The sequence below is a fragment of the Leucobacter sp. Psy1 genome (assembly GCF_020096995.1).
Lineage (GTDB): Bacteria > Actinomycetota > Actinomycetes > Actinomycetales > Microbacteriaceae > Leucobacter.
The window spans coordinates 2,796,300-2,853,032 of the sequence record NZ_CP083692.1 but is presented as its reverse complement, the minus strand read 5'-3'; the positions used below and the strand labels follow the sequence as shown (position 1 = coordinate 2,853,032).

The 56,733-nt window shown below is 68.0% G+C and carries 51 protein-coding genes and 2 tRNA genes (2 of these 53 running past the window's edge); 31 read left to right on the top strand and 22 right to left on the bottom strand.

What is annotated here, in order from left to right:
* The 3 genes in view from K8P10_RS13470 to K8P10_RS13460 are tightly spaced (each overlapping or abutting the next) and all read right to left on the bottom strand, a layout consistent with a single transcriptional unit that may run on beyond the window.
* Positions 1 to 766, bottom strand: the 5' portion of a protein-coding gene (locus K8P10_RS13470; RefSeq protein ID WP_224779410.1) for a 4-oxalomesaconate tautomerase. It extends 362 nt beyond the left edge of the window; 766 of the gene's 1,128 nt are visible here — the first part of the coding sequence; its start codon is at positions 764 to 766; its stop codon lies off the left edge, out of view.
* The gene (locus K8P10_RS13465; RefSeq protein WP_224779409.1) at positions 763 to 1,506 is read right to left on the bottom strand and encodes a 4-carboxy-4-hydroxy-2-oxoadipate aldolase/oxaloacetate decarboxylase; all 744 of its coding nucleotides are present in this window, start codon (positions 1,504 to 1,506) and stop codon (positions 763 to 765) included. The genes K8P10_RS13470 and K8P10_RS13465 overlap by 4 nt, the downstream gene beginning before the upstream one ends.
* Positions 1,503 to 2,258, bottom strand: coding sequence for a PIG-L deacetylase family protein (locus K8P10_RS13460; protein WP_224779408.1), 756 nt, complete (start codon positions 2,256 to 2,258; stop codon positions 1,503 to 1,505). The genes K8P10_RS13465 and K8P10_RS13460 overlap by 4 nt, the downstream gene beginning before the upstream one ends.
* Before the next feature lie 178 nt (positions 2,259 to 2,436).
* Between K8P10_RS13460 and K8P10_RS13455 the strand changes: the two genes are divergently transcribed.
* Positions 2,437 to 3,840, top strand: coding sequence for an aminomethyl transferase family protein (locus tag K8P10_RS13455; protein WP_224779407.1), 1,404 nt, complete (start codon positions 2,437 to 2,439; stop codon positions 3,838 to 3,840).
* 57 nt (positions 3,841 to 3,897) lie between these two features.
* On the opposite strand, the gene K8P10_RS13450 is transcribed toward K8P10_RS13455, so the two are convergent.
* Complete coding sequence (locus K8P10_RS13450) at positions 3,898 to 4,818, bottom strand: LysR family transcriptional regulator (protein ID WP_224779406.1); 921 nt, start codon at positions 4,816 to 4,818, stop codon at positions 3,898 to 3,900.
* 112 nt (positions 4,819 to 4,930) lie between these two features.
* Here K8P10_RS13450 and K8P10_RS13445 point away from each other — a divergent pair, with 112 nt between their 5' ends.
* From K8P10_RS13445 to K8P10_RS13420, 6 genes are all read left to right on the top strand, one after another.
* Entirely contained in the window at positions 4,931 to 6,319 is a 1,389-nt protein-coding gene (locus K8P10_RS13445) for an aminomethyl transferase family protein (protein ID WP_224779405.1), read from the top strand.
* A 370-nt stretch (positions 6,320 to 6,689) separates the two neighbouring features.
* A complete protein-coding gene (locus K8P10_RS13440) occupies positions 6,690 to 7,472 on the top strand; it encodes an ABC transporter ATP-binding protein (RefSeq protein WP_224779404.1) in 783 nt (260 codons plus the stop codon).
* Positions 7,459 to 8,169 (top strand): ABC transporter ATP-binding protein, encoded by a 711-nt coding sequence (locus K8P10_RS13435; RefSeq protein WP_224779403.1) that lies wholly within the window; start codon positions 7,459 to 7,461, stop codon positions 8,167 to 8,169. Before K8P10_RS13440 ends, K8P10_RS13435 begins: the two co-directional genes overlap by 14 nt.
* Before the next feature lie 3 nt (positions 8,170 to 8,172).
* Positions 8,173 to 9,054 (top strand): branched-chain amino acid ABC transporter permease, encoded by an 882-nt coding sequence (locus tag K8P10_RS13430; protein WP_224779402.1) that lies wholly within the window; start codon positions 8,173 to 8,175, stop codon positions 9,052 to 9,054.
* On the top strand, positions 9,054 to 10,082 hold the full coding sequence (locus K8P10_RS13425; RefSeq protein ID WP_224779401.1) for a branched-chain amino acid ABC transporter permease: 1,029 nt from the start codon (positions 9,054 to 9,056) through the stop codon (positions 10,080 to 10,082). Before K8P10_RS13430 ends, K8P10_RS13425 begins: the two co-directional genes overlap by 1 nt.
* Positions 10,083 to 10,103: 21 nt before the next feature.
* The gene (locus K8P10_RS13420; RefSeq protein WP_224779400.1) at positions 10,104 to 11,342 is read left to right on the top strand and encodes an ABC transporter substrate-binding protein; all 1,239 of its coding nucleotides are present in this window, start codon (positions 10,104 to 10,106) and stop codon (positions 11,340 to 11,342) included.
* 61 nt (positions 11,343 to 11,403) lie between these two features.
* On the opposite strand, the gene K8P10_RS13415 is transcribed toward K8P10_RS13420, so the two are convergent.
* From K8P10_RS13415 to K8P10_RS13375, 9 genes are all read right to left on the bottom strand, one after another.
* Positions 11,404 to 12,054: a GntR family transcriptional regulator gene (locus K8P10_RS13415; RefSeq protein WP_224779399.1), complete on the bottom strand. Its 651-nt coding sequence runs from the start codon at positions 12,052 to 12,054 to the stop codon at positions 11,404 to 11,406.
* Positions 12,055 to 12,154: 100 nt separating this feature from the next.
* Positions 12,155 to 12,685 (bottom strand): GTP cyclohydrolase I, encoded by a 531-nt coding sequence (gene folE, locus K8P10_RS13410; protein ID WP_224779398.1) that lies wholly within the window; start codon positions 12,683 to 12,685, stop codon positions 12,155 to 12,157.
* A gap of 7 nt (positions 12,686 to 12,692) precedes the next feature.
* A complete protein-coding gene (locus K8P10_RS13405; RefSeq protein WP_224779397.1) occupies positions 12,693 to 13,292 on the bottom strand; it encodes a PadR family transcriptional regulator in 600 nt (199 codons plus the stop codon).
* Between the two features lie 96 nt (positions 13,293 to 13,388).
* A complete protein-coding gene (locus tag K8P10_RS13400) occupies positions 13,389 to 14,792 on the bottom strand; it encodes an aminomethyl transferase family protein (protein WP_224779396.1) in 1,404 nt (467 codons plus the stop codon).
* Positions 14,793 to 14,845: 53 nt separating this feature from the next.
* Positions 14,846 to 15,721 (bottom strand): formyltetrahydrofolate deformylase, encoded by an 876-nt coding sequence (gene purU, locus K8P10_RS13395; protein WP_224779395.1) that lies wholly within the window; start codon positions 15,719 to 15,721, stop codon positions 14,846 to 14,848.
* A gap of 13 nt (positions 15,722 to 15,734) precedes the next feature.
* Complete coding sequence (locus K8P10_RS13390; protein ID WP_224779394.1) at positions 15,735 to 16,586, bottom strand: methylenetetrahydrofolate reductase; 852 nt, start codon at positions 16,584 to 16,586, stop codon at positions 15,735 to 15,737.
* Positions 16,587 to 16,750: 164 nt separating this feature from the next.
* The gene (locus K8P10_RS13385) at positions 16,751 to 18,214 is read right to left on the bottom strand and encodes an aldehyde dehydrogenase (protein WP_224779393.1); all 1,464 of its coding nucleotides are present in this window, start codon (positions 18,212 to 18,214) and stop codon (positions 16,751 to 16,753) included.
* Between the two features lie 155 nt (positions 18,215 to 18,369).
* Positions 18,370 to 19,365, bottom strand: coding sequence for an o-succinylbenzoate synthase (locus K8P10_RS13380; protein WP_224779392.1), 996 nt, complete (start codon positions 19,363 to 19,365; stop codon positions 18,370 to 18,372).
* 8 nt (positions 19,366 to 19,373) lie between these two features.
* Positions 19,374 to 20,333 (bottom strand): LysR family transcriptional regulator, encoded by a 960-nt coding sequence (locus tag K8P10_RS13375; protein WP_224779391.1) that lies wholly within the window; start codon positions 20,331 to 20,333, stop codon positions 19,374 to 19,376.
* A gap of 78 nt (positions 20,334 to 20,411) precedes the next feature.
* Here K8P10_RS13375 and K8P10_RS13370 point away from each other — a divergent pair, with 78 nt between their 5' ends.
* The 5 genes from K8P10_RS13370 to K8P10_RS13350 all read left to right on the top strand — a co-directional run bounded on the left by K8P10_RS13370 (position 20,412) and on the right by K8P10_RS13350 (position 26,994).
* Positions 20,412 to 22,181: an FAD-binding protein gene (locus K8P10_RS13370; RefSeq protein WP_224779390.1), complete on the top strand. Its 1,770-nt coding sequence runs from the start codon at positions 20,412 to 20,414 to the stop codon at positions 22,179 to 22,181.
* Positions 22,182 to 22,295: 114 nt separating this feature from the next.
* Positions 22,296 to 23,207, top strand: coding sequence for a 1,4-dihydroxy-2-naphthoyl-CoA synthase (locus K8P10_RS13365; RefSeq protein ID WP_224779389.1), 912 nt, complete (start codon positions 22,296 to 22,298; stop codon positions 23,205 to 23,207).
* Between the two features lie 72 nt (positions 23,208 to 23,279).
* On the top strand, positions 23,280 to 24,716 hold the full coding sequence (locus tag K8P10_RS13360) for an MFS transporter (protein WP_224781294.1): 1,437 nt from the start codon (positions 23,280 to 23,282) through the stop codon (positions 24,714 to 24,716).
* Positions 24,717 to 24,742: 26 nt separating this feature from the next.
* Complete coding sequence (locus K8P10_RS13355; protein WP_224779388.1) at positions 24,743 to 25,945, top strand: AMP-binding protein; 1,203 nt, start codon at positions 24,743 to 24,745, stop codon at positions 25,943 to 25,945.
* 86 nt (positions 25,946 to 26,031) lie between these two features.
* Positions 26,032 to 26,994, top strand: a complete 963-nt coding sequence (locus K8P10_RS13350; protein WP_224779387.1) for a 1,4-dihydroxy-2-naphthoate polyprenyltransferase — start codon at positions 26,032 to 26,034, stop codon at positions 26,992 to 26,994.
* 48 nt (positions 26,995 to 27,042) lie between these two features.
* Here K8P10_RS13350 and K8P10_RS13345 read toward each other — a convergent pair whose 3' ends face one another.
* Positions 27,043 to 28,206 (bottom strand): FAD-dependent oxidoreductase, encoded by a 1,164-nt coding sequence (locus K8P10_RS13345; protein ID WP_224779386.1) that lies wholly within the window; start codon positions 28,204 to 28,206, stop codon positions 27,043 to 27,045.
* Positions 28,203 to 28,583, bottom strand: a complete 381-nt coding sequence (locus K8P10_RS13340) for a DUF4229 domain-containing protein (RefSeq protein ID WP_224779385.1) — start codon at positions 28,581 to 28,583, stop codon at positions 28,203 to 28,205. The genes K8P10_RS13345 and K8P10_RS13340 overlap by 4 nt, the downstream gene beginning before the upstream one ends.
* Before the next feature lie 83 nt (positions 28,584 to 28,666).
* On the opposite strand from K8P10_RS13340, the gene K8P10_RS13335 reads away from it, so the two are divergent.
* Together K8P10_RS13335 and menD are read left to right on the top strand one after the other, a co-directional pair.
* Entirely contained in the window at positions 28,667 to 29,155 is a 489-nt protein-coding gene (locus K8P10_RS13335; protein ID WP_224779384.1) for a PLDc N-terminal domain-containing protein, read from the top strand.
* Positions 29,156 to 29,158: 3 nt separating this feature from the next.
* The gene (gene menD / locus K8P10_RS13330) at positions 29,159 to 30,940 is read left to right on the top strand and encodes a 2-succinyl-5-enolpyruvyl-6-hydroxy-3-cyclohexene-1-carboxylic-acid synthase (protein ID WP_224779383.1); all 1,782 of its coding nucleotides are present in this window, start codon (positions 29,159 to 29,161) and stop codon (positions 30,938 to 30,940) included.
* Positions 30,941 to 30,988: 48 nt separating this feature from the next.
* Here the strand turns inward: menD and K8P10_RS13325 are convergent, their stop codons facing one another.
* Positions 30,989 to 32,275, bottom strand: coding sequence for an isochorismate synthase MenF (locus tag K8P10_RS13325; protein WP_224779382.1), 1,287 nt, complete (start codon positions 32,273 to 32,275; stop codon positions 30,989 to 30,991).
* 81 nt (positions 32,276 to 32,356) lie between these two features.
* Here K8P10_RS13325 and ubiE point away from each other — a divergent pair, with 81 nt between their 5' ends.
* The 3 genes from ubiE (at position 32,357) to K8P10_RS13310 (ending at position 35,615) form a co-directional block, all read left to right on the top strand.
* Positions 32,357 to 33,121 carry a bifunctional demethylmenaquinone methyltransferase/2-methoxy-6-polyprenyl-1,4-benzoquinol methylase UbiE gene (gene ubiE, locus K8P10_RS13320; RefSeq protein WP_224779381.1) on the top strand — a complete coding sequence of 255 codons (765 nt, stop codon included), beginning with the start codon at positions 32,357 to 32,359 and terminating at the stop codon, positions 33,119 to 33,121.
* A complete protein-coding gene (locus tag K8P10_RS13315) occupies positions 33,118 to 34,176 on the top strand; it encodes a polyprenyl synthetase family protein (RefSeq protein WP_224779380.1) in 1,059 nt (352 codons plus the stop codon). The genes ubiE and K8P10_RS13315 overlap by 4 nt, the downstream gene beginning before the upstream one ends.
* Before the next feature lie 65 nt (positions 34,177 to 34,241).
* Positions 34,242 to 35,615 carry an FAD-dependent oxidoreductase gene (locus tag K8P10_RS13310; RefSeq protein WP_224779379.1) on the top strand — a complete coding sequence of 458 codons (1,374 nt, stop codon included), beginning with the start codon at positions 34,242 to 34,244 and terminating at the stop codon, positions 35,613 to 35,615.
* Positions 35,616 to 35,680: 65 nt separating this feature from the next.
* Here the strand turns inward: K8P10_RS13310 and K8P10_RS13305 are convergent, their stop codons facing one another.
* Entirely contained in the window at positions 35,681 to 36,523 is an 843-nt protein-coding gene (locus K8P10_RS13305; RefSeq protein ID WP_224779378.1) for a Sir2 family NAD-dependent protein deacetylase, read from the bottom strand.
* Between the two features lie 78 nt (positions 36,524 to 36,601).
* Here K8P10_RS13305 and pyrE point away from each other — a divergent pair, with 78 nt between their 5' ends.
* A complete protein-coding gene (gene pyrE, locus K8P10_RS13300; RefSeq protein ID WP_224779377.1) occupies positions 36,602 to 37,156 on the top strand; it encodes an orotate phosphoribosyltransferase in 555 nt (184 codons plus the stop codon).
* A 189-nt stretch (positions 37,157 to 37,345) separates the two neighbouring features.
* On the opposite strand, the gene K8P10_RS13295 is transcribed toward pyrE, so the two are convergent.
* A complete protein-coding gene (locus K8P10_RS13295) occupies positions 37,346 to 38,869 on the bottom strand; it encodes a peptide MFS transporter (protein WP_224779376.1) in 1,524 nt (507 codons plus the stop codon).
* 225 nt (positions 38,870 to 39,094) lie between these two features.
* On the opposite strand from K8P10_RS13295, the gene K8P10_RS13290 reads away from it, so the two are divergent.
* From K8P10_RS13290 to K8P10_RS13280, 3 genes are read left to right on the top strand one after another with little or no spacing between them, the layout of a single operon-like run.
* Positions 39,095 to 39,820 carry a FadR/GntR family transcriptional regulator gene (locus tag K8P10_RS13290; protein WP_224779375.1) on the top strand — a complete coding sequence of 242 codons (726 nt, stop codon included), beginning with the start codon at positions 39,095 to 39,097 and terminating at the stop codon, positions 39,818 to 39,820.
* The gene (locus K8P10_RS13285; RefSeq protein WP_224779374.1) at positions 39,817 to 41,349 is read left to right on the top strand and encodes a gamma-glutamyltransferase family protein; all 1,533 of its coding nucleotides are present in this window, start codon (positions 39,817 to 39,819) and stop codon (positions 41,347 to 41,349) included. Before K8P10_RS13290 ends, K8P10_RS13285 begins: the two co-directional genes overlap by 4 nt.
* Positions 41,350 to 41,399: 50 nt before the next feature.
* Positions 41,400 to 42,182: a sulfite exporter TauE/SafE family protein gene (locus K8P10_RS13280; protein WP_224779373.1), complete on the top strand. Its 783-nt coding sequence runs from the start codon at positions 41,400 to 41,402 to the stop codon at positions 42,180 to 42,182.
* Positions 42,183 to 42,196: 14 nt separating this feature from the next.
* On the opposite strand, the gene K8P10_RS13275 is transcribed toward K8P10_RS13280, so the two are convergent.
* Positions 42,197 to 43,171 carry an Lrp/AsnC family transcriptional regulator gene (locus tag K8P10_RS13275; RefSeq protein WP_224779372.1) on the bottom strand — a complete coding sequence of 325 codons (975 nt, stop codon included), beginning with the start codon at positions 43,169 to 43,171 and terminating at the stop codon, positions 42,197 to 42,199.
* Positions 43,172 to 43,323: 152 nt separating this feature from the next.
* Here K8P10_RS13275 and K8P10_RS13270 point away from each other — a divergent pair, with 152 nt between their 5' ends.
* On the top strand, positions 43,324 to 44,556 hold the full coding sequence (locus K8P10_RS13270) for a CaiB/BaiF CoA transferase family protein (protein ID WP_370631885.1): 1,233 nt from the start codon (positions 43,324 to 43,326) through the stop codon (positions 44,554 to 44,556).
* Between the two features lie 89 nt (positions 44,557 to 44,645).
* Positions 44,646 to 46,115 (top strand): carboxyl transferase domain-containing protein, encoded by a 1,470-nt coding sequence (locus tag K8P10_RS13265; RefSeq protein WP_224781292.1) that lies wholly within the window; start codon positions 44,646 to 44,648, stop codon positions 46,113 to 46,115.
* A 38-nt stretch (positions 46,116 to 46,153) separates the two neighbouring features.
* On the opposite strand, the gene K8P10_RS13260 is transcribed toward K8P10_RS13265, so the two are convergent.
* On the bottom strand, positions 46,154 to 46,918 hold the full coding sequence (locus tag K8P10_RS13260) for an HAD-IIA family hydrolase (protein WP_224779371.1): 765 nt from the start codon (positions 46,916 to 46,918) through the stop codon (positions 46,154 to 46,156).
* Positions 46,919 to 47,044: 126 nt separating this feature from the next.
* Between K8P10_RS13260 and pgm the strand changes: the two genes are divergently transcribed.
* Positions 47,045 to 48,697, top strand: coding sequence for a phosphoglucomutase (alpha-D-glucose-1,6-bisphosphate-dependent) (gene pgm / locus K8P10_RS13255; RefSeq protein WP_224779370.1), 1,653 nt, complete (start codon positions 47,045 to 47,047; stop codon positions 48,695 to 48,697).
* 44 nt (positions 48,698 to 48,741) lie between these two features.
* A complete protein-coding gene (pheA, locus tag K8P10_RS13250) occupies positions 48,742 to 49,713 on the top strand; it encodes a prephenate dehydratase (protein WP_224779369.1) in 972 nt (323 codons plus the stop codon).
* Here the strand turns inward: pheA and K8P10_RS13245 are convergent.
* Positions 49,635 to 50,708: a diacylglycerol kinase family protein gene (locus K8P10_RS13245; RefSeq protein ID WP_224779368.1), complete on the bottom strand. Its 1,074-nt coding sequence runs from the start codon at positions 50,706 to 50,708 to the stop codon at positions 49,635 to 49,637. The genes pheA and K8P10_RS13245 overlap by 79 nt on opposite strands.
* A 40-nt stretch (positions 50,709 to 50,748) precedes the next feature.
* On the opposite strand from K8P10_RS13245, the gene serS reads away from it, so the two are divergent.
* The 6 genes from serS to rbsK all read left to right on the top strand — a co-directional run bounded on the left by serS (position 50,749) and on the right by rbsK (position 56,012).
* Entirely contained in the window at positions 50,749 to 52,035 is a 1,287-nt protein-coding gene (serS, locus tag K8P10_RS13240; protein ID WP_224779367.1) for a serine--tRNA ligase, read from the top strand.
* 3 nt (positions 52,036 to 52,038) lie between these two features.
* Positions 52,039 to 52,893 (top strand): HAD-IIB family hydrolase, encoded by an 855-nt coding sequence (locus K8P10_RS13235; RefSeq protein WP_224779366.1) that lies wholly within the window; start codon positions 52,039 to 52,041, stop codon positions 52,891 to 52,893.
* Positions 52,894 to 52,903: 10 nt separating this feature from the next.
* Positions 52,904 to 52,994 (top strand) — tRNA-Ser (locus tag K8P10_RS13230).
* A 182-nt stretch (positions 52,995 to 53,176) separates the two neighbouring features.
* Positions 53,177 to 54,469, top strand: a complete 1,293-nt coding sequence (locus K8P10_RS13225) for an LCP family protein (protein ID WP_224779365.1) — start codon at positions 53,177 to 53,179, stop codon at positions 54,467 to 54,469.
* A 358-nt stretch (positions 54,470 to 54,827) separates the two neighbouring features.
* A tRNA-Ser gene (locus K8P10_RS13220) sits at positions 54,828 to 54,917 on the top strand.
* A gap of 183 nt (positions 54,918 to 55,100) precedes the next feature.
* Entirely contained in the window at positions 55,101 to 56,012 is a 912-nt protein-coding gene (gene rbsK, locus K8P10_RS13215) for a ribokinase (RefSeq protein WP_224779364.1), read from the top strand.
* 35 nt (positions 56,013 to 56,047) lie between these two features.
* On the opposite strand, the gene K8P10_RS13210 is transcribed toward rbsK, so the two are convergent.
* Positions 56,048 to 56,733, bottom strand: partial view of a metal-dependent hydrolase gene (locus K8P10_RS13210; protein WP_370631884.1) — the 3' portion only. The gene runs 211 nt beyond the window's last position; the window shows 686 of its 897 coding nt (coding positions 212-897); its start codon lies off the right edge, out of view; the stop codon is at positions 56,048 to 56,050.

The window sequence follows — 56,733 nt, the reverse complement described above, 5'->3', positions numbered from 1 at the left end:
TGACCTTCGGCACGGTCTGCGTCGTAACGTCGCCGAGCCCCATCAGGCGTCCCGCCTCGATGCGAATCCGTTCGAGGCGATCGGTGAGTCCCGCGTCGGCCTCCAAATCTGCCGGGCGCTCGTCGCCCGAGACACCCCAGTCCGACGTATCGAGCACCACCACGGGCATCCCGCAATCCACCAGTGATGCGCGGTGCCCCTCGATGAGGTCGACGGCGTTACCGGTCGGCAGCAGCCGAGCCTCGGTTCCCCCCATCTCGATCTCGATCGGCGCCGCGCTCCCGGGGACTCCGTCGATCGACTGGTCGCCGTCGTACTCGACCGTGCCGGCGCGGGTGGAAAAAGTGGCCGTCGCGATGTCGCCGGTATTGACCAACCGGATCCTCACCGAGGTGCGGTCCGCCTCCGGAAGCACGAGTCCGCGCTCGACGGCGAACGGGCCGACCCCGGCGAGCAGGTTGCCGCACGTCTGGCTGTCGGAGACCACATCGGAACCGACGCCGACCTGGAGGAAGAGGTAGTCGAGGTCGATCCCCGGCGCCTCCGATCGGGAGACGATCGCGACCTTGCTGGTGAGGGGATGCGCGCCCCCGATGCCGTCGATCTGTCGATCGTCGGGGCTGCCCATCACACGCAGCATCAGGTCGTCGATCGATGTCCGCTCTCGGGGAAGATCGTCCGCGAGAAAGTAGGCGCCCTTCGAGGTGCCGCCTCGCAAGAGCATGCAGCGGATCCCCTCGGTTTCGGGTGCAGGGAGAGGAGTCATCGCGGTTCGCGCTTCTCGAACTCGGCCTGCGAGAGTGTACGTACGCCCAACTCGACGAGCAGCGGCCGCAGGCCCTTCCGGTCCAGGCTCAACTCGCCGGCGGCGTACGCCGCGCGATCGGCTCCCTCTTTCGCCCGGCGCTGATCCGCGGCCTCGAGGACCTCTGCCGCTCGTTCTCGAGGCACGCAGACGACACCGTCGTCGTCGGCGATGATCACGTCGCCCGGGCGGACGAGCGCTCCAGCGGCGATGATCGGAACGTTGACCGAGCCAGCCGTCGCCTTGACCGTGCCCTGGGCGTGCACGGCTCCCGACCAGACCGGAAAGTTCAGGCCTCGCAGGTCCGCCGTGTCCCGCACGCCGGTGGTGGTCACCAGCCCGCGCACCCCTCGCGCGTGCAGAGCGGTCGCGAAGAGGTCGCCGAACGCGCCGTCGAGCGAGGGCGAGGTGGTCGTGACCACGAGCACGTCCCCGCGCTCGCACTGCTCGATTGCGGCATGGATCATGAGATTGTCGCCGGGCCAGCAGAGGACCGTGACCGCTGATCCCGCGATGCTCGCGCCCTGTTGGATGGGCGAGATGCTGTGGGCGAGGAGCCCCTCCCGCCCGAGCGCCTCATGCACCGTGGCCACCCCGTGCCGTTCGAGCGCCTCGATGGTCGCGGCGTCAGTGCGAGCGATGTCCGTGACGATGAGGCCGGTGGGCCCGCCGCTGGAGCTCGGTGCAGCCGAGGTGTTCACTGGAGCACTCCGGTGACCTGCGGAAAGTACCGCATGTAGGCCTCGCCCATCGTCTCGTGGGGGAGGCCGAGGTTGGGGCCGGCGTTGCGCTTCACCTGTACACCGCGGCGGATCGCGAGCTGCGTGTAGTACTCCCACATGTGCTTCTGGGCGGGGAGGCACTCCATGGCGGCGCGTTTGCGGTCGAAGGCATCGGTGATGTCCAGCAGCACATTCGGTTTGAAGTCGCACTGCTCGGGCTGATGAGGTTCGAAGAAGAAGACGGGAGGTGCGCCGATGATGTCGTCCTGTGCCGGGAAGGAGCCGTCAGCGTTGGCGACGCCGATCGCCTGGGCGAGCACGCGGGCCTGAAGCGCCATGCGTGCTGCGGCAGGGTGATCGCCGTTGTAGGGGTCGGCAAGCGGGTGGGTGAGCACCACCGTGGGTTGTGCCGTGCGGTAGACGTCCACGAGTCGATGCACGGCTTCCTGGCTCTCGACGAGAGGATAGTCGCCGAGATCCAGGAACTCGATGCCGGCGCCGAGAGCTGCCGCGGCGGCCTCGGCTTCGCTTCGCCGTATCGACTTGATCTCGTCGAGTGACTTCCCCGCCAACCATTGGCTCGCCGACTCTCCGCGCTCGCCATATGACAGGCACACCACCGTGGCGCGTTCGCCGCGCTGCACCGCGGCGGCAATGGCTCCGCCTGCGCGCCACACGAAGTCGCCGGCGTGAGCGCTGACGACCAGCAGGGAAGGGGTGGGTGCGGTCATGAAGATCCTCCTCGATTGGAGACCAGAGAACCACAGCGATAGCGCTTCGTCAAGATTATTGTTGACAATTCTGGTGACGAAAAGCACTATGGGGTGAGGCAAATTCCCTCGTCGCGCGAGGGGCCCCGATTCGTCCGGGTGCCGGGCGAGCGATGCAGACAAGGAAGTCGAGAACATCATGGCAAACACCCTTCAGGAACTGATCGACGAGCGCGGCAGCACCGTCGAGATGCTCCGCAACTCACGGCTCGGCACGTACATCTACCCCGTCGTGCCCGCGGAATTCAGCAACTGGAGGCGTGAACAAAAAGCCTGGCGCGAGACCGCGGTGCTCTTCGATCAGACGCATCACATGGTGAACCTCTTCATCAAGGGACGTGACGCGCTCAAGCTGCTCAGCGACACCGGCATCAACTCGTTCGCGAACTTTCCCGTGGGCATGGCGAAGCAGTTCGTCCCGGTCGCTTCGAATGGCGGGGTGATCGGAGACGGCATCCTCTTCCACGAAGCCGATGACGAGTACGTGTACGTCGGCCGAGCACCCGGCGCGAACTGGCTGCAATTCCACGCCGAGACCGGCGGGTACGACCTCGAAACGCTCTATGACGACCGGTCGCCTTCGCGGCCCTATGGCGCTGTCGTGCACCGCGAGTACTACCGCTTCCAGATCCAGGGACCGCGAGCCTGGGAGGTCATCGAGAAGGTGAACGGCGGGCCGGTCGAGCAGGTCAAGTTCTTCCGGATGGGAACCATCACCATCGCTGGCGAGACCGTGCGCACGCTGCGCCACGGCATGGCGGGGGCGCCCGGTCTGGAGATCTGGGGTCCCTACGAGCAGCACGGGAAGATCCGAGACGCGATTCTCGCGGCCGGCGCGGAATTCGGTATCGAACCTTGCGGTTCCCGCGCCTACTCTTCGAACACCCTGGAGTCCGGCTGGATCCCCTCGCCGTTGCCCGCGATCTACTCGAGCGAGGCCGAGCGCCCGTATCGTGAATGGCTCGGGGTCGACAGCTACGAAGCGATCAATGCGATCGCGGGCTCGTTCGTCTCCGACGACATCGAGGATTACTACCTGAACCCCTGGGAGCTCGGCTACGGCTCGTTTGTGAAGTTCGATCACGACTTCATCGGCCGTGACGCGCTCGAACAGATCGACGGTTCGACTCAGCGGCAGAAGGTAACGCTCGCATGGAACGATGAGGACCTTGCGAAACTGCTCACCACGGTCATCGACCGGGAGGGGCCCGGATATCAGTTCTTCGACTTGCCGAATGCGAACTACGGATCGTCGAACTTCGACGCCGTGATCGACGCTGATGGCAGCAATGTCGGGCTCTCCCTCTTCACCGGGGTCACCGCGAACGAGAAGCGCGGCCTCTCCCTCGCCACCGTCGACCGCGACGTTCCGATCGGGGCCGAGGTGCGCGTGGTCTGGGGTGAACCCGATGGCGGATCGGGCAAGACCACAGTCGAGCCTCACGAACAGCTCGCAGTGCGCGCCGTGGTGAGCCCGGTCCCGTACGCCGAGACCGCGAGGCAGGAGTATCACGGAGGATGGCGTACCACCGGGAAGCTGTGACGGGCCTCCCCTCTGTGGCGCCCGAAGGCCTCCAGCGGCTCTCAGCCAAGGCGACGTCTACCCGTCCCCGTGGATCACGGAGAACTGTCCGGAGGATCCCCGGATCGCTCGCGCGACGGTGTCGTAGCACCAGTCGAGGGCGGCGGAGTGCTGCGTCGTGTGGCGGCGATACAGGCGGACGGACACCGGCTCCATGGGGAAGGGGAGTGGGCGGACCGTCAAGGGCCAGGTCGCTGCCCATCCTTCGGCGATGGTGTCCGGAACGGTCGCGACGAGTTCGGCGTCCCCCGCGAGCGCGACGGGGAGTGCTGCCACGCGGCCGACGACCACGCGAGGGGTGAGCGCGACCCCGGCGCGTGCGAGCGCGGCGTCGAGGAGTCCGATGCCCGAGTCGCCGGCCACGCGGAGGTGGACGGCGCCCGCGTATCGCTGCAGCGTGAGTTCTCCGTGCGCCAGGGGATTGTCTGAGGAGACTGCGACTCCGTACGACTGCCGTTTGATCACTGTGCTCTCGAACGCGGCAGGGAGCAGGGCGGGCGTAATGGCGAGGTCGATGCTGCCCCGGGAGAGCTGTTCAGGGAGGCGCTCCGGGTCGGCTGGCACCACTTCGATCCGCATCCGCGGAGCCCGGGCCCGCACGGCCCGCAGGATCGCCGGGAGCCAGCCGATCTCACCGAGTTCGGAGAGCGCGATCCGGAGGTGCCGGTCAGACGCCGCGGGGTCGAACCCGTGGAGCCCGTCGACAGCGCGGTCGATGCTCAGAAGCGCATTCCTGAGATCCGGGTAGAGGGCCTCGGCTGCGTGGGTCGGTTCCATGCGGCGCCCGATCCGTTCGAACAGTGGGTCGTCGAGCTGCTGCCTCAGCTTCACGAGCGCCTGGCTGACTGCGGGCGGCGTGACGAAGAGGCGCTCTGCCGCCGCGGTGATACCGCGGGCCTCGAAGATCGCGACGAAGACACGGACGAGGTTCAGGTCCATGAAGAATTACTGTATCCGCATTCATCATTCATGAAGCAAATCACCCACTATCAGTCCTCGTGCATCCGTAGTGTGAGGACAGCCCACGCCGGGCGTGACCGAAGGAGTTCACATGTCGCAGTCAGCTGCAGAAGCCATCGACGCCGCCGGAGGACCGGTGGCCTACCTGAGGAACGCGCAGGCGCTCCCCACCCAGTTCCCTGTGAGGCCCGAGTTCACGAATTGGATCTCTGAGCAGCGATCGTGGCGGGAGTCGGTGGCGCTCCTCGACCAGTCCCACCACATGACCGACCTGTTCATCAGGGGACGCGACGCCGCTCGACTCCTCAGTGACGTCGGGGTGAACAGCTTCAGTCGGTTCCCGGTGGACGCCGCGAAACAGTTCATCGCCGTGAACCACGAGGGCTATCTCATCGGCGACGCAATCCTCTTCCACCTCGAGGGTGAGGCGGGGGAACCCACGGATGTCTACGACCTCGTCGGGTGGCACATGGTGCTCGACTGGGTGGAGTACCACGGTGAGACCGGTGACTACGAGGTTACCTTCGAGCGCGACCCCAATTCGATTGCACGAGCCGCTGCGGGAGGTGGCGATCCGAAGCTGTACCGGTATGAGCTGCAGGGCCCGAATGCGCTGCCCTTGCTGGAGCGGGTGACGGGTCGGCCGGCGCCGGAGACACGGTTCTTCGGTATGGAGACCTTCGAGATCGCGGGCGTCACGGTCCGGTCACTGCGTCACGGGATGGCGGGGATGCCTGGGTTCGAGCTCTTCGGGCCCTGGGCCGAGGGCGACCGCGTCCGGGAGGCGCTGATCGAAGCAGGAGACGAGTTCGGACTGACCCTGGTGGGTTCTCGAGCCTACTCGTCGGCGAACCTCGAGTCGGCCTGGGTCCCGTCTCCGCTGCCCGCCATCTTCACCGGAGAGAGCAGCGATGCCTACCTCGCATGGTTACCAGCGACGCGACTCGGCTCGCTCGCCGGCTCCTATGTGGCGGATCGCATTGAGGACTACTACCTGTCACCCGGTGAGCTCGGATACGGCCGCACCGTCAAGTTCGACCACGAGTTCATCGGACGTGCGGCGCTCGAACATCGCTCTGCTGAAGCGGAGAGCGAGCGGGTCAAGGTCTCCCTCCTCTGGGATGCCGACGACGTCGCGTCGATCCAGCGCTCAGCATACGAGTCGGGCGTGCCGGCCAAGTTCCTTGAGTTTCCGAAGGCGCGTTACGGGCAGCACCAGGTGGATCGCGTGCTCGTCGGCGATGCGACCGTCGGCCTCTCGCACGATGTCGGCTACAGCGTGAACGAACAGGTCTTCATGTCGCTCGCGAGCGTGGCCCCGGATGCGGCGGAGCCCGGAACGCGGGTCGAAGTGCTGTGGGGAGAGGACCCGAACACCGCGAAGCCCGCGAGTGAGCGTCACCGGCAGGTGCGCGTGCACGCCACAGTCGCTCCAGCCCCGTACTCCCGTTTCGCTCGCGAGAGCTATCGGCGGTCATAGCGACCTTGTGAACTGCTCGGTCTGACGGTGCGGGCGAGTACTCGCCTCAGGAACTGGTTCCCGGCATGGGGGAGCCGACGCGAACATCGAGGCGTTCACCGAGACGCGATAGATCATGTTGCGGCGAGAGCCGACACTACCCGCTCAAAAGATACGCACGGGTCTCGGCCTGCAATTCCGTTCAACGGAATTCCACTCACCGACGACAGGATCGCGCGAGCATACTGATGAGGCGCGAACAACATGTCAGCAACTTTGACGAATAAATTGTTGACAATGTGGGTGCGGATTCCTAGTGTCAGAGTGGGTTCCGGCGCCCGCCCGGAAGACCCGTTGGATCAATGGCGATGAACGAGGAAGTGCAGAGGCTATGGCAGCTCGGTTGACCTTGCAGGGGGTGAACCTCCATTTCGGAGGCGTCACAGTGCTGCGCGATGTCGGTTTCGAGGTGGAGCCTGGGCAGGTGTTCGGTCTGGTGGGTCCCAACGGAGCGGGCAAGACATCGCTCTTCAACTGCATCAGCGGGCATTATCGGCCGAGCTCCGGATCGATCCGCATCGATGACACCGAGGTCCGAGGCTCTCGCCCCGCGCAGATGAGCGGGCACGGGCTCGCCCGCACCTTCCAGCACCCGGCGCTGCAGCTGCGTGAGACGGTACTCGAGAACGTCATGCTTGGAGCGCACACGAGGCTCCCGGGCGGTCCGCTCGCGTGGTCTCTCCGGTTGCCTCACGTGACGCGAGCCGAACGATCCCTGCGGGCGGAGGCGTTGCGTCTGCTCGAAGAAAATGGGCTCGGGTGGGCTGCGCATCGACGGGCAGATGAGCTCTCGCACGGCCTGCACAAAGGGATCGAGCTCTGCCGGGCCCTGATGGGTAAACCGCAGCTCCTCCTGCTCGACGAGCCGGCGGCGGGCCTGCCCCACTCAGAGGTTGAACAGCTCATCGAGACGGTGAGACGTCTGGGGCGCGAGGCAGACGTCACCATTGTGATCGTCGAGCATCACATGGGTCTTATCGCCGCGCTGACCGATCGTGTCGTTGTGCTCGATCACGGCGCGAAGCTGCTCGAAGGCACCGCTGCCGAAGCACAATCCGATCCCCGCGTGATCGAGGCGTACATCGGAAAGGACGACGCCGATGCCGCTGCTTGAACTGGAGAACGTCACCGCGTCCTATGGGTCGGTGCAAGTGCTCGATGGTGTCTCGCTGTCGGTGCCCGATGGCGGTGCCGTCGGGGTGCTTGGAGCGAACGGCGCTGGCAAGACAACCACACTGCGAGCCATCACCGGTGTGGTGAGGGCCGGGGGATCCGTTCGCTTCCTCGGCCGCGACATTCGTGGCCTGCGGCCCGATCAGGTCGCGGCGCTCGGGATCGCGCATGTGCCCGAGGGGCGCGGCACACTCGGCGACCTCACGGTGCGCGAGAACCTCAAGGTCGGCGCGTATCTGCGGAAAGATCGGGCGGCAATCGCGACCGACATCGACTACTGCCTCGAGCTCTTCCCGCAGCTGCAGGAGCGGGTGAGCGCGAACGGGTCGACGCTTTCGGGAGGCGAGCAGCAGATGCTCGCGGTCGCGCGGGCGTTCATGGCGAAACCGAAGTTGCTGCTGCTCGATGAGGCATCCCTCGGTCTCGCCCCTGGTACCGCCAAAGCGGTGTACCAGGCGATCAAACGGCTCCGTGTCGAATCGGGTATTTCGATGCTCGTCGTCGAGCAGAACGCGAACCTCGCATTCTCGCTGGTCGACGAGGCGGTCGTACTCGAGACAGGACGCAGCGTGCTCTCGGGGTCGACCGAAGAGTTGCGCACCATGGACGAAATCCGACGCGCCTACCTGGGAGGTTGAGACATGGGCACCTTCATCCAGCTACTGATCGACGGTCTCTCGACTGGCTCGATCTACGCGGCGCTTGCCCTCGCGATCGTGCTCGTGCACCAGGCCACCGGCATGGTCAACTTCGCGCAGGGCGCGATGGCCGTGCTCTCCGGGTACATCGCATTCACCTTCCTGGGCTTCGGCGTTCCGCTCATCCTGGCGATCCTCATCACCATCGTGATCTCGTTCTTCGTCGGGGCCATCGTCGAGCGGTTGCTGATCCGCAAGTTCGAGCAGGGCAACCCCGATACCGCGGTGGTGGTGACGATCGGTCTGCTGACCCTCATCACCGGCATCTGCGCGTGGCTCTGGTCTTACAACAACCAGCTGTTCCCGTCGCTCTTCCCGAATCAGACGATTTCCCTGCTCGGAGCGTCGGTGAGCGTGCGCTCCCTCGGCACCATCATCGTGATCCTCGCCATCATGGGGCTGCTGCAGCTCATGTTTGTCGGCACGAAGCTCGGACTCGCCCTGCGCGCGGTGTCGATCAACCAGCAGTCGGCGGCATTCGCAGGCATGCCCGTCGGCCGGCTGCTCATGGTGGGATGGGGGCTCGCAGCCGCGCTCGGTGCCGTCGCGGGCGTTCTGGTCGCCCCGCAGCTCACCCTGACGCCGGGCATGATGGACACGGCCCTGGTGTACGCGCTCGCCGCCGTGATCCTCGGAGGCTTGACGAGTCCCATCGGGGTCGTCGTCGCAGCAGCTCTGATCGGTGTGCTCGAGAACCTCGCGGCAGTCTACGTGCCCTTCATCGGCCACGACCTGAAAGTCGCGGTCCCGTTCATCCTGATCTTCGTAGTGCTCGTGGTGAGACCCCAGGGCCTGTTCGGCCGGAAAACGGTGGTGAGAGTCTGATGTCGCAGTTGCTCAAGAAGCCCGCGGTTCACTGGGCTGCACTCGGTGTTCTGGTCGCTCTGGCCGTCGTGCTTCCGCTCGTGCTGCCTGAGATCGCGAACGACACCATCGCCCGCATCATCGTCTTCGCGGTGGCGGTGCTCGGTCTGAACGTGGTCATGGGGTACGCGGGTCAGGTGTCGCTCGGACAGATCTTCTTCCTGGGTCTCGGTGCGTACGTCACCGCGTACGGCGTCACGCACGACTGGAACATCGTGCTCACGTTCGTGCTCGCCCTCATCATTCCCGCGCTCGCCGGGCTGCTCATCGCGCTGGCGGCCGCGCGTCTCGGGGGCCTCGCCATAGCGATGGTGACGATCGCGCTTCCGATCGTCGGATTGCCGCTCGCGAAACGACTGAGCGATTGGACGGGCGGTTCGCAGGGCGTCTCCTCGCGATTCTCGGACGCCCCCGAGTGGACCGGCCTCTACAACGACCAGTGGAAGCTCTACCTCGTGATCGTGATCGCCGCTGTAACGTTCGCGCTCGTGCGTAACTTCGTGCGCGGCAAGTTCGGGAGAGCGCTCGCCATCGTGAAGGAGAACCCGGCCGTCGCCTCGTCGATGGGCATTTCTCCGTACTGGTACAAGGTGCTCGCCTTCACGATCGCCTCGCTCGTCGGGGGAGTGAGTGGGTTCCTCTACATGACCGTGCTGCAGTACACGTCACCCGAGACGCTCTCGTTCCATCACTCGATCACGTTGGTCGCCTCGATGGTGATCGGTGGTGCCGCGACCATGGTCGGTTCGGTCATCGGCGGCATCTACTACGTCTTCGTGCCGGTGCTGACAAATGCCATCGACCCGAACCTGACGGCCGCACTGCAGGGCGCGATCCTCCTGCTCGTCCTGTTCCTGCTTCCTGGTGGCCTGGCATCGCTGCCACGCACTCTCGCCGGACTTCGGAGATCGCCCGGGGTGCGACCCGGCGCGCCACCTGCAGATGCGGGGGCGCCGCCGCCCGAATACAGCACCCACAACTCGCAATAGTTCATGAGAAAGGTGAGAAGAATGAAGAGGAACATCAGAACGCGGGGGGCCTTCGGCGCCGTGGCGCTGTCGGCAGCCGCGCTCCTCGTCCTGAGTGCGTGTGCGCGGGACGGCGGAGGCGAGGCGAGCCCCGGCATCACGGATGAGTCCATCACGCTCGGAGTGACGACGCCGTTGAGCGGAGGTACCGCCGGCCCCGGAACCTGCACCGTCGCAGGGCTCCGCGCCTACATGGGTGCCGCCAACGCCGCCGGCGGTATCGAGTTCGGCGATGGGAAGACCCGCGAGGTGCAGATCGAAGCGCTCGACGACGCTTACGATCCGCAGAAGGCCTCCTCCAACTTCCAGACGCTGAAGAACGAGGCGTTTGCCATCACCTCGGGTCTCGGCACGCCGACCAACCTCGCGTGGCGCGAAGCCGCCACTGCAGATGAGGTGCCTCAGGCGCTCGTTATGACGGGTGACCCCATCTTCAGTGACCAGGAGGAGAGCCCATGGTCCCTCGGTTGGGTGCCGGTCTATCAGAACGAGGGCGAAGCGTTCGGGGAGATGCTTGCGGCGTCGTCTGAGGATCACAAGGTCGCGATCCTCTCGCAGAACGACGACTTCGGAGAGGGGTACGTCGAGGGCTTCAAGGAGGCGATCGCGGGGTCTGACAACATCGAGGTTGTCGGCGAACTCACCTACGAGGCCACCGACACCTCCGTTGACGCGCAGCTCACCGAGCTCGCCGCCACCGACGCCGACGTGTTTTTCAACGCGATGTCGATCACCCCGCTCGTGATCTCCTCGCTCGAGCGTGCGCAGAGCATCGGGTGGGAGCCGAGCTGGTTCCTTCCCTCGAATACCTCCAGCCCGGGGGCTATCCTCGAACCAGGCGGTGCCGATGCGTATCCAGGCGTCTACTCGGTGGCGTTTGCCAAGGCACCGGCCTCGCCCGAGTTCTCGGACGACGAGGATGTCCAGACCTTCCTGTCGAATCTTGAGGAGTACGCGGACTACTCCGACGTGCCGGCGTTCCCGCACTGCATGTGGAGCTACATGCTCGGCGCCACGCTCGAACAGGTCTTCCAGGACATGGAAGAGCCCACGCGCGAGAGTTTCATGGAATCGCTGCGCAGCATCGAGGACTTCCAAGCCCCGTTGATGCTCGAGGGTACGACGGTGAACACGACCGAAGACGGCGAACCGGCTGTCTCGACGGTCGTGGTGCAGAAGTACAACGGTCAAGGGTTCGACACCGTCGATCAGCTGGAGTAGCACCCCGTATGCGTTGACGCCGACGCTCCGGACCTGACCGGAGCGTCGGCGTCGGCGTGTGTCAGGCGTGCGTGCGCGAGATTGCTTGGATGATCGCCGCGAGGTGCGTCTCCGTCGCAGTCGCGGCGGCGTCGGGGTCGCGTGCGATCACGGCGTCGATGATCGCGGCGTGCTCTTCTACAGATGCGTTCGCCCGTTGCGGGTCGAAGGCCAGTCTGAACTGGTGCCTCGCGGCTTGGGCGCGAAGCCGTTCGAGGAGCTGGTTCGCCACCCCGTGGTGAGAGATCTCGCGCAAGACGGCGTCCATCTCTTGATTGAGTGCGGCATAGCGCACGAGGTCGCCCGATTCGACGGCGGTGCGCATGCCGTCTCGCAGTGACGCGAGCGCTGCAATGCGATCTGCTTCGATGCGTTCGGCTGCGCGCCGAGCGACCAGCACTTCGAGTCCGACGCGCACTTCGACGATCTCGATCGCCTCGTTCGGTGAGATAGCCCGGACGCGTGCGCCGCGGTTCGGCATTCGTTCGATCAGTCCTTCACCCTCGAGTGTCATCAAGGCGTGGCGCACCGCGGCGCGGGTCGCGCCGAACTCGGTACTGAGGTCGGCTTCGATCAGACGCTGCCGAGGGACGAACTCCCCGTCCAGAATGGCTTGGCGGACGTGGTGGGCTACGCTCTCGGAGTTGGCCTTGACGGTCGACTGCTCGGACACTGCGTTCCCCTATCGCCGAGTATCTTGGCGACAATTTTGTCGCACCGGTTCCGGTCCATTGTGGCACGGGGAAGCATCGAAGAACGATACCGCAGCGCGTTCAGTTCAGTGACTCGCCCCGCGTGCACACCGTGACCATCTTCGTGCCCTTGCCGTGGGGTTCGAGCGCTTCGACGCAGCCGTGCGTCGCCTCGATGCGCACTGTGACCCCGCGGGGTTCGAGCACGGTCATGATCGCTTCGGCGATCTGTTCGCCGAGACGTTCTTGCAGCTGCGGTCGTTTCGCGGTACTCGAGACCAGCTTGACGATTCTGCTGAAGCCCGCCAGGCGACGGCGGGGCGAGTAGGTGACATCGACCCGGCCCTCGAACGGTAGGAGGTGGTGGGGGCAGATGGAGCGGAACGAGACATCTGTGACGGAGACGGCCTGCCCCTCCGCTTCGCCTGCGGAAATCTCCATCGGCACGCCCAGGGCATCCGCGGGGTCGGCTCCGGCCTGCGCGAACATCTCGGCAGCGAGGTCGGTCACGCGCTCCGGGGTTCTGCGGAGTTCGGCGATCTCCGGATCGACACCCATCGCTGCGAGAAACTCCGTCACGGCGCGCATCGCGCGTTCCCGGTCGATACTCATGGCCGCGTCACCCTTCTTCGGATCGGCCGCGTTCCAGCCGGTCGACGGTCTCGAGTCCGTGCTGCGCCCACGCGATCTCCGCTCGTGCGCGCTCCGCGAGCCCCTCGTAGGCGAAACGCTTGTAAGCGATGGTCCGTTCGTGATCGCGCTCGTCGGTCACCCGCAGACGATTGACGAGCATCGGGTTGTCGAGTGCTTCGATGTGCGCGAGCTCGCCGTCCCAGCATTCAAGTTCGTGCCGCCAATGATCGATATGCGCGCGCAAGAAGGCGCGCGCCGCGTCGGGCTCGGCCGACTCGAGGTACGCCGCGCGCAGGTGCGCGGCGTCGCGAGTGCGCTGATAGTCGGGAGGACTGTTCATCCACTCCAGGAAGGCGCGGTCTCCGGCCTCGGTCACGTGGTAGATGCGGCGGATACCACGCTCTCCGCGCGATTGCTCCTCGGCGACGACAAGTCCCTCGTTCGCCATCTTGCGCAGCTCCGGATAGATCTGAGAATCCGCGGCGTGCCACACATGTCCCACCGACTGCGAGAACTGCTTCTGGAGGTCGTAGCCCGACATCGGGCCGACGCGCAGAAGCGCAAGCAGTGCGCTGCGAAGGCTCATGGTGCAGTCCTTGTTCAGTGGGCCGGGAGGCTCAGTTGATGAGAGAGGGGCCGGGGCATGCCCCGACCCCTCTCAGCGTACAATCTTCCGGTGCGATCAGGCGTTGTAGCCGGTGCGCCAGCCTCCCTGGTACTCCTTCCGGGCTACCGTCGAGTACGGTACGGGGCTGACGACGGCGCGCACGTCCGTCTGCTCGTGCGGCTCGACGGACGCCTTCGCCGTGCCGCCGCCCGGCTCGCCCCAGACCACCCGCAACTCGGTGCCTTCGGGAACCGAGGGATCGATCGTCGCGAGCGAGAGGCCGCGGCGCTCGTTCGCGCTGTAGCCGGTGAACATCGAGAATCCGACGACATTATCGTCGGCGTCGACCACGGAGTCGTAGTTGGCCGAACCGTAGTTGGCAAGCGGCAGGTCGAAGAACTTGTAATTCGGGCCGTCGACGTTCAGCAGCGAGGTCCAGACCTTGCCGAGGTCATCGGCGTTCCAGGCGAGCGTGACCTTTTTGCGCTGTGCGGCGGGATCCATCTTCTCGAGAGCGTCGCGGCCGATGAAATCGTGGTCGAACTTGACGAACGAACCGTACCCGAGCTCCCACGGGCTCAGGTAGTAGTCCTCGATGTTGTCGGAGACGTATGAGCCGGCAAGCGTGCCGGTGGCCTCGTAGCTGTCGACCCCGAGCCACTCGCGATACGCTCGCTCTTCGGCACCGGTATAGATGGCCGGCAGCGGAGAGGGAATCCAGCCCGACTCCAAGGTATTCGACGGGTACGCTCGCGATCCGACCGGGAGGAGGCCGAACTCAGCACCCGCCTCGACGATGGCGTCTCGAATGTGATCGTGATCCTCGTAGGGTCCCCAGACCTCGAGGCCCGGTGCGCCTGCCATGCCGTGGCGCAGCGTGCGGACCTGCTTGCCGGCGATCTGCATGGTCGACATGTTGAAGAAGCCCAGCTTCTCGAGCGGGCCGCCGTTGAGTTTTTCGATGACCGCCCAGGCATTCGGTCCCTGGATCTGGAACCGGTAGTACTTCCGTGCGACCGAGTGGCCGTAGGGGCGCGACGGCGAACGGCGATCCACCTCGATGTCGAGGTTCTGATATCCGCCGGTCTCGCCGTGGAACATCAGCCAGTTCGACGCCGGGGCGCGGCCGACGTACACGTACTCGTCCTCGGCCTCACGGAAGAGGATCCCGTCACCGATGACATGACCTGACGCTGTCGTGGGCACGTACTGCTTGGCCTTGTTCACCGCGAAGTTCGCCACGGAGTTGATGGCGGTATCCGAGATCAGCTTGATCGCGTCGGAACCCTTCAAGAACACGTTGTCCATGTGGTGGGACTGATCGTAGAGAACAGCTGTCTCGCGCCAGGCGCGCTGCTCCTTGATCCAGTTCGCGAAGTCGGCTGGAACGACCGGGTAGATGTACGAGCCGATCTGGGAGTTGCGCAGTAGTTCGACCGGGTTGGTCTGATCCAGCAATTCCTGCAGGTTGTTCGCCACGATGAGAACCTCTCTGTTTTCTGTGGATGGTGCCGCAGCACCGATGGGCGGGGCTAATTGAAGACGATGGTGTGGTTCTGGTGTCGGATCACCCGATCCTCCGCGTGCCACTGGACAGCGCGGCTGAGCACCGCGCGCTCCACGTTCGCACCCATCCGCTGCAGGTCAGCCGCAGTCTCGGCATGGGTGACGCGGATGACATCCTGTTCGATGATCGGACCCTCATCCAGTTCCTCGGTGACGTAGTGACTCGTCGCGCCGATCAGCTTCACACCGCGCTCCTTCGCCTTCCGATACGGAGCTGCGCCGATGAACGCCGGCAGGAACGAGTGGTGAATGTTGATGACGGGCACGCCGACCTGCTGGAGGAACTCCGGGGAGATGATCTGCATGTAGCGGGCGAGCACGATGAAGTCGACGTTGCCCTTCAGGAGTTCGAGGATCTTGGCCTCGGCCTCGGACTTGTCCGGCCCCTGCGAGGGGACGTGGAAGAAAGGGACGCCGAAGCTGCGCACGTCCTCGACCATGTTGGTGTGGTTGGAGATGACCATCGGGATCGTGACGGGCAATTCGCCGCGACGCTCGCGCCAGAGCAGGTCGAGAAGGCAGTGATCGCTCGTCGAGGCGAGTACCGCCATGCGCTTCGGGACCGACATGTCGCTGAGGTTCCACTCGACGTTGAACGGGTCGAGCGTGCTGGAGAGATCGGCCTCGATCTCCGGCATAGCGGCTCCGAGGTTCGGCCGGTGGAACACGACGCGCTGGAAGAACGCACCGCCCTCGGGGTCATCGGAGTGCTGGTCCAGGGAAACGATGTTGCCGTTGTTGCGTGTGATGAGCGTTGTCACGGCGGCCACGAGGCCGCGCTGATCCGGTCCGTGGACGATCAGGCAAGCGTGGTCACGTCGAGTCTCGATGGTTTTCGTCATGGCGTTCCCTTTTCTACTGCTTCGAGGCGAAGTCCCGCGCCCACTCTGACGTGGCGAGCAGGCCACCGAAAGTATAGAAGTGAGTGCGGACGTTCCCGCTCGAAGGGTTCACCTCGAGCAGGTTGCCGAGCTCTTCCATGAAGCGATCAGGGCCGGCGGTGCCCATGAGATTCGTCAGCGAGAAACCGTACTTCTTCACGATTCCCGTGCTGGCCCCGACGCCGAAGCGTCGTGCGTACCCGAGCAGACGCTTGATGCCGGCGGGCCCTGGCGTGCCGATCCGGATCTCGGATTCGATCCCGCGCGCGCGAACCTCCAGCACCCACTGCAATACGGCTTCCGCGTCGAAGGCGAACTGGGTCAGGATGACCGCGTTGAGTCCCTGCGTGTTCAACACGGCGGACTTCTCCTCGAGGTGCTGCCAGAGGACCTCGTTCGGGATGTCCGGGTGGCCCTCGGGGTAACCGGCGATCGAGACCTCACGGACGCCGTATTTCTGGAGCACGCCGGACTGGATGACGGTCAGCGAGTCGGGGTACGGGCCCTCGGGTGTTGCGGGATCGCCGCCGACGCAGAAGATGCGCTCCGAGGCGCCGATCTCCTGCAGGCGGCCGAGAAACTCTTCGAGCTGGTCCTGGGACTGCAGGCGTCGTGCCGAGATGTGGGGAACGGGGATGAAGCCGAAGTCCTCGACGGCTTTCGATGCCGCGATGCGCATCTCCAGGTCTTCATTGCCGAGGAAGGTGACATTGATCTTCGTGCCCTGGGGAATCGACTCGTGCGCTTCATCGAGTCCTGGAATGTCCTTGCCGGTCATCTCGAGCGAGAAGCCGTCGAGCAGCTTTCGTGCAGCAGGAGTGGTCATGGTCCAAGTCTTCCTTTCGCGGCGCGTCTTTGCATCCGTCGGTTTCAGCATACCTATGTAGGTAGGCAATGTCTATAGGGAAATGGTCGATGTGCGAGAACCTGAGAGGCGGTCGGGTCGCGTCGTGATTCGCGACCCGACCGCCGCCTGGTCGGATCGGGTCCTTAGTCCGCGATGACCGAGACCGCGTGCGGCTCCTGGAAATCACGGACCCCGTGCAGGCCCTGCTCGCGTCCGATACCCGACTGCTTCACTCCGCCGAAAGGGGCGCGCAGGTCGAGGCGCGTGGCGCCGTGGTCGTTGACCCACACGTAACCCGACTTCAGCTGAGGAGCGACGCGATCGGCGGCACTGGAGTCCCCGGTCCAGACCGAGTTACCGAGCCCCGCCCAAGTGTCGTTCGCCAGACGGATCGCTTCCTCTTCACTGTCGAATGGGATGACCGGAATGACTGGACCGAACTGCTCCTCCGTGACCACCCGCAGCGACGGGTCGGCGTCGACCACGATCGCGGGGCGCACGAAGTTGCCGCCCTCCAATTCGCCTCCGGGAAGCTCGCCGAACTCGCGCACGTCGGCGCCAGACTCCTTCGCTTCGCGAATGAGGTCCTCGACGAACGTCTTCTGGGTGGGTGAGTGCAGGGGCCCCATGGTCGTTCCCTCTGGCTCGTCCAGTCCGTAGCCGAGCTTCACGCCGGCCAGACGTGACTCGAGCCCCGCGACGAGCTCATCCATGCGCGAGCGGTGCACGATGAGTCGTTTCGCGTTCATGCAGATCTGGCCGGTGGTGTCGTAAATCGCACCGAAGAGCTTGTCGAGGTGCTCGTCGTCCAGCGGGGCGTCTTCGAGGAACACCGCCGCGTCGTTGCCACCGAGCTCCAGGGTGACGGGGGTGAGCGACCGCGAAGCCATCTCCATGATCTTCCTGCCGCCATTCACGCTCCCCGTGAAGCCGACCTTCGCGATCTTCTCGTTCGAGATCAGGCCCGAGAGGTCGGCATCGTGCCCGGTGATGACCTGGAGCACGCCGGCGGGCAACTTTTCGGCCACCCGCTGGACGACACGGGCAGTTGCAAGCGGTGCGGTCAGCGGTGGCTTGACGATGACCGTGTTGCCTGCGAGCAGCGCGTGGGGGAGGGCAGCGCCGAGAATCGCGATCGGCCAGTTGAACGGGACGATGATCGTGACGACGCCCATCGGTTGGTACGTGATCCGCGTCGAGTTCGGGATCGCGCCGGGTACCGGTTCGAGCAGCTCCGAGGTATCGACATCATCGGCGTGCGTCAGTGCGAGGTTCCAGCGGAGCTCGAAGACGAGCGAGTCGACCCACGCCTCGTGCACGACCTTCCCGTTCTCCTGGGACAGTACTGCGGCGTCGTCGTCGCGATGTTCGGCGATCCCCTGAATGGCGGCGGCCATCTGCTCGGCGCGCTCCGGCCCCGAGAGTGCCGACCACGCGGCAAAGGCCGCTTCGGCCGCGGCGACGGCATCCCCGACGTCCTCGGCGCTCGCGGCAGAAGCAGTGCCGACGATACGGCCAGGCTTGCCCGGATCGGCGATCTCGAGCACCTGATCGGTGTTTCGCTCCTCGCCGTTGATGAACAGGACGGTGTGCAGATCGGACATCATTGTCCCTTCCTCGATGACTACAGGGCCTCCAGTGAAGTCAATCTAGTTGACAAGTAAACTAGCAATCTCGCCTCTCATTGAGTGGAAATCGCGTGTGTATCGCTGCCCCGCCGCAAAGAATGACGTGCAGCATTGGTGAGTCCCTGGGAGCGCGGTTACGTTGCGATCGAAGCGGAGCAGCGCTCGATGCGCTCCCGCCACCACGCAACGCGTTCCGGCCGCGCTGCGTAGCGGTCCAGAAACTCTGGCTCGAGCCGAGGCCGGCGCACGACGATCTCACCGTCCATCGGTACCAGTGAGTCGGCCGTGACATCGCCGTCGAGCAGCGCCACCGTTCCGAGCCCGCACGCCCCCGCGAGCAGGCGGTCGGGCAGTGCTGCTGCGAGGTGCAGGCCCATCGAGATGCCGACGGAGGTGTCGAGTGCGCTCGAGACGACGACGGGGAGTGCCGCCTCCGTCACGATGTCGAGGGCCCGCTGCACGCCGCCGAGCGGTTGAGCCTTCACGACGAGCAGGTCGGCGGCGCCCGCCCGCGCGACTGCCAACGGGTCGCTGGCTTTGCGCACGCTTTCGTCGGCGGCGATCCGGGTGCCGAGTCCGCGGGCGGTCTCCCGCAGCGCGCGGAGCTCATCGATCGTCGCGCAGGGCTGCTCGACGTAGTCGAGGTCGAAGGGTGCGAGTGCCTCGAGTGCGGCTCGCGCCTCATCGAGCGACCAACCCCCGTTGGCGTCGATCCTGAGCGTGCCCGACGGCCCCAGCGATGCCCGCACCGCCACGACCCTGGCCAGGTCGTCCTCGAGCGACTGGCCGCGTTCAGCGACCTTGACCTTGACGGTGTCGCAGCCGGGAAAGCGTGCCAGGATCTCGGGGACTCGCGCAGCATCGACCGCAGGAACGGTCGCGTTCACCGCGATCCGGTCGCGTCGCGGTGCCGGTGTCTCGCCCCAGCCGAACTCGATCGCCGCCCGGAGCCAGGTCGCAGCCTCTTCGTCTGCGTACTCGGGGAACGGGGAGAACTCGGTGGCGCCCTGAGGCGCGGCGAAGACCACGGCTTCCCGCACCGTCACCCCCCGGAAGCGCGTGCGAGTCGGGATCGCGACGACGTGAGCCGCATCGAGGATCTCCTCGAGCGATGGCAGAGCGCGTGGCATGTTCTCGATCATCCCACGGGGATCGGCTCGAGGTACCGCGGTTCCTGGGCATGCGTCGCGGCGAGGCTCTCGGCGACCTCGCCGATGACGGTGCGGAACGCGGCGCTCGCGTGTGTGGGCGCCATGTCTGCGCGACGCGCGACGCTGATGGTGCGCCGCAGGTCGGGATCCGCGAGGGGTGTGATGCGGAGATTCCGGCGTTCGAGGGCGACCATCGCGGGGACGACGGCGACCCCGATGCCGCGCTCGGCGAAGCTCAGCGTCGCGTCCATCTCGGCGCCGGTGACCGCGACCTCGGGGGTGAGGCCTGCGGCAGCGAAGGCGGCGTCGAGTGCGACGCGGAGATCGTAGTTCTCGGGGAACGCGACCAGCGGAATTCCGGCGAGCAGCGAGAGCGAAATGGGGGATCCCGGTCCCGCTCCGGTGAACGGGTCCGGAGCGTCCGCAGCGGAGACCACGACGAGTCGTTCCTGCAGCAGCGGCTCGAGGGACAGCGCCGCGCGGCCCGTGCCCGACGAGACGCTGGTGACGATGAGTGCAAGATCGAGCCCGCCCTCGCCGAGCGCCTCGATGAGGGAGCGCGATCCCCGCTCGACGATTTCTACGTCGATGCCGGGGTGGCGCGCGCGAAACTCAGCGAGCACCTCGGCGACGAGCGTCGTGCAGAGGGTCGGCGTGGCGCCGAGCCTGACGCGTCCGCGTGCGAGCCCCACGAGCTCGGCCATCTCGTCTCGCGCGGTCTCGGCGTCGGCGAGCATGCGCCGGGCGAGGGGGAGGAGGCGCTCGCCCGCCGCCGTCAGCGTGACGCGTCCGCGGGCGCGGTGAAAGAGGTCGACGCCGAACTCGGCTTCCAGGGTCGCGATCTGACGGCTCAGCGACGGCTGCGCGACGTGCAGTCGTTCGGCCGCGCGGGTGAAGTGGCCGATGCGCGCGACCTCTGCGAAGCTGCGGAGCTGTTCGAGGTTCATGTTCGATAGCCTAAACGCATCGAGATGATCCGAACTATTCATTGGAGTAATCGAAGATGCGCTCCTAGCGTGGAGCCCATGATCACCACGACTTCTCCCGCCGAGCGGCTGCTCGCCACCTCCGTCCTCATCATCGGCACGGGAGGCGCCGGACTCCGCGCCTCCATCGAGCTCGCCGAGCAGGGCGTCCAGGTTCTCGCCGTCGGCAAACGACGCGCACACGACGCCCACACCACCCTTGCCGCCGGCGGCATCAACGCCGCGCTCGGCACCATGGACCCCGAGGACAGCTGGCAGCAGCACGCCGCCGACACGCTCCGCGAATCTTACTTCCTCGCCGACCCCGCCATCGTCGAAGTCGTCGCTCGCGGAGCCGCGCAGGGCATCGCAGAGCTCGAGTCCTGGGGCATGCCTTTCGCCAGGGAGGACGACGGCAGGATCAGCCAGCGCTTCTTCGGAGCCCACCGGTACCGTCGCACCTGCTACGCCGGCGACTACACCGGACTCGAGATCCAGCGCACCCTCATGCGTCGTGCCTCCGAGCTGCGGGTGCAGATCGTGGACACCATCTACATCACTCGCCTGCTCACGAGCGACGGACGCATCTTCGGAGCCTACGGCTTCGACATCGTCGACGGGACCCCGGTCGTGATCCACGCCGACGCGGTGATCCTGGCCGCCGGAGGCCACACGCGCATCTGGCGGAACACCTCGTCGCGCCGCGACGAGAACACCGGCGACTCGTTCCGGCTCGCGGCGCTTGCCGGGGGCAAGATCCGCGACGCCGAGCTCGTCCAGTTCCACCCGTCCGGCCTCGTCGAGCCCAGCGATGTCGCGGGGACTCTCGTCTCGGAAGCGGCGCGCGGCGAGGGCGGTATCCTCCGCAATGCACTCGGCGAACGCTTCATGGAGCGTTACGATCCGGAGCGCATGGAGCTCTCGACTCGTGACCGGGTCGCCCTCGCCAGCTACACCGAGATCGCCGAGGGGCGCGGCACGGCGAACGGCGCCGTCACGCTCGACGTGTCGCATCTGCCCCGAGAGCAGATCCTGAATCGCCTGCCTCGCGTCTACCGCAACCTCATCGACTTGCAGATGCTCGACATTACGGAGCAGCCGATCGAGGTCGCCCCGACGGCGCACTACTCCATGGGCGGCGTCTGGGTGCGTCCAGAGGATCACGGCACCGGCGTCGACGGGCTCTACGCGATCGGCGAGGCGTCCTCGGGCCTGCACGGCGCCAACCGGCTCGGCGGCAACTCGCTCATCGAGCTCCTCGTGTACGGGCGCATCACCGGCGCGGATGCCGCCGAGTACGTGCGCGGCATCGGTTCGGTGCGGCGCGATCCTACAGCCGTGGGGGCGGCGCGCGACGAGATGCAGCGGTTGCTCACCGGTTCCGGGAGCGACTCGGAGTCGGCGCACGAGACGCCCCGCCGCCTGCAGCGCGCGCTGCGCGACGTCATGACGGCGCACGCGGGAGTGGTCAGGGATGAGGCCGGCCTCACCGAGGGGCTGGAGAAGGTCGCCGACCTCGAGGATCGCGCCACCCGCGTCACCGCACACCCCGATATCGCGGGATTCGACGATCTCGCCCACGCATTCGATCTCGCAGGGTCGCTGCTCGCGGCCCGCGCGACCCTCGAGTGCGCGATCGAGCGGCGCGAGACACGCGGTTGCCACAACCGGTCGGACTACCCCGAGCAGAACGACGACCTCACCGGCAACATGGTGTGGACTCCGTCGGGAGGTGTGGTGTTCGAGCCGCTGGCCGACGCCCCCGAGGAGTTCCGGCTGCTCGCCAAGGCGGCGGCGGACGACTCGGTCGCCGGCAAGCTCGTCGAGTAGCGCCCGCCCGGCCAGGCCCCACCACGATCTCGGGTCACTTCTTGCGGGTACTGCCCGCCTCGAACCCGCAAGAAGTGACCCGAACGGCCCTGGGCGCCCGGTAGCCTGGAACGCATGACAGAGCAGGTCTCCGAGATCTTCGATCCCGCCGAGTGGACGGTCGCCCCAGGTACCGACTACACCGACATCACCGCGCACCTAAGCCGCGACGGGAGGATCGCCCGCATCGCGTTCAACCGACCCGAGGTGCGCAACGCGTTCCGCCCGCACACTGTCGACGAACTGTACGACGCGCTCGAGCGTGCACGGGTGAACCCGCGTATCGGCGTGGTGCTGCTGACCGGGAACGGGCCCTCGCCGCGCGACGGGGGATGGGCGTTCTGCTCCGGCGGCGACCAGCGGATCCGGGGGCGCAGCGGGTACCAGTACGCGGAGTCCGAGTCCGAGGTCTCGCCCGAGGAATCCGCGCGCGCCGGCCGCCTGCACATCCTCGAGGTGCAGCGGCTCATCCGCTTCATGCCGAAGGTCGTCATCGCGCTCGTTCCCGGCTGGGCGGCGGGCGGTGGCCACTCCCTGAATGTGGTCTGCGACCTCTCGATCGCGAGCGATGAGCACGCGAAGTTCAAGCAGACCGACGCCGACGTCGGGTCGTTCGACGCGGGATACGGCAGCGCCTATTTCGCGAAGCAGATCGGGCAGAAGAACGCGCGCGAGGTCTTCTTCCTCGCCCGCGAGTACTCGGCGCAGCGCGCCTATGAGATGGGTGCCGTGAACGCCGTGGTGCCGCACGCGGAACTCGAGGCGACGGGGATCGAGTGGGCGCGCGAGATCCTGGGCAAGTCGCCGACGGCGATCCGCATGCTGAAGTACGCGTTCAACGCCGTCGACGACGGACTCGTAGGGCAGCAGCTCTTCGCTGGCGAGACCACGCGCCTCGCGTACGGTACCGACGAGGCGGTCGAGGGTCGTGACGCGTTCCTGGAGAAGCGCGACCCCGACTGGGAGGCGTTCCCCTACCACTTCTGAATGCAGGGGCATCGGTTTCGGAACGCGCAACCCCGAGCCGACATGTCGGCGATCGACTAGCATGGGTCGGTGATGAAGAACCTGACGCGCCGGCCCCCCTCCTGGGCGGTCGTCGCGGCACTCGCGTTCACCGGTCTCACGTCGGCGTTTATGTTCACGCTCGTGGTGCCCCTCCAGGCCGAGCTCCCGCGGCTTCTCGACGCGTCCCGCGAGGACACGACCTGGGTCGTGACGATCACGCTGCTCGTCGCGGCCGTGGCGACGCCGATCTCGGGTCGGCTCGGCGACATGTACGGCAAGCGGCGCGTGGTCATCGTTCTGCTGATCGCGCTCATCGTCGGGTCGCTCGTGGCGGCGATGTCGGGGTCGATCATCGGGGTCATCATCGGCCGGGGCCTGCAGGGCATCACGACCGGGGTGATCCCGCTCGGGATCGCCATCATGCGCGATGTGCTCCCGCCTTCGCGGCTCGGTACGGCGGTCGCGCTGATGAGCGCGACGATGGGCGTCGGTGGCGCCGTGGGTATGCCACTCGCGGCATACGTGGCGCAGACGGCGGACTGGCACGCGCTCTTCTGGATGTCGGCCGGGCTCGGCGTGGTCTGCATCGTCGCCAACCTGTTCCTCGTACCGGAGGACACGCTGGTCTACCCCGGTCGTCTCGATATCCCCGGCGCGATCGGCCTCGCGATCGGGTTGACCGGCCTGCTCCTCTACGTGTCGCGCGGTGCGGACTGGGGGTGGGCGTCTCCGCTGGCGCTCGGTTCCCTGATCATCGGTGTGGTGACGATGCTCGCCTGGGGTGTCTACCAGCTGCGTGTGCGGGAGCCGCTCGTCGACCTGCGAGTGGCTGCAAGGCCGCCGGTGCTCCTCACGAACCTTGCCGCGATCGGCATGGGGTTCGCGCTGTTCGCCTCGAACGTGACGTTCCCGCAGCTGCTCGAGATGCCCACGGAATCCGGTGTCGGATTCGGGCTGACGATGATCGAGGCGGCGCTGTGCATCATGCCCGCCGGCCTGATCATGATGTTCCTCTCGCCGCTCTCCGGCATGCTGGAGCGCGTGTTCGGTGCCCGACCGCTGTTCTCGATCGGCACCGCCTCGATCGTGATCGCATACACGTTCGTGCTGCTCTGGTCCTCTGAGGTGTGGCACATCGTCGTGGCGAACGCGATCATCGGCGTCGGCATCGCCTTCGCGTTCGCGGCGATGCCGATGATCATCATGAATGCGGTCCCGGCGAACGAGACGGGGGTCTCCAACGGGCTGAACGCGCTGTTCCGCTCCGTGGGCACCTCGGGGGCGTCCGCCGTGATGGGCGGCGTGCTCGCTTCGATGTCGGTGCAGGTGGGCGATGTGGCGGTGCCGACGACGACGGCGTTCCAGACGTGCTTCTGGATCGCGATCGTGGCGGCTGCGGTCGCGACGGTGCTCACATTCCTGATCCCGCGGACTCCGCCTGAGGAGAAGCGCCCGTCGATTCCGACGCGCAACATCCCGCTCCGGTGACGGCGAGTCCGCAGTACCCTGGACGGGTGAGTTCTTCGACACCGCTTCGCGCTGTTCCCACTGATGATCGGGCGTGGTTGCTCGCCGCTCTTGCGGACGCACTGTCCGGCGGTTCCGCGGTGCTCCCACTCGCACCCGGTGCTGATCCTGCCGATGTCGAGGACGTGCTGGAGCAGCCGATTCCCGAGGGTACGGCGCTCGTGATCCGTACGTCGGGTTCCTCCGGCGTCCCGAAGTCGGTGGCGATCTCGGCGCAGGCGCTGAGGGCCGGCGCCGAGGCGACGCACGAGGCGCTCGGCGGGCCGGGTCAGTGGCTGGTCGCGCTGCCCGTGCATCTCATCGCGGGCGCACAGATGCTGACGCGCAGTCTGATCGCCGGTACCGACCCCGTGTTCTGCGATGGACCCGACGGGCACTTCGATCCCGCGGTGTTCGTGCAGCGCGCCGAGTCGATGGACGCGGATCGGCGCTACGTCTCTCTGGTTCCGGTCCAATTGGCGCGGCTGCTGGATCTCGCCGAGCAGGACCGCGCCGCGGCCGACACCCTCCGCCGATTCGCGGCGATCCTCGTCGGCGGACAGGGGGTTTCGCTCGACCTGCGCCGCCGCTCGCACGCGCTCGGTCTCGAGCTCAGGCGCAGTTACGGCATGACGGAGACCTCGGGCGGGTGCGTCTACGACGGTGTGGAGATCGGCGATACGCAGGTGCGGATCCGCGAGGGCGAAGTGCAGATCGCGGGTTCGGTGCTGGCCGAGGGGTATCTCGGCGACGCGGAGCTGACCGAGGCCGCCTTCGTCGATGATCGCGGGACCCTCTGGTACCGGACCGGTGACGCCGGTGAACTGCTGGGCGGCATGCTCACCGTCACTGGCCGTCTCGACCGCGTCGTGATCTCTGGCGGTATCAACGTGTCACTCGATCAGGTGGAACGGGTCGTCCGCGAGCACGACGGGTGGCGCGAGGCGGTCGCCGTGCCGTTCACGGACCCCGAGTGGGGCGAGCGCCCCGGCCTGGTGCGTGCGATCGCCGAAGAGACCGATGACGCGCTCGGGTTCAGCGACCTGCAGGAGCGGGTGCGGGCCGAGCTCGGTGCGGCGGCGGTGCCGGCGTGGGTGACCGAGCTGGAGGAGCTTCCGCGGCTCCCGAACGGCAAGCCCGACATGCTCCGGGTGCGCGAGCGCATCGGGATGCTCCGGGACAGCTTCCGCGAAGCGGGCCGGCTCAGCTGACCCCTGGCGCGGACGAGTACCCTGGTGGGTGCGCGTCTGCCGCTGAGGCGGGTGCTCGGAACAGAGGCACGAAATAGGGAGAATGCGTGAGCCAGTCGAAGTCGCGTGACGGGCGCCGATCCGGTAATCCGGCGACGCGCGCCGCAGCCGAGGAGCAGGTCGAGGTCGGTGGACGACCGCGGGTCACTCCGCGCGACTGGATCAGCGGGGCGCGGCTGCGCACGCTTCCCCTCGCCATCGCACCCGTCGTGGCCGGGTCGGGGATCGCCCACATGGTCCGCGACTTCTCGTGGCCGCTCGCACTCCTCGCGCTCGGTGTCGCCGTGTTCCTCCAGATCGGTGTGAACTACGCCAACGACTACTCCGACGGGATCCGCGGAACCGATGAGTACCGTGTCGGTCCGGCGCGCCTGACCGGATCGGGACTCGTGAACCCGAAGCGCGTGCTCGCCGTCGCGCTCGTCTTCTTCGGTCTCGCCGCGGTGTGCGGCGTCATCGCCGTGGTGCTGAGCGAGCGCTGGTGGTTCCTCGCGCTCGGTGCGGTCGCGATCGTGGCCGCGTGGTTCTACACCGGCGGCAAGCGGCCGTACGGGTACGCGGGCCTCGGCGAGGTCATGGTGTTCATCTTCTTCGGTCTCGTCGCGACGGTGGGTACGACCTGGTTGCAGACCGACATCCAGACCCAGGAGGTCTGGTTCGCGGCGGTCGGCGTCGGGCTGTTCGCCGTCGCGGTGCTCATCGCGAACAACGTGCGCGACATCGAGACGGACAAGCTCGCAGGCAAGCGCACGCTCGCCGTCATCATCGGGGATCGGGCGTCACGGATCCTCTACGTGGTCTGCGTGCTGCTGCCGTTCGCGGTGCCCGCTCTGTACGGGTTCGCCTACCCGGGCATGGTGCTCGTGTGGCTCGTGCTGTTCGCCGTCATCCCGTGCTGCCTGATCGTACTGTTCGCGAAGACGGCGAAGGAGCTGATCGGTGCTCTCGCGTTGACGAGTCTCGCGTCGCTGGCATACGCCTCGCTGATCGGGGCGGCATTCGCGTTCTAACAGCGCCCGGGCGGTCGCCTTATGTGCGCCTCCCCGCTGCGTAGTGCATCAGATCGCGGCGTCCGCCGCCAGGCGGAAGGGCGCCGGCGGCAGTGAGACGTCAGTGGCGGCGTCGGCGAGCACGCGCCCGATCGCCGGAACGAACTTGAATCCGTGCCCGGAGAAGCCGGCGCCGAACGTGATGCGCCCCACCCGGTCGAGCACGAAGTCACCGGTCGGGGTCGAAGTGTAGGTGCAGCTCAGCTCGACACCCGTGGCGGGGTCGAGCGCGGGGATGAACTCGGCGACGTAGTCGGCCAGACGCTGCCGCCAGGCGTCTGAGCCGCGGAAGGTCCGGCGATCCGGATCGATGGCCTCGCCCGTTACGTGCAGCCCCACTTTGACGCCCTCTCCCGGAGTGAGCATGCTGTAGGCGGCTCCTTCGCGGGGGTCGGTCGCGCTGCCTCCGCGGAAGTGGTTGAACGACGGCCAGCCGGCTTCGAGGTGCGCATGAGTGTCTCGGAACGCGAAGTGCGCGGGGTGCACCTCGGTGACGCGCAGCGTCGGAAGCGCAACGTGCTCGGCGAGCAGCTGCTCGCTCCAGGCGCCGCCCGTCACGACCGCGCCGTCTGCGGTGAACCGGTGGGAGTTCCCGTCGGGGTCGACCGCCGTGACCGTGACCGAATCGTCGCTCTCGCTGATGCCGGTGACGTTCCAACCGAACCGCAGATCGCCTCCGGACACTCGGGCGGAGGCGACGAGCGTCTCGAGCGTCGTCGATGCGTGCACGCGACCTGCCTCGGCGGCGAACAGCACCTCATCGCCTTCGAAGGCGATGCCTGGCCAGCGTTCGCGGGCATCGGCGTTGGTGACGAGCTCGGCGCGACTGCCGCGTTCGGTCAGCTGGGCGTAGGCGCCGTGCACGTTCTCCGCTGCACCGTGCGTGACGAGGCCGCAGAGCGTGAGCAGCGTCGCACCCGAAGCGCGCTCGAGTGCTTCGTAGAGGTGCTTCGCCTCGTCGAACAGGTCGAGGTAGTGCGTCTCATCGTAGGCATTGTTCAGATTGCGGGTGGCTCCGTGCGAAGCGCCGCGCAGATGGCCGGGGGAGTACCGCTCGAGCAAGAGTACGCTGCTGCCGCGAGAGGCCAGCTGCCAGGCCGTGGCGAGGCCCATGGCGCCGCCTCCGACGACGATCTGATCGAAGCGTGCCCGGTGAGACGAGGGCGCGATCATCTCGGCTGGTCGGTGCCGGGCTGCTCGGTTTCGGACTGCTCGGCGCCAGGGCGGACGTCGGCATCGACGTCGGGGGGGCCGGTTCCTGTCGTGCCGCGTGCGGCACCGCTGTCCCGTGCTGCGACCTCGTCGAGCGCGTCGTCCTCGACGATGTCGTCGGCGGTGCGGGTGCGTTGCCGCCAGTCGTGAATGCTCTCTGACGCGGTCTCGCGCTGCCGACTGAGGAAGATGATCGAGAGGGAGAACGCGATGATGGTCGCGATGATCGCGGAGAGCCACCAGCTCCATCCGAGTGCGAAGTAGAGCACTGTGAACGGGACCGCGAAGAACACGAGACGCAGGATGGTGTAGACGGTCCAGGCGGTGCGGGTGCTCACGGGTCCCGATTCTACCGAGCGTGCCTGAATGCTCATCACCCGGTGCTGATCTGGATACCAGGGACCGCCGGTACCATACAGGTATGGTGCGGTTCATGATCATCGGCGTCGTCTTGGCGACCGCCTTCACGCTGTACTCCCTCGTGGATGCGGCGCTGACCGATTCCGCACGCGCACGAGGGGTCTCGAAGGCCGTGTGGGTGGTGCTGATCGTAGTGCTGCCCGTGATCGGCGGCATCCTCTGGTTCACGATCGGCAAGGGCGCGCGTGGAGAGAACCTTGCGGCCCAGCGTCGCGCCGCACCCGATGAGGATCCGCGGTTCACTGGCACGAGCCTCTCGGATTCCGAGCTCGACGAGCACATGCGCGAACTCGAGGAGCGCCTGCGCGAACTCGACAACGAGGTCTACCCCGGTGAGGCGACGGAGCAGCCGGATCCCGGTGCGTCGCGGGCGTCATCCGACGCGGAAGCGCAGTCGGGCCCGTCGTCGGAGCCGCAGCCGCGTCAGCAGCCCGGGACCGGGTCGGAGAGCGGCTCGGAGGACGACGGAACCGCGCCCGGACGCTCGTAACCCGTGAGCGGTACAGCTGCGGCGCCATCGCCGGCTCAGAGGTTCGCCACGCGCCTGATCCGGGCGCTGGTCGCCGAGGGAGTGCGCGACGTCGTCGTCTGCCCGGGATCCCGCTCGCAAGCCCTCGCGCTCGCGGCCGCCAGCGCTGAGGCGCGCAAGGAGATCCGCCTGCACGTGCGCGTCGACGAGCGCTCTGCCGCCTTCTTCGCCCTCGGTGTTGCACGTGAAACCGGTGTGCCGGCACCCGTCATCGTGACGAGCGGCTCGGCAGTGGCGAATCTGGCGCCGGCTGCCGTCGAGGCGTCGGAGGGTCGCGTACCGCTGCTGCTGCTGACGGCGGATCGCCCGGCTGAGTTGCGCGGGATCCGGAGCAATCAGACGACGCGTCAGGCCGGGCTGTTCGCCGGGGTGCTGCGCTGGGGAGCGGACGTCGCCGCACCCGAGGATGATGCCCGGGGGGCTGCGGATCCTGCAGCGGACCCCGCCGCCCTCGCCGAACGAGCAGTGCATGCCGCACGAGGAATGCGCGGGGGATGGCCCGCGGGGCCGGTGCAGCTCAACCTCGCCTTCCGTGAGCCGCTGTCGGGCCCCGAGGAGATCGAGGGAACGGCTCCTCCGGCGGAGGCGCAGGTCGAGACTGAGACCGACGGAACGCACGCGACGACGGCGAGTACCGAGCACGGGCCAGAGCGAGTCGGGGACGTCTACGTGCACGACGGCGACCCGCTCGCCGTGGTCATTGCCGGAGCGGGTGCCGGAGAGCAGGCCGAGACCTTCGCGAGGGAGGCCGGCTTGCCCCTGCTCGCCGAAGTCGTGAGCGGTGCGCGGTTCGGTCGCGAGGCCATCACGGCCTACGCGACGCTGCTCGACGACCCCGCCGTCGGCGGTCTCGTCGAGCGGGTGATCGTGTTCGGGCATCCGACGCTCACGAGGCAGATCCCCGCCCTGCTCAGGCGAGACGACGTCGAGGTCGTCGTGGTGGACCCGTTCAGCGACGGCGAGCACTACGATCCCTCGCGCAGCGCCAGGGTGGTGCGCGACGTCCGCGTGGCCGACGCGTACGATCGCCGGAGCATGCGTCGCTGGCTCGGTGCGTGGGTCGTTCCCGATCGCGAGCTCGTCACCGAGCGATCGACCACGCACGCACCTGATTTCTCCGCGGCGACAGCCCCCGGCTACAAGGACCGGAACGCATACGCCCGCGCCGAGGTCGCCAGCATGCGCGAGCCCGTGACCCGGGAGATGCTCGTCGAATCGGTCTGGCGCGCGACATGGCCCCACGACCGTCTCGTGCTCGCGGCCTCGCGTCTTGTCCGCGTGCTCGACGGGCTGGCGCCCGCCCGCCGCGTCGAGGTGCACGCCAACCGCGGAGTCGCCGGGATCGACGGCACCATCGCCACGGCGCTCGGCATCGCATCGGCGAGCCAGGCGGATGAGGATCCGGCGCGGGCCGCTGGCACGACCCGTGTGCTGCTCGGGGACCTCGCGCTGCTGCACGACGCAGGCTCCCTGCTTCTCCCGCCTGGTGAGCCTCGGCCGAGGGTGCAGCTGCTCGTCGCGAACGACGGAGGGGGCACCATTTTCGACGGCCTCGAGGTGGCGGCGACCACTGGCGCTGACGCGTTCGACCGGGTGATGTACACCCCGCAGCGAGTGGACCTCGCGCAGCTCGCTGCGGCGTACGGCTGGGCATACGTTCGCGTCGAGACGCGCGTCGAACTCGAGCGCCTCTTCACGACGCCGGTAACCCAGCCGACCCTCGTCGAGGTGCCCATCGGCCGGTGACCGATCCGCCGGTGACCGCTCGGCCGCCGGATGCGGTTCCGCAGCGTCTCAGGCGAACGCGTCGGTGATGGGGCGGAACTTCGAGACGGTCTCGGCGAGCTCGTGCTCGGGGTTCGAGCCGTCGACGATGCCTCCGCCCGCGCTCGCGGTGACGGTGCGCACGGCGTCGTCGACCGGCCCGACCTGGGCGCAGCGCAGCGCAATCACCCACTCGCCGTCTCCGGCCGCATCGATCCACCCGACCGCCCCCGCGTAGCGTCCGCGGTCGAAGGGTTCGAGCTCGGCGATCGCGGCGATCGCTGCCGCCGTCGGGGTGCCGGCGACTGCTGCGGTCGGGTGGAGAGCGCCCACGATCTCGAGCGCTGAACTGCTTTCAGAGAGCGTCGCTCCGAGATCCGTCGCGAGATGCCACACGTTCGGCAGTTGCAGCGGGAAGGGCTCCTCGCTCGTCTGCAGCGACCGCACATGCGGGGCAAGCGCGGTGACCACGCTCTGCACGGCGAAGGCGTGCTCGTGCTGCTCCTTGGGGCTCGTGAGCAGTTCGTTCCGCGCGCGCAGGTCGGCCCGCTCGTCCTCCCGGTGACGCCTCCGGGTGCCGGCGAGCACGCGAGCCGAGACGGCGCCGCCCGTCGAGCGGACGAGGGTCTCGGGGCTGGCGCCGACGAGGCCGTCGACCGCGAAGGTCCAGCAGTCGGTGTAGCCTTCGGCGAGGCGGGAGATCGGGGTCCTGAGGTCGGCGTCAGGTTCGATCCTGCCCGAAACCTGCCGCGCGAGCACGATCTTCTCGAGCGCGCCGTCCGTGATCAGGGCGCCCGCGCGTTCAACACCGTCGAGATAGGCCGCGACACCGGGTGCACCGGCGGCATCCCGCGTTCCGAGTGTGGTTCCCTTCCAGGGTCGCACCGGTGTCGTCTCGGGCAGGATCGGCGACCCCTGGTCGGCCGAGGCTTCGGCGCTGGTCACCCGGATCTCGGTGATCCACGCCGAGCCCCGGTGCCTCGCGATGAGGGTGCGGGGCACGATGAGCACGCTCGTGGCGGCGCTCCCCGCGTCGAACGCGAACGTGCCGAGGGCGACGAGCCCGGTACCGGGCAGGCCCACCGGGTCGTCGATGCTCGCGAGAGCGGCGATCCGTCGCCACTCCGCCGCTGCGTGCGCGAAACGATCGGGGCCCGAGAACGTCAGGCGCAGCGTCTCGCCGAGACCGACGCACCCGCGGTCGCCACGGGTCCAGACGAGCGGCTGCTCGGGGTCAGCGAGAGCGACGATGTCGGGGATGCGGTCCAGGGGACGGGTCACCGCGGTGAGGCGGGGCACCTGGGGTTCGCTGGACACCCTGACAATCTACTCCTCCCGCTCGCTGAGAACGTGGGATCTCTCCCGAGAGCACTGAGGATAACGGGCTAGCATGGTGGGGTGACCCGCGCTGACACCTCCACCAAGCTCGCCTCCGACGTCGCGAACATGTTCGACGCCGTGTCGCCGCGATACGACCTCATCAACGACGTGCTGAGTGCAGGGAACTCCCGACTCTGGCGCGTGGCGACCACGCGCGCCGTCGATCCGCGACCGGGCATGCGCATCCTCGATGTCGCCGGGGGCACCGGCACCTCGGCCGCAGCGCTCGCGAAGCACGGCGCGCGGGTGACCGTCGCTGACTTCTCGCGCGGCATGCTCGACGAGGGTGAGCGTCGGCACGCAGGGAACGCGCTGCTCGAGTTCGTGCAGGCCGACGCGACCGCGCTGCCGTTCGAGGACAACGCGTTCGACGCGGCCACGATCTCCTACGGTCTCCGTAACGTGCAGGATCCGCGGCAGGCGCTCCGCGAGATGCGTCGCGTCGTGAAGCCAGGCGGGCGCGTCGTCATCGCCGAGTTCTCGCGCCCGGCGTCCGCGCTGGTGCGGGTGCCGTACACCTTCTACGGGCGTCACGTGCTTCCACGCATCGCCGGGGCCATCAATCGCGATGCCGCGGAAGCGTACCGGTATCTGAACGAGTCCATCGAGACCTGGCCAGCGCAGAACGAGCTCGCCGAATGGCTGCGCGACGCCGGCTTCGAGCGCGTCGGCTACCGCAACCTGACGGGGGGCATCGTCGCCCTGCACCGCGGGTTCGTCCCCTTCACCGTGCCCACGGCCGCCGCCGGGCAGAACGATTCGACTGTTGAGGACGACGCATGACTCACCCGATCGCCGAAGACACTGCGACGCAGGCGCTGCCGATGCGCCTGTTCCGCGGCGCACAGGACCGTCGGCACGCGAAGCGGCTGCAGGACGAGCTCGCGATCGTGGAGGCCGAGCTGCTCGAGCACCTGCGCTTCACGTCGGGAGTCGCTGACTCGCCTGCTCGCTATCTCATGGAGGCGGGCGGCAAGCGGATCAGGCCGATGCTCACCCTCCTCACGAGCGAACTCGGCGACGGCCCCACGCCGTTCGTGCGGCGTGCCGCGCAGGCAATCGAGATCACCCACCTCGCCTCCCTGTACCACGACGACGTCATGGACGATGCGCGGCTGCGGCGCGGAGTACCCGCCGCGCAGACGGTGTGGTCGAACTCGGTTGCGATCCTCGCCGGAGACCTGCTCTTCGCCCGCGCATCAACCCTGGTGTCCGGCATGGGGGAGGAGGCGATCCTGCTGCAGGCGCAGACCTTCGAGCGTCTCTGCCTCGGTCAGCTCCACGAGACCGTCGGACCGCAGGACGGCGAGGATCCGGTCGACCACTACCTCCAGGTGCTCGCGGACAAGACCGGAGCACTCATCTCAACGGCGGCGCGCATGGGCGTGATGTTCAGCGGAGCGCCGCAGGAGTACGCCGACCCGGTCACCGAGTACGGCGAGCGCATCGGTGTCGCCTTCCAGCTGATCGACGACGTCATCGACCTCTCGCCGGCAGCCGAGCGCACCGGCAAGCGGGCGGGCACCGACCTCAGGGCCGGCGTGTCGACGCTTCCGCTCCTGCTGCTGCGTCGCCGGGCAGCGGCTGGCGACCCCGACGCCGCGCTGCTGCTCGACCGCATCGACACGGGTGTGGAGCGCATCGCGGCCGGAGAGGACGGAGCGCTGCTCGATCGCGAGGTCGAGGCGCTCCGCGAGCACGAGGTCACGCGCGAGACCGAGGCCGCCGCGCACCGCTGGGCGACCGAGGCTGTCGATGCCCTCGCCCCTCTCCCGAAGTCTTCGGTCAAGCGCGCGCTCGAGCGCATGGCCGACTCCATCGTGAACCGCGAGGGTTGATCGCGGTCGGACTGGCCGGCCACCCTCTCCTCGCACCGCCCACCCCGGAAGGAACGCACGCACCCATGACCAATATGCGCCTGGCGATCGTCGGAGCCGGCCCCGCCGGCATCTACGCCGCGGATCTGCTGCTGAAGGCCGAACGCGACTTCGGTGTCGAGATCGACCTCTTCGAACAGCTGCCCGCCCCGTACGGTCTCGTGCGCTATGGCGTCTCCCCCGACCACCCACGCATCAAGGGCATCATCACGGCGCTGCGAGACGTGCTCGATCGCGGCGACATTCGCTACTTCGGCAACGTTCGCTACGGCACCGACATCACGCTCGAGGACCTCAAGCGCCACTACCACGCCGTGATCTTCGCGACCGGCGCGATCCGCGACGCCGATCTGAACATTCCGGGAATCGACGCCGAGGGGTCGTACGGCGCCGCCGATTACGTCAGCTGGTTCGACGGGCACCCCGACGTGCCCCGCACCTGGCCGCTCGAGGCCGAGCAGGTCGGCGTCGTCGGGAACGGCAACGTGGCGCTCGACATCTCGCGCATGCTCATCAAGCACGCGGATGATCTGCTGCCCACCGAGATCCCCGAGAACGTCTACGAGGGGCTCAAGTCGAATCCGATCCAGGAGCTGCACCTGTTCGGCCGTCGCGGACCCGCCTACGTGAAGTTCACGCCGCTCGAGCTGCGAGAGCTGGGCGAGGTGAACGACGTGGACATGGTCGTCGAGGAGCGCGACTTCGACGTGGATGACACGTACGCCGACGAGACGCTGGCGAAGAACAAGCAGGTCATCGTCATGCAGCGCGTGATGAACAAGTGGCGTGAGGAGCAGCGCGCCCGCGAGGAGTCGGGGGAGCATGCCTCGCGACGACTCCACTTCCACTTCTGGTCGAAGCCGGTCGAGGTCGTGACTGAGGACGGTCGCGTCGCCGGCCTCAAGGTCGAGCGCACTGCGCCCGACGGCCAGGGCGGCGTCATCGACACCGGCGAGTTCGAGGTGATTCCGATGCAGGCGCTCTACCGGGCCGTCGGCTACTTCGGATCGCCCCTCGACGAGATCCCGTTCGACGAGCGTCGTGGCGTGATCCCGAACGAGCAGGGGCGCGTCATCGACGCGTCGGGCGAGCGGCTGCACGGAGTCTACGCCACCGGCTGGATCAAGCGCGGTCCCGTCGGGCTCATCGGGCACACGAAGTCCGACGCCATGGAGACGCTCGAGTGCCTGCTCGAGGATCGCCAGCACTGGTGGACGCCGGAAGAGCCCGAGCTCGATGCGATTCCCGAGCTGCTCTCATCGCGAGAGGTGCCCTACACGACCATCGACGGGTGGCGACGACTCGATGAGCACGAGCTGTCGCTCGGCGAGCAGGCCGGCCGGACGCGCATCAAGGTTGTCCCCCGCGACGAGATGACCCGCATCTCCCGCGAGTCCTGAACTCGACGCACGAACGCCCCGGTTCCGCCACTCGCGCATTCCGGGGCGTTCGCGCGTTCGGGTCGCTACGCGCGAACGCCGAGCGCGGCGGCCAGTGCGATCAGGTGCTCGCTCGTGCCGCCCTCGATTCGCAGGTCGGCCCGTGCATCCACGGCTGTGGGGCCGCGGTTGATGACGGCGATCGGGATCCCGCGCTTCTCGGCGCGATGGACGAGCCGGATCCCGGTGTTCACCGCGAGCGATGACCCCGCGATGATCAGTGCGTGGGCGGACTCGACGAGCGCCTCGGCGCGGGCGAAGACCTGTACAGGCACGAACTCGCCGAAGTAGACGACGTCGGGTCTCAGGATGCCGGTGCAGTGCGGGCACTGCGGCACCTGTACCGCGGAGATATCGCCGACCTCGGCGTCGCCGTCGGGGTTGATCGCCGCATCGCGGTGCCGCTCGACGAAGCCGGGATTCAGCTCTTCGAACCACCCGAGCACCTCGGAGCGCGACCAGCGTCGATCGCACCCGGTGCAGCGGATCACGTCGCCGTTGCCGTGGAGCTCCACGAGTTCTCTGGCACCCGCGCGACCGTGGAGGCCATCGACGTTCTGCGTGATGACGCCATTCAGGCGCCCGGCACGTTCGAGCGCCGCGACCGCGAGGTGCCCGGCGTTCGGTTCGATGACCGGAGCGCGTCGCGCGTTCACCGCAGCGCCCGCCCAGAAGCGCTGACGGTAGCGGAGATCGTCCATGAACTCGTGGATCCGCATCGGGTGGCGCGGCGGACTTCCGGCTCCGCGGTAGTCGGGAATGCCCGAGTCAGTGCTGATCCCGGCGCCCGTGAGTATGGCTGCCGGCCCAGTCGTGAAGAGTGCTGCGAGCGAAGCGATGTCGGTGTCCGCGATGCTGTTCGTCTGCATGGTGCCTCCTGCCCGCCACTCTAGCGGGCCGCCCGGTGTGATCGAGGAGGGGCCGGCGCCGCCGGTAAGATGAAGCCCATGACCGACGCGCGCAGCCAGCTCATCGACCTGATCACCTCTGAAGCTGTCTTCCACGGCGACTTCACGCTCACGAGCGGCAAGAAGGCGACCTACTACATCGACCTCCGCAAGCTGAGCCTCGATCACCGTGCGGCTCCGCTCATCGGCCAGGTCATGCTCGACCTTATCGACGACATCGACGGCGTGGTCGCGGTCGGCGGCCTCACCATGGGCGCTGACCCGATCGCATCGGCGATCATGCACCAGGGCGCTGGGCGCGGCAAGACCTACGACTCGTTCGTAGTCCGCAAGGAGCCCAAGGACCACGGTCGCGGTCGCCAGGTCGAGGGCCCCGACCTCGCAGGCAAGCGCGTCGTGGTGGTTGAGGATACCTCGACCACCGGCGGGTCACCCCTCAAGGCGATCGAGGCGCTCGAGAAGGTCGGAGCCGAGGTCGCAGCCGTCGCCGTCGTCGTGGATCGCCAGGCCCCCGCGAAGTCCCGCATCGAGGGCGAGGGGTACGAGTACCGCTACGCCATCGGACTCGATGACCTCGGGCTCGACCCGCAGTAGCAGGGCGCTCTTTCACGGGCTCGGGGAGCCCTGCCGTCCTCAGGCGCCGCCTCGCTTGTGGCGTCGCCTCGCTTGTGGTGCCGCTTCGAGCGAGGGCACACCTGCTATACGCCGACACGCGATAGTCGCCGCGAATACGGTGTGCTGTCGCGAGGATCATGTGTCGACGTGGTTGCCAGCTACCCGCCCCTACGCGCGGCGTTGGAGCGTGCGGTCGACCGCACGCCAGATCAGCGCGAGCACGACGATCGCCGCGAGCGATATGACGGCGACGGTGCCGAAGTACTGGGCCTCGGAGCCCGTCTCGTAGAACTGCGAGATGCGCCCGGCGAGCGTCGAGCCCCCGGCCATGGTCAGGAAGTAGAGCGCAGTCATCTGCGCGTTCGCGGAGCGTGGGGACATGCCCGCCGTGATCGAGAGCGCCGCGGGGGCGAAGAGCGCCTCGCCCATGGCGAAGAGGAGCATCACCGCGATCGCGACGAACAGTGGCATCGATTGCCCCGTCGCAATGCTGAACGGGACGATCGCTGCTGCGCCGAGCCCCATGAAGACGACGCCGCTCACCACCTTCGTCACCGGTGAGATGCGCGACGCGCGGCTGCGACTCCACAGGAGTGCGAGCAGCGCGGTGAAGGCGGCGACGACGAGGCTCTCGAGTGTGACGATGAGCGTGGGCGAGACGGAGACGCTGCCGAGGCTGAGGTCGATCTTCGTGTCGGCGAACACCGCGAAAGCGGTGAAGAGCTGGAAGAGGAGTGTCCAGAAGACCAGGCTCATGAGGAAGATGGGGACGAACCGGATGACGTCGTAACGCTCCGCGCGGCTGACCTCTCGCGACGAGAGCAGCACGGCGAAGTACGCGATCGCGGCTCCGACTACGACGAGCGCGACGACGTCGCTGATGTTCTCGGCTCGAATGATCCCGACCGCGACGGCGACGGCGATGACGGCGATCGCGAGGAGCGCGATCCCGGCCCACGCCTTCCGGCTCCGTGCCGGCAGCGGGTTCGGCACGACGGCGGTGCCGGCCGGTAGTTTGCGCATGCCGACTGCGTACTGGACGAGGCCGACCGCCATGCCGGCTGCGGCAGCGCCGAAGGCGACATGGAAGCCCCAGTTCTGGTGCAGCACGCCGGTGAGCAAGGGTCCGAAGAAGGCGCCGATGGTGATGCCCATGTAGTAGATGGAATAACCGGCGTCCCGCTTCGCACCGCCCTCTGGGTAGAGCGCCCCGACCATCATCGTGGTGTTCACCTTCAGTCCGCCTGTCCCGACGACGATGAGGGCGAGCCCGCAGACGAGGCCGATGAGGCCGGGCACGAACGCGAGCAGCAGGTGGCCGATCATAATCGCCGCTGCTCCGATGAACACGACGTGCTTCGCGGCAAGGACGCGGTCGGCGATCCACGCGCCGACGATCTGGGCGATGTAGACGAGCCCGCCGTATGAGCCGGCGATGCCGAGCGCCACCGCCTGTGGCAGGCCGAGGCCTCCGTCTGCGAGGGAGAAGTACAGGTAGTAGGCGAGAAGCACCTGGAGGCCGTAGAAGCTGAAGCGTTCCCACATTTCGGTGCCCGAGAGCGTGATCAGGCCGCTGGGCTTTGCGTCGTCGGCGACCACGCCGAGTGCACGGGTGACCCCCACTGCGCCGGTGCGGCCCGTGCCCGGGGAGGGCTCGGGGTGATGAGTGCGGGTGGACTGGGGCTTCGTCATTGATCCTCCGTGCGGTGGTGTTCACGCGTCCGATGCGTGATGCCAGCAGTTGTCCTGTTGGTCGGACCAAGATAGCATTGCAGTGGATCCAGGGAATTGCAAGCGCCGATCCTCGGAGTCGATAGCGCGAGGTTCCCGGGGCCGATGATTGCGCTGGTCGGGATCAGGGATGTTATCCTGATCCGGCTGTTGGTCAGACCAAAGTCGGAAGAGTCGGAGGACCTTATGGATTGGGCCGCAATCGGACGTTCCGTTCCGCTGTCGGTGCCGGAGCGGCTCTCTGTCGACATCGAACGCCTCATCCTCGAGGGCACCCTCGCCCCGGGTGAGAAGCTTCCGCCGGAGCGAGAACTGGCGGACCACCTCGGAGTCTCCCGTGTCTCGGTGCGCGATGCGCTCCGAGAGCTTGAGACGCGTGGCCTGATCGCTCGCAAGCCCGGCAGGGGCACTATCGTGCGCGATCCGGGCGAGCTTGGCGACCGGTTCGAGGAGACGCTGGTGGCGCTGAGCTCTCTGAGTTCCGACCTGCAGCACATCATGGAGCTTCGTGCCATCGTCGAGCCCCCGATCGCGCGCATCACCGCGCACCGGGCGGCGCCGCGGGATCTCGCCCAGCTCCGGGAACTCGTCGAAGCGATGGAGGCCGATGTAACGCAGGAGCGCTACGCCGAGCTCGACCGGGCCTTCCACCAGGCCATCGCCCAGTACGCGCACAATCCGCTCCTGACCTACATCAACGAGCAGATCGCGCAGCAGATCGCCCCGAGCCGCGCGTCCCGATACCAGACGCAGGAGCGGCGCAGGGCATCGAGTGCGGCGCATCGCCGCATCTTCGAGGCGATCGCGCAGGGCGACGGCGAGCTCGCCGAGCAAGAGGCGCGGGCGCACGTGCTCGATATCAGCGACCAGATCGCCCGAGCGGCGACCGACAGGAAGACGGTGCAGTCTTGACGCGAACGATCGGCGCACGAGGCGCCATCTCCACCTCCCACCACCTTGCCACTGAGGCGGGTGCGGCAGTGATCGAGGCGGGCGGTAACGCCGTCGACGCGGCGATCACCGCGGCGGCGACGCTCTGCGTGGTGTACCCGAACAACGTGGCGCTCGGGGGCGACCTGGTCGCCCTGGTCCGCAGCCCTCACGGGGAGGTGCACTTCTTGAACGCGACCGGACGGTCGCCGAGCGGGCAGACCCTTGCAGGACTGCGCGAGCGTCACGGTGATGCCCTGCCGCTGCGGGGCATCGACACGGTCACCGTTCCCGGCGGGGTCCGCGGGTGGCGTGCGCTGCACGACTTCGGCGCGACGCGCGAGTGGGCGCAGCACCTCGCGCCGGCAACGGAGTTCGCGGAGGCTGGGCACCCGACCGCCCGTTCGGTGGCGGCAGCCCTCATCGAGAATCATGCGTCCCTGGCGCAGGATCCCGGCGCCCGCGACATCTTCTACCCGAACGGCGAACCACTGACCGCGGGGGAGACGCTGGTGCAGCCGGCGCTCGCCGCCACACTCCGCACGCTGGCGGAGCAGGGGGCGGACGCGTTCTACTCGGGCGAACTCGCGCGCACCTGGGTCGCCGGGCTCCGCGGGGCCGGTTCGCAGATCACCCTCGAAGACACTGCCGCCTACCGCCCCGAGTGGGCTGAACCGCTCGCCGGCGACTTCGACGGTCACCGCGTGCTCACCGGCCCGCCGAACACCTCGGGATTCATGCTGCTGCGCGCCCTGAACGCGGTCGCTCAGCGCATCGAGGATCCGCTCGGCGCCGGTGCCGGTGCGCTCGCGGCGGCCTTCCGCGATGCCAATGCCGTCCGCGCGGCCTTCCTCGCCGATCCGGCGGCCGGACCGAGCGGTGAGCAACTCGTCGCAGCCGAGGTGCCGACGGGGGATCACGTCGCCGACCCCAAACGCAGTGGGGACACCGTCGGCCTGAGCGCGGTGACGGCTGACGGGTGGGCCGTCTCGCTCATCAACTCCGTCTACTGCAGTTTCGGCGCGCACATCCTCGAACCGCAGACGGGGGTGCTCTTCCAGAACCGCGGCACCTCGTTCGCGCTCGATCCGGCACTGCCGAACGTGTTCGCCCCGAACAAGCGTCCCCGCCACACGCTGATGCCGGTCATGGTGCTGCGCGACGGCGAACTGGCCTGGGTGCCCTCGACGATGGGCGGATCGGCGCAGCCCCAGATCCACGCCCAGCTGCTGCTGCGCTCGTTCGGAGGAGCGGCACCGCAGGAGGCGACCCACGCACCGCGGTGGATCGTCGATGAGATCGGGGGCGACGGGAAGCTGACCGTCACGCTCGAAGAGGACGTGCCCGAGACGGCCCGCGACGCCATCGTGGCTGCGGGGTTCGAGCTGAATATCGTTCCCCGCTACTCCGAGGATCTCGGCCACTCGAACCTCATCAGGGTCCGCGCCGCCGCACTCGACGCCGCCAGCGACCCCCGCTCCGACGGCTCGGCGATCGTGGTCGACGCATGACCTCCGCATCGCCCCCCGTCCCATCCGCGCAACCGAAAGCCTCACCGCACATGGATCAGCTCGAACGCCCCCGTCCCGGGATCCTCCCGCTCATCCTCATGGGCGCGCTCACCGGCCTGCTCTCCGGCCTCTTCGGCATCGGTGGCGGGGTCCTGCTCGTGCCGATGCTCGTGCTCTTCCTCGGATTCCAACAGCGGCTCGCAGCGGGAACGTCGGTGGCGGCGATCCTGCCCGCCGCGATCGTCGGCGGCATCGGGTACGCCGTGCAAGGCAACGTCGACTGGGTCGCCGCCCCGCTCCTCGCTATCGGCATCGTGATCGGCGCGCAGCTCGGCAGTTACCTGCTGTCGCGCACGCCCACGGGGTTCCTCCGCTGGATGTTCATGGTCTTCCTGCTGGTCGTGGTGGTGAGCCTGTGGTTCGTGGTGCCCGAGCGTGACGACACCATCGACATCACCGTGCTCACGGGAGCCCTGCTCGTCGTCACCGGCCTCCTCACGGGCGTGCTCTCGGGACTGCTGGGCGTCGGAGGCGGAGTCGTCGTGGTCCCGATCCTGATGTTCTTCTTCGGCGCGAGCGACCTGATCGCCAAGGGCACCTCGCTCATCATGCTCATCCCCGGCTCGATCTCGGGCACGTTCGGCAATTCCCGCCGACGCAACGTCGATCTCCGCTCGGCCGCCGTGCTCGGGATCGCGGCGAGCGTGCTCTCTCCGCTCGGGTCCGTGATCGCGACGTGGATCTCGCCCTTCTGGTCGAACGTGGCGTTCTCGATCCTCCTCGGACTTATCCTGCTGCAGATGCTGGTGCGCACGCTCCGCCGCAAGAAGTAGCGGTTCGCGTCCGCTCAGTCCATCTTCACGCCGCTGCGCTTCAGTGCCTTCAGCACGATCGACGTCTCCGTCTCCATCGCGTCGGCCGTCCAGTCGGCCCGCATCAGGAAGTCGGCGAGCGCCGTGTGGTCGACGCACGCGATGTCGACGAACAGCTGGTACCGCCCCGTCGTGAAGGCGAGGTAGCGGACCTCGGGCACCTGCGTCAGGCTCTTCGCGACGGCTTCGGTGCGGCCGGGGAGGGTGCGGATCCGGAGGGTCGCCTCGACCGAGAAACCGAGTGCCGCGGGTTCCACGACGGCCCTGATGAACAGGCGACCGCGCTCCTGCAGGTGCGCCAGGCGCCGGCGCACCGACGCGGTCGAGAGGGCCGTGGCGCGGGCGAGTTCCTCAAGGCTGGCCCGACCGTCGTCGGCGAGCACCCTGGCGATCTCGAGCTCTTCCCGGCTGAGCGGTTGCAGTTCGGCGGCACCGCCGGGCACGCCGGGGTGCGGATCGTCTCGCAAGGACTCCACCTGTTCCGGTGCGAGGATCGGCGGAAGCCACTCGTGCGTCGCCTTGTAGAGCCGCAGCACGGTGGAACTCTCGATGCTCGCCGCGCCGGGGAGACCGGGGATCTCGTCGAGCAGCATGTTCAGCGACTTGGATCTGGCGTTGAGCTGCTCGAAGACGCAGTCGGTCTCGCCGGTCGTGAGGTAGGCGAAGACGGATCCCGCGCGGTCTGCGGCGGCCGCACCGGTCACCCGGTTCATACCCGTTGCGCAGCGCACGCTGATGATCGAGCTGTCGAGCACTCCGCCGTGGGGCAGCAGCGTGAGCGCCGTCATCCGCACGTGGCGGGTGCGCAGCAGTTCGGCCCCGCGCGCGGCGACAGTGCGCTCGGGAACATCGAGGGCCGCGGCGATCCGGCGCCATCCGGCTCGCCCATTCACTTGCAGGGCGGCGACGATGTCTCGATCGAGCTGATCGAGCACGGTGGTGGAGTTCATGGCAACATTCTCTGCCGATATCTTCAGCTTCACAACTTCAGGCGACGAGACTCGACGCCTCAGCTTAGGATGGGCGCTGATTCGACCATCACCGCGGCGCGTGACGAGCCGCGGGCCCACCCGCGACCCGACGACGAAACGGAGGTGGCATCGTGAGCGACGGTGCGACGAACGAGGCCGGCCAGCCGGCCGGGGCACTGCACGGTGGTGCGCTCGACGACCTGCTGGTGATCGATCTGAGCCGCGCACTCGCGGGCCCGCACGCGGGCATGATGCTCGGCGACCTGGGCGCCCGCGTCATCAAGGTCGAGGCGCCGGGAAGCGGCGATGACACCCGGTCGTGGGGCCCGCCCTTCATGGAGGGGGAGGACGGCGAACGGTATTCCACCTACTTCCTCTCGTGCAACCGCAACAAGGAATCGATCGCGCTCGATCTCAAGAGCGACGACGGGCGCGCGGTACTCCGCGACCTGCTGTCGCGCGCGGACATCCTGGTCGAGAACTTCCGGACCGGCGTCATGGATCGTCTCGGATTCGGCACCGAAGCGCTCGCCGAGCTCAACCCGCGGCTGATCCAGATGTCGATCACCGGTTTCGGTCACGACGGCCCCGAGGGCGGCCGGGCGGGGTACGACCAGATCGTGCAGGGAGAGGCTGGGCTCATGTCGCTCACGGGTTCGGGCCCGGACGACCCGCAGCGCGTCGGTACCCCGATCGCCGACCTGCTCGGCGGCATCCACGGCGTCGTCGGGGTGCTCGCCGCACTGCACGAGCGCGAGCGGACGGGCCGCGGCCGGGTGGTGCGCGCCTCGCTGCTCTCATCGATCGTCGGCGTCCACGCCTTCCAGGGCACCCGCCACACCGTCGCGGGCGAAACCCCGCAGCCGCAGGGCAACCACCACCCCTCCATCGCCCCGTACGGGCTGTTCCACTGCCGCGATGGCGCGGTGCAGATCAGCGTCGGCAACGAGCGCCTTTGGCAGGCGTTCTGCGCGGAGTTCGGACTGGACCCGGAGACCCCAGGTCTCGCGTCGAACCCCGAGCGGGTGGCGAACCGAACCGAGACGATCGCGTTCGTGGAGGAGGCGTTCGCCGCGCACGACGCCGAAGATCTGCTGGCGCGGTTGAGCTCTGCGGGCATCCCCGCGGGCAAGGTGCGGACCCTCGAAGAGGTCTACGCCTGGGATCAAGTGCAGTCGCAGGGCCTCGTCGTCGATGTGGATCACGCGGAGCTCGGCAACATCAGCCTCCCCGGCCCGCCGATCCGCTTCTTCGACGTCGACGAGTCGGGCGAGACGGAGCGTTCGCGCACCACCCACCAGGCGCCGCCCACGCTCGACCAGCACGGCGACGCGATCCGCGCCTGGCTGAAGGGCGACGCGTGAGCGCCCCGGGTGCCGGTGCAGGTGCCGGCGAGGCTCACGGCGCCGCTGCCGCACGGCCGAAGCGCGTGAACGCCCGCGGGCTGATCGACATGCTCGTCGATGCGGGCTCCTACCGCTCGTGGGACTCCGAGCCCATCGAACCCGATCTCGGTGACGAGTACCGAGCCGATCTCGCCGCGGCGCGAGAGAAGAGCGGGGTCGACGAGTCGATCATCACGGGTGAGGCTCTGATCGCCGGGCGTCGCGTGGCGCTCATCGCGTGCGAGTTCACGTTCCTCGCCGGGTCGGTGGGCTCCGCCGCGGCTGAGCGTTTCGTCGCCGCCATGGAGCGCGCCACGGCGGAACGCCTCCCGGTGCTCGCGAACACCGCATCGGGCGGCACGCGCATGCAGGAGGGGACCGTCGCGTTCGTCGCGATGGTGAAGATCGCCGCGGCGGTCGCCGCGCACAAGGCCGAAGGGCTGCCCTACCTCGTCTACCTCCGTCACCCATCGACCGGTGGTGCGCTCGCATCGTTCGGATCGCTCGGGCAGGTGACGGTCGCAGAACCCGGCGCGCTCGTCGGATTCCTCGGCCCCCGCGTCTATGAGGCGCTGTACGGCGAGAAATTCCCGGACGGAGTGCAGCAGGCCGAGAACCTCGCCCGCAACGGCATCATCGACGGCGTGCTCCCTCCCGAGGAGCTGCAGGGCGTCGTGCGCCGCGTGCTCGATCTGCTCGACCGGCCCACGCACGCCGAACTGCTCGAGCGCGCCGCCGATCCCGGGACCGCCGATGAAGACCTCGCGGGGTCGACGGATACCTGGGACTCCATCACGCGCTCCCGCGATCGACGCCGGCCGGGCCTCCGCGAACTGCTGCGAAACGCCGCGAGCGACGTCGTCCCCCTCAGCGGCACCGGTCAGGGGGAGCGGGATCCGGGCCTGAGCCTCTGCCTCGCACGCTTCGGCGGCATCCCCTGCATCGTCGTCGGGCAGGATCGGCGCGCGCAGCGCGCCTTCGCGCCGCTCGGGCCGGGTGCGCTGCGTGCGGCGCGTCGGGCCATGCACCTGGCTGAAGAACTCCGTCTGCCGCTCGTGAGCGTCGTCGACACTCCGGGTGCTGCACTGTCGCGTGCGGCGGAGGAGGGCGGGCTCGCGAGCGAGATCGCGCACTGCCTCGCCGATCTGGTGAAGCACCAGGGGCCCACACTGTCCGTGCTGCTGGGTGAGGGGACCGGCGGTGGCGCGCTCGCGCTGCTGCCTGCGGACCGGACGATCGCCGCTCAGCACGCCTGGCTGTCGCCGTTGCCGCCCGAGGGTGCGTCGGCCATCGTGCACCGCGACACCGAGCACGCTGCCGAGATCGCGGAGCAGCAGGGCGTCGCTTCAGGAGCGCTGCGCACCGGCGGGATCATCGACCGCGTGGTGGCCGAGCGGCCGGACGCCGCTGCGGAGGCGGCAGCATTCTGCACCCGCATGGGCGACGCGATCGCGCAGGAGCTCGCGAAACTCGTCTTGCTGCGCAGCGATCGCCGTCACGTCGCCAGGCTGGAGCGCTTCCGCGCCCTCGGCCGCTGAGCGCCCCCGCGCGTCTGCCCCCTCCGGGCGGGCGCGCGTCAGGGCAGCAGGTCCGCGACCGAGTCCAGGATCACGTCGGGGCGGAACGGGTACTTCTCGATCTCCTCGCGATCCGAGATGCCCGTCATGACGAGGTAGGTGCGCAGCCCCGCCTCCATGCCTGCGATGATGTCGGTGTCCATGCGGTCGCCGATCATTGCGGTGTTCTCGGAGTGCGCGCCGATCCGGTTCATCGCGGAGCGGAACATCATCGGGTTCGGTTTGCCGACGACGTACGGTTCGCGCCCGGTGGCCTTCGTGATGAGGGCGTTGATGGCGCCGGTCGCGGGGAGCGGCCCCTCCGCGCTCGGACCGGTGGCGTCTGGGTTGGTCGAGATGAAGCGCGCGCCCCGATTGATGAGCCTGATCGCCTTCGTGATCGCCTCGAACGAGTAATTGCGGGTTTCGCCGACCACCACGAAGTCGGGGTTCGACTCGGTCATCACGTAACCGGCCTCGTGGAGCGCGGTCAGAATCCCCGCCTCGCCGACGACGAATGCGCGGCCGTGCGGCATCTGCTGCTTCAGAAAGGCCGCGGTGGCGAGCGCGCTCGTCCAGATGTGTTCCTCGGGCACCGTGATGCCAGACCCGGCGAGGCGAGCGCTCAGGTCACGCGCCGTGAAGATCGAATTGTTCGTGAGCACGAGATAGGGGCGCTCGGTTTCCTGCCAGTGCTGCAGCAGGTCGGATGCGCCGGGAATCGGGTGGTTCTCGTGGACGAGTACGCCGTCCATGTCGGTCAGCCAGCATTCGATGTCGGTCATATCCCGCCCTCTCTGTTGCCGTGCTCCCCACCCTAGTCCGGCATCGTGAACCGGGCGTTGCGAATGTGTTTCCACCCGCCGATACTCCCCGGTGCGTGCGCCCGGCGCCCGTGTCAGACTGGGAGCATGCACGAGCGCGCCGGCCGTCTGGCCACTTCCGAGGACCTCATCGACGTCGATGCCCTGGTGGCGGCCTACGCGGAGACGGTGCCCGATCCAGCTGATCCCGCACAGCGGGTCGTGTTCGGCACATCCGGTCACCGGGGGTCCTCGCTCAACGGCTCGTTCAACGAGGCGCACATCATCGCGATCAGCGCGGCGATCGCGGAGTACCGTGCCGCGCAGGGCATCGAGGGGCCGCTGTTCATCGGTGCTGATCCTCACCCGCTCTCCGGGCCGGCTGAGCTCACCGCCCGCGAGGTACTGTCGGCGGCTGGGGTGCGAGTGCTCGCCCGCGCGGGCAGCGGTGACGAGATCTACGTGCCGACGCCAGCGGTCAGCCACGCGATCCTCACGCACAACCGCGACCGCGCGGCTGATGATCCGAATCGCGCCGACGGGATCGTGGTGACGCCGAGCCACAACCCGCCGCAGGACGGTGGGTTCAAGTACAACCCGCCCCACGGCGGTCCCGCCGGTTCCGAGGCGACGACCTGGATCGCCGACCGTGCGAACGAGCTGCTCGCCTCCGGCGTGTCCGCGATTCCGCGTGCGTCTGAGGACGGCATGGGCGGGGAACCGGTCGGCCGTTACGACTTCCTCGGCAACTACGTCGACGATCTCGAGAACGTCATCGATGTGGCGGCGATCCGCGAGGCGGGTATCCGGATCGGCGCGCACCCGCTCGGCGGCGCGAGCACGGCGTACTGGGCCGCGATCAGGGATCGCTACGATCTCGAGATCACGGTGCTCGGGCCTGGCATCGATCCGCGGTGGTCGTTCATGCACCTCGACTGGGATGGGAAGATCCGGATGGATCCCTCCTCGGCATCGGTCATGGCGACGGTGGAGCCGTACCGCGACGAGTTTCCGCTCGTGACCGGCAACGACGCCGACGCCGATCGGCACGGCATCGTCACCGCAGACGGCGGTCTCATGAACCCCAACCACTTTCTTGCGGTCGCGATCGACTACCTCCTCACCCACCGGCCCGACTGGCCGGTCTCGGCAGGCATCGGGAAGACGCTCGTCTCCTCCGGCATGATCGACCGAGTGGTCGCGTCGCACGGGCGCCACCTGCTCGAGGTGCCGGTCGGCTTCAAGTGGTTCGTCCCAGGGCTCTCGGACGGCTCCGTCGTGTTCGGAGGCGAGGAGAGCGCCGGTGCCTCGTTCCAGCGATTCGACGGGACGGCGTGGAGCACCGACAAGGACGGGATCCTGCTGTGCCTGCTCGCCGCCGAGATCCAGGCCGTGACGGGGCAGTCGCCCTCTGAACGTTACCGCGAGCTCGTCGAGCGCTTCGGGGACCCGGCATACGCGCGCGTGGACGGCCCAGCGACGGCGGAGCAGAAGGCGCGTCTCGCGGCGCTCTCCCCGGAGGACGTCACCGATACCGAGCTCGCCGGAGACGCCATCACGGCAGTGCTGACCGAGGCACCGGGCAACGGGGCGTCGATCGGCGGACTCAAGGTGCAGACCGAGCACGCATGGTTCGCGGCGCGGCCGTCAGGCACCGAGGATGTGCTAAAAATTTACGCCGAGTCGTTCCGAGGAGCCGAGCACCTCGCCGAGGTGCAGCTCGCCGCCCGTGCCCTCGTGGATCGCGCGCTCGGCGAATAGTCGAATGGACGAGCAGCCGTCGCGCGCGGCGGTACGCTTGATCCATGCCTGAGACCCCCGCCCGCCTCCGTCGGTACTCCTATCTCGGACCAGCGGGCACGTTCACCGAGGCGGCGCTGAAGCAGGTGCCCGAGGCGGCGGGCATGGAGTGGGCTCCCGTCGCCAATATCGGGGAAGCGCTCGACGACGTCACGTCGGGTGCGAGCGACGCCGCGATGATCGCGATCGAGAACTCGATCGACGGCGGGGTGACGGTGGCTCAGGACGCGCTCGCGACGGTACCCGGACTGCGGATCGTCGGCGAGTATCTCGTGCCGGTGAACTTCGTGCTCGTGGTGCGGCCAGGCGTGAAGATCGAGGACATCCGCGTCGTCGCGGCGCATCCCGTGGCCTACGGCCAGTGCCGTGCCTGGCTCGATGATCAGGTGCCGCGGCATCAGCACCTGCCGTCGACGTCGAACGTGCAGGCCGTGGTCGACCTCCTCGGGTCTGATTCCGGTTCAACGGGTGGCGTCGACGCCGCCATTGCGCCCCCGGGCATCGAGGACCACTATCCGGTCGAGGTGCTCGCCTCGCAGCTGGCCGACAACCCCGATGCCGAAACCCGCTTCGTGCTCGTCAGCCGCACCGCCGCCGTCGGCGAACCCACGGGGGCCGACAAGACGAGCCTCGTGGCCGAGCTGCCGAGCGACCGAGCCGGAGCCCTGCTCGAACTTCTCGAGCAGTTCGCGACCCGAGGCGTGAACCTCACCCTTCTGGCGTCACGCCCGATCGGCGACCGGATGGGGCGTTACCGCTTCGTCATCGACGCCGAGGGGCACGTGAAAGAGGAGCGGGTCGCCGACGCCCTGCTCGGTGTAAAGCGATTCAGTCCGCGCCTCGTGTTCCTCGGCTCGTATCCACGAGCCGATCGCGTCGCCGCGACCACGCAGAAGGTCTACGGAGACGACGTGTTCCGCGACGCCAGGGACTGGTTGCGCGGCGTCCTCGACGGCAGCCCGGACGCCGAGGACTGAACCGGCTCCTTCCAGCCGGGCATCACCCGAACCATCAGCGATCCGGGGTCCACGCTCCCGGTCACCGCGACCGCGAGTCCGAGGTCGTCGCCGTCGAGTTGGACCGGTTCGGGCCGGTCCACAGATAGCGCGAACTGCTTAGCCTGGACATAGGTGACGTGCTGCGTGTCACGAGCCAGGTCGATCGTCCGACGGGCTGCCCGCGATCGCCGCAGCACTCCGTTCTCCCACCCCAGCCGATTCCAGATGCGCAGCCACGAGAACGCGCCGAGCGGGCGGAGTGCGACGAGGTCGAGGCGACCGTCGTCGACCCGTGCGTCGGGAATCAGGAGCACGCCGCCGGGCATCAGCCCGCAGTTGCCGATCATCACGGTGTACACGGATAGCGAGCGCGACGGCGAACCGTCGATCGAGGAGTGGACGCGCAGCGGCCCATCGCGCATCATGGTTCGGATCCCGGCGTCCACGTACGCCAGCCACCCCAGCCGGCGCTTCAGCGTCGCACGGGTCGCACTGATCGCGCGGGCATCGAGGCCCATGCCGGCGAGGACGAGGAACGCGTGCCGATCCACCGTCTCGTCGGAGCGCACGATCGACACCACCCCCAGATCGATCGTCCGGTTGATGCCGTGGAACCCGGCACGGGCGACGGCTTCGGGATCACCGAGCGGGATCCCGAGATTGCGCGCCAGAATGTTGCCCGTACCGAGCGGAATCACCGCGAGGGGCACGCCTGACCGTCGGAGCGCGTGCGACACCGCACGGACCGTGCCGTCACCGCCGGCCGCGAAGACCACGCTCGCCCCGTCGGCGAGGGCCCGGGTCGCGGCCGCCACTCCGCCGTCCTCGGCATCCGTCTCGTACCAGCGGGTGGGCGACCAGCCCGCCAGCTGCTCGGCGCGGGCGATCGCACGACGCACCGCGACCAGCCCCGGCTTTCCCGGGTGGAAGACGACGGCCGCGCTCGGCAGCACCCGCGACGCTGACTCAGGCATACCCCACAGCGTAGCCCTCGGGCCTGACTAGACTGGGAGGGTGATCGATCCAGCTCTGCTCCGCACCGAACCCGAGACCGTCAAGCGCTCGCAGCGAGCACGAGGCAGCGATGAGTCCGCTGTCGACCGGGCGCTCGCCGCGGACGAGGCACGCCGATCGGCGCTCGCCGAGTTCGAGTCGCTCCGCGCCGAGCAGAAGCAGTTCGGCACCCGCGTGAAGGCCGCCTCGAAGGAGGAGAAGCCGGCGCTCATCGAGCAGGCCCAGCAGCTGGCCGCGCGCGTCAAGGACGCGGAGGCCCGCGCCAAAGAGGCCGACCGCACCTTCACCGAAATCGCCATGACGATCGACAACCTCGTCATCGACGGTGTGCCCGTCGGAGGCGAAGAGGACTTCGTGACGCTGCGCGAGGTGGGAGAGATCCCCTCCTTCGACTTCGAGGCGCGCGACCACCTCGAGCTCGGTGAAATGCTCGGCGCCATCGACATGGAGCGCGGAGCGAAGGTCTCCGGCGCCCGCTTCTACTTCCTCAAGGGCGTCGGCGCGCGCCTCGAGATCGCACTCATGAGCCTCGCGCTCGACCGGGCGCTCGCCGCCGGGTTCACGCCGCTCATCACCCCGACGCTCGTGAAGCCCGAGATCATGCGCGGCACCGGGTTCCTCGGCGAGCACGCCGACGAGGTCTATCACCTCGACGCCCAGGACCTGTATCTGACCGGAACGAGCGAGGTCGCGCTCGCCGGCTACCACGCCGACGAGATCCTCGATCTTTCGGACGGTCCCCTCCGCTATGCCGGCTGGTCGACCTGCTACCGCAGCGAGGCTGGCTCACACGGCAAGGACACGCGAGGCATTCTGCGCGTCCACCAGTTCAACAAGCTCGAGATGTTCGTCTACACGGATCCGGCCGATGCCGAGGCCGAGCACGACCGTCTGGTCGCCTGGCAGGAGGGGATGCTGCAGTCCCTCGGCCTGGCCTACCGGGTCATCGACGTCGCCGCAGGCGACCTCGGCGCGAGCGCCGCACGCAAGTTCGACATCGAGGCCTGGGTGCCCACCCAGGGCACGTACCGCGAACTCACCTCGACGAGCAACTGCACCGAGTTCCAGGCGCGACGCCTGTCGACGCGATACCGCGGGGAGTCGGGCAAGACCACGCCGGTGGCGACGCTCAACGGCACGCTCGCCACCACCCGCTGGATCGTCGCGATCCTCGAGACGCACCAGCGCGCCGATGGTTCGGTCACGGTGCCCGAGGCGCTCCGGCCCTACCTCGGCGGGCTCGAGGTATTCGAGCCGCTCGGTTCCGCACCCGCGGCCCGGGGCTGACCCTTGCAGCGCGTTCGCGGAGCCGACAGGCACATCATCGCACTCGACCTCGACGGGACCGTGCTCGACCACGATCCAGAGTCGCGCGCGGGCCTCATCGCTCCTGACCTCGCGGCGGCGATTCGAGCGCTGCACCAGGCCGGACACGAGGTCGTCATCTCGACCGGCCGTTCGGTCGACGCGACGCTCCCGGTGGTCGAAGAGCTGGGGATCCGCCCCGAGTGGGTCATCTGCTGCAACGGCGCCGTCACGCTGCAGCGGGATCCGCTGGCCGAGCGCGCCTACCGCCGCGAGTACATCGAGGCGTTCGACCCGACCGAGGTGCTGCAGCGCATCCGCACTCATCTGGTGACGGCGGCCTTCGCCCTCGAGCGACCGGACGGCAGCTTCCTCTACACCGAGGAGATCGAGTCGGGCACCCTCCCTGCCAGGCAGAAACGCGTCGCCTTCGAGGACCTGCTCGGGGTGCAGACGACCCGCGTCGTAGTGGTCTCGCCCGATCATCACCTGCAGGAGTTCCTCGACGTCGTCCAGTCGATGGGGCTCGACAATGTCGCCTACTCGGTCGGGTTCACGTCGTGGCTCGACATCGCACCGTTCGGGGTGAACAAGGCGAGCGCCCTCGAGGTCGTCGCAGCGCGCGTCGATATCGACCGCAGCCGCGTCTTCGCCGCTGGGGACGGGCACAACGACATCGACATGCTGCAGTGGGCGGCGAAGCACGGCGACGCCGTCGCCATGGGGCAGGCCGACCCCTCGGTGCAGGCGGTCGCCTCCCGCGTGACGGGTACCGTGTCCGAGGGTGGACTGCTCTCCGCGCTCATCGGCCGTTTTCCCGAGCTCGAGGCGATCCGCTAGGCTGGTCCGCGGTGGGTTGTCCGAGCGGCCGAAGGAGCTTGTCTTGAAAACAAGTGGGCGGTAATCCCGTCCCGCGGGTTCGAATCCCGCACTCACCGCCAAACTTTTTCTCCCGCTCCTCTGCGCTCGAACTGGGCGCGGAAGCGGACGCGGGAGGACCGGAATCGCGCCCTTCCAAGGCCTTCTCCAGCACTTTCGGGTAGATTCGTGAAGATATGAGCGGGCGTAAGCCCCTGCTGCGGGTGTTCGGCCCGCGATCGCACGAAGTACTTAAAGGGGCGGAATGACCGACCAGGAGATTGAGCAGAACACGGAGCGGGCGACCAGCCGGCACGGCAGGCTGCGTCGTTCCAGTGCGTGGCGCAACGTCGCTCGCGTGCTCGTGACGACCGCGCTTGTCGGCGTGCTCAGCGGAGTGTCGGTCGCGGCCTACGCCGTCTGGGGCCTCGTCCGCGACGTGGACACCGTCGACCTCGGCACCGAGAGCGCCGAGGCGATCGGTGCGGGTCAGCAGTCCATTGACGGAGCGTTCACGATCCTGCTCGTCGGCTCCGACTCCCGTGCCGGTCAGTCGATCGACGACGGTGAAGAGGGTGAGCTGAACGACGTCACGCTCGTGCTCAACGTGTCGGAGGATCACCAGAACGCCACCGTCATGAGCTTCCCCCGCGACCTCATGGTCCCCTTCCCCTCGTGCCCCGGCCCGAAGGGCGAGGAGGACTACTACCCGGCGATGAGCGAGCAGCAGTTCAACAGCTCGCTGCAGTACGGCGGGCTGCCCTGCACCGCCCGCGTGGTCGAGGAGCTCACCGGGCTCGACATCGACTACGCCGGGCTCGTCACCTTCGATGGCGTGATCGGCGTCTCGAAGGCGATCGGCGGCGTCGACGTCTGCCTCGCACAGCCCATCGTCGACCCGAAGGCCGACCTCGACCTCCCCGCAGGCGACGTGTCGCTCGTGGGCACGGAAGCCCTGCAGTTCCTCCGCACCCGCGCCGGTGTCGGCGACGGCGGCGATGTGAGCCGCATCAGCAACCAGCAGATCTTCATGTCCGCACTCATCCGCCAGTTGAAGAGCGCCGAGACGCTCGCTGACCCCGTCAAGGTCTACGGGCTCGCCAAGGCCGGCGTCGAGAACATGACGCTCTCGAGCAACATGGCGTCGGTGCAGTTCATGCAGGCGCTCGCAGGCACGGTCAAGGACATCGACCTCGACCGCATCAACTTCGTGCAGTACCCCACCACGGAGCACCCTTACCAGGAGGGGCGTCTGCTGCCGGACCGCGAGTCCGCGCAGCTGGTGCTCGACCTCATCGAGAGCGGGCAACCGTTCGAGGTGACGGGCCGCGGCCAGGCCGTTGACGAGTCAGCGAGCGACGACCCCGAGGGAGTGCCCGCCGAGACCGAGGCTCCGGCGGAGACCGAGGCTCCGGCTGAAACCGAGGCCCCGGCCGAGGGCGGCGAAACGCCCGCCCCGACCGAGGAGGCGAACGACACCCCCGTCCAGCTCCCCGAGAACATCACGGGCCAGGGCGCGGCTGCGGAGACCTGCTCGGCCGGCCGCACGATGTACTGAGCCCGCGGGGGTTCGCGGTGGTCTGATCCGCCCCGCCCCGCCCCTGCCCTTCCCGACTCCGCCGAGAGTGCACTTTGTCGCCCTTCAGACCCGGTGAAAGTCGACAAAGTGCAATCTCGACGTGCAGGGGCACGCCGGACATGCGAGGCACGCGGGTGCGCGCGTCAGGGGTGGTCGCCGGCCCCGCGTCGCTTGCGTGGACCGGCGACCCGCCCCGTTTCGGTTCTCACACGCCGAGACGGCACTTCGTCACCTTTCAGTCGCGGTGAAACCCGACGAAGTGCAATCTCGGCGATGGGGTGTGCCTTGGCCCCGCTCGATTTCGACAGTCGGGGCCTTGTCCCCTAGGATGGTTCACGGAGATATGCCGGAGCGGCCGAACGGACTTCACTGCTAATGAAGGGTCGGGGTTACTCGACCGGGGGTTCAAATCCCCCTATCTCCGCCAAAAGTCCTGAGTTGTAACATCGTTGACGAACGTGTTGCGGCTCAGGACTTTTTCGTTGCGAAGGAATGAGTCACCACCGTCGATACCGACCGCATCCGGACGGCGTCGATCGACCGACAGAGAGAGCTCGCCCATGCCATCGCCTGACCCGGATCTCGCACCGACGTACTTCGGCCTGCGCAGATGAGCGGAGTCCTGGTCGTCGGCAGCATCAACGTCGACATCACGGTCGTCGCTGACCGAGTGCCCGAGGTCGGGGAAACCATCACCGGCACGGCACTGCGGACCGGCCTCGGCGGTAAGGGTGCGAACCAGGCGGTGGCGGTCGCTCGGGCCGGCGCGTCATCCACCATGGTCGGCTGCGTCGGATCGGACGCGTTCGCTGATGTGGCGCTCGAGGCTCTGCGCGCTGCGCACGTCGACGTTTCGGGCGTACGTGTGGTCGACGGCGGCACCGGCGTCGCGCACATTCGCGTGGCGGACGGCGAGAACTCGATCGTCGTCGTCCCGCTCGCGAACGCTGAGCTCGACCGTGCGCAGGCGATCGCGGCCATCGATGCGACGAACGCCTCGGTCGTCCTCCTGCAGCTCGAGATCCGGCAAGAGGTCGTCCTTGCAGCGGCGAAGCGCGCACACGAGCGCGGGATGCGGGTCGTGCTCGATCCCGCTCCCGCGGCCGCGCTGCCGGAATCGGTGTGGGAGCACGTGACGCTGGTCACACCGAACGAGCACGAGGCGAGCATCTTGACCGGCGTCGACGTCGTCGATCCGGAATCGGCGGCCGAGGCCGCGCGCTGGTTCATCGACCGCGGTGTCGACACCGCGATCATCACGCTCGGGCAGGGCGGGGCTCTGTTCGCCGATCGGTGGGGATCGCGGCTTCTACCGCGACACGAGGTCACCGCCGTCGATTCGACTGCCGCGGGGGACACCTTCTCCGGCTACGTGGCCGCGGCGCTGAGCGAGGGGAACTCCGCAGACGTCGCGGCCGACCGGGCGATGGCCGCGGCCGCGCTCGCGGTCACGCGCCTGGGTGCGGCCGACTCCATCCCGCCGGTCGACGAGGTGCTCGGGTACCTGTCCGCGAACCGGTGACGCCTGGGCTGGCGTCCCGCTCTCGACCCCGTGCCTCAGGCGACGGTGGTGCGCATCTCCACTTCGAGACCACCGGTCACCGGCTGCACCGCCAGCGAGACGGTCACGCCTCCGAGCGCGGAGAGGTCGTCCACGTGCGTGCCGCCGCAGGGGATCTCGGCGGTGGCGTCGGGGAGTTCGCACACCCAACTGCGGCGTGCCGTGATGGTGTCATCGGTGCGCACGATGCGCACGGGCCCGCCTGCGGTGACCCACTCGGTGAGCTGCGCGTTGGCTCCCGCCTCGATGGCGGCGAGATCCTCGAGTACCGACGTGTCGAACCCCTTCTTCCGGAGCGACTTGCCGACGCGGTAGGTGTCCACCGAACCGTTGGCGTGGATCCGCGACGTCTGGATCGCCAGGGAGTCGAACGCGGGGCTGCCGAGCGCATCGCCGGCCACGGGTTTCGTCCACGCGTCCGCCAGAGCGGCGTCCAGAGCGAGCGACGCGAGGTGGCAGGCCGTGTGCCCGGCCGACAGCTCGCGCCGGAACGCGTCGTCGACCTCGACCCTGACCTGCGTGCCGACCGCAGGCACGGACTGCGGTGCCGAGCCCGACTCGGCCCCGGCGACAACGTGGACGACCGTGAAGACCCAGCCGTCGGTGCCGGTGCGGACGGGCACGTCCGTGCCGACGAACAGCTCCCCGTCGTGGATCCCGCCGATGACCGCATCGATCACGG

Excerpts from the sequence above, each read along its gene's own strand:
- K8P10_RS13460 (WP_224779408.1), bottom strand. The coding sequence starts at position 2,258 with ATGACCGCACCCACCCCTTCCCTGCTGGTCGTCAGCGCTCACGCCGGC.
- K8P10_RS13455 (WP_224779407.1), top strand. The coding sequence starts at position 2,437 with ATGGCAAACACCCTTCAGGAACTGATCGACGAGCGCGGCAGCACCGTC.
- K8P10_RS13450 (WP_224779406.1), bottom strand. The coding sequence starts at position 4,818 with ATGGACCTGAACCTCGTCCGTGTCTTCGTCGCGATCTTCGAGGCCCGC.
- K8P10_RS13445 (WP_224779405.1), top strand. The coding sequence starts at position 4,931 with ATGTCGCAGTCAGCTGCAGAAGCCATCGACGCCGCCGGAGGACCGGTG.
- K8P10_RS13440 (WP_224779404.1), top strand. The coding sequence starts at position 6,690 with ATGGCAGCTCGGTTGACCTTGCAGGGGGTGAACCTCCATTTCGGAGGC.
- K8P10_RS13435 (WP_224779403.1), top strand. The coding sequence starts at position 7,459 with ATGCCGCTGCTTGAACTGGAGAACGTCACCGCGTCCTATGGGTCGGTG.
- K8P10_RS13430 (WP_224779402.1), top strand. The coding sequence starts at position 8,173 with ATGGGCACCTTCATCCAGCTACTGATCGACGGTCTCTCGACTGGCTCG.
- K8P10_RS13425 (WP_224779401.1), top strand. The coding sequence starts at position 9,054 with ATGTCGCAGTTGCTCAAGAAGCCCGCGGTTCACTGGGCTGCACTCGGT.
- K8P10_RS13420 (WP_224779400.1), top strand. The coding sequence starts at position 10,104 with ATGAAGAGGAACATCAGAACGCGGGGGGCCTTCGGCGCCGTGGCGCTG.
- folE (WP_224779398.1), bottom strand. The coding sequence starts at position 12,685 with ATGAGTATCGACCGGGAACGCGCGATGCGCGCCGTGACGGAGTTTCTC.
- K8P10_RS13405 (WP_224779397.1), bottom strand. The coding sequence starts at position 13,292 with ATGAGCCTTCGCAGCGCACTGCTTGCGCTTCTGCGCGTCGGCCCGATG.
- purU (WP_224779395.1), bottom strand. The coding sequence starts at position 15,721 with ATGACGAAAACCATCGAGACTCGACGTGACCACGCTTGCCTGATCGTC.
- K8P10_RS13390 (WP_224779394.1), bottom strand. The coding sequence starts at position 16,586 with ATGACCACTCCTGCTGCACGAAAGCTGCTCGACGGCTTCTCGCTCGAG.
- K8P10_RS13385 (WP_224779393.1), bottom strand. The coding sequence starts at position 18,214 with ATGATGTCCGATCTGCACACCGTCCTGTTCATCAACGGCGAGGAGCGA.
- K8P10_RS13380 (WP_224779392.1), bottom strand. The coding sequence starts at position 19,365 with ATGCCACGCGCTCTGCCATCGCTCGAGGAGATCCTCGATGCGGCTCAC.
- K8P10_RS13375 (WP_224779391.1), bottom strand. The coding sequence starts at position 20,333 with ATGAACCTCGAACAGCTCCGCAGCTTCGCAGAGGTCGCGCGCATCGGC.
- K8P10_RS13370 (WP_224779390.1), top strand. The coding sequence starts at position 20,412 with ATGATCACCACGACTTCTCCCGCCGAGCGGCTGCTCGCCACCTCCGTC.
- K8P10_RS13365 (WP_224779389.1), top strand. The coding sequence starts at position 22,296 with ATGACAGAGCAGGTCTCCGAGATCTTCGATCCCGCCGAGTGGACGGTC.
- K8P10_RS13360 (WP_224781294.1), top strand. The coding sequence starts at position 23,280 with ATGAAGAACCTGACGCGCCGGCCCCCCTCCTGGGCGGTCGTCGCGGCA.
- K8P10_RS13345 (WP_224779386.1), bottom strand. The coding sequence starts at position 28,206 with ATGATCGCGCCCTCGTCTCACCGGGCACGCTTCGATCAGATCGTCGTC.
- K8P10_RS13335 (WP_224779384.1), top strand. The coding sequence starts at position 28,667 with ATGGTGCGGTTCATGATCATCGGCGTCGTCTTGGCGACCGCCTTCACG.
- K8P10_RS13315 (WP_224779380.1), top strand. The coding sequence starts at position 33,118 with ATGACTCACCCGATCGCCGAAGACACTGCGACGCAGGCGCTGCCGATG.
- K8P10_RS13310 (WP_224779379.1), top strand. The coding sequence starts at position 34,242 with ATGACCAATATGCGCCTGGCGATCGTCGGAGCCGGCCCCGCCGGCATC.
- K8P10_RS13305 (WP_224779378.1), bottom strand. The coding sequence starts at position 36,523 with ATGCAGACGAACAGCATCGCGGACACCGACATCGCTTCGCTCGCAGCA.
- pyrE (WP_224779377.1), top strand. The coding sequence starts at position 36,602 with ATGACCGACGCGCGCAGCCAGCTCATCGACCTGATCACCTCTGAAGCT.
- K8P10_RS13295 (WP_224779376.1), bottom strand. The coding sequence starts at position 38,869 with ATGACGAAGCCCCAGTCCACCCGCACTCATCACCCCGAGCCCTCCCCG.
- K8P10_RS13290 (WP_224779375.1), top strand. The coding sequence starts at position 39,095 with ATGGATTGGGCCGCAATCGGACGTTCCGTTCCGCTGTCGGTGCCGGAG.
- K8P10_RS13280 (WP_224779373.1), top strand. The coding sequence starts at position 41,400 with ATGGATCAGCTCGAACGCCCCCGTCCCGGGATCCTCCCGCTCATCCTC.
- K8P10_RS13275 (WP_224779372.1), bottom strand. The coding sequence starts at position 43,171 with ATGAACTCCACCACCGTGCTCGATCAGCTCGATCGAGACATCGTCGCC.
- K8P10_RS13265 (WP_224781292.1), top strand. The coding sequence starts at position 44,646 with ATGCTCGTCGATGCGGGCTCCTACCGCTCGTGGGACTCCGAGCCCATC.
- K8P10_RS13260 (WP_224779371.1), bottom strand. The coding sequence starts at position 46,918 with ATGACCGACATCGAATGCTGGCTGACCGACATGGACGGCGTACTCGTC.
- pgm (WP_224779370.1), top strand. The coding sequence starts at position 47,045 with ATGCACGAGCGCGCCGGCCGTCTGGCCACTTCCGAGGACCTCATCGAC.
- pheA (WP_224779369.1), top strand. The coding sequence starts at position 48,742 with ATGCCTGAGACCCCCGCCCGCCTCCGTCGGTACTCCTATCTCGGACCA.
- K8P10_RS13245 (WP_224779368.1), bottom strand. The coding sequence starts at position 50,708 with ATGCCTGAGTCAGCGTCGCGGGTGCTGCCGAGCGCGGCCGTCGTCTTC.
- K8P10_RS13225 (WP_224779365.1), top strand. The coding sequence starts at position 53,177 with ATGACCGACCAGGAGATTGAGCAGAACACGGAGCGGGCGACCAGCCGG.
- rbsK (WP_224779364.1), top strand. The coding sequence starts at position 55,101 with ATGAGCGGAGTCCTGGTCGTCGGCAGCATCAACGTCGACATCACGGTC.